Below are 53573 nucleotides of genomic sequence, written 5' to 3'. Positions count from 1 at the left end.
GACGGCGCGGGGGAGCAAGCTGCTCGCCGATCTCGCCGCCGGCGCGGCGACGCTCGCCTGGCTCGCGGAGGCCGGGCGCGGCGGCGCCGTCCGCGCGGACGGACGGACGGGCTGAGGCCGTGCGGCGCGCGCAAGGCGGGAGAGGACGCGATGAGCACGAGCCAGCCCTTCGGCTTCCTGCACCTGACCGATCCGCACCTGGTGCCGCCGGGGCAGCGCCTCTACGGCCTCGATCCCGCCGCGCGGCTGCGCGCGGCGGTGGCCGACATCGTGCGCCGCCATGCCCCGGACGGGCCGGCGCCCGCCGCCTTCGCGCTGGTCACCGGCGACCTGGCGCATGACGGGTGGGAGGAATCCTACCCGCTGCTGCGCGAGATCCTCGCGCCGCTGCCGATGCCGGTGCATCTGCTGCTCGGCAACCACGACCACCGCGCGCTGTTCCGCGCCGCCTTCCCCGAGGCGCCGGCGGACGCCCACGGCTTCGTGCAGAGCGCCTTCGCGACGCCGGCCGGGCGCTTCCTGCTGCTCGACACGCACGAGCCGGGGACCGCCGCGGGCGTGCTCTGCGCGCGGCGCCTCGACTGGCTCGCGGAGCGGCTGGCGGAGGAGCCGCAGGCGCCGGTGTTCCTCGCGCTGCACCACCCGCCGGCGCGCTCCGGCATCGCCGGGATGGACCGCATCCGGCTGCGCGATCCGGAGGCGCTGTGGGCGGTGCTGGCGCCGCACCGCGCCCGCATCCGCCATATCCTCCACGGCCACCTGCACCGGCCCTTCGCGGGGTCCTGGCGCGGCATTCCCTTCTCCTCGTTGCGCGGCACGAGCCATCAGGTGGCGCTCGACCTCGGGGCGCGGACGACGGTGCCGGGCAGCCACGAGCCGCCCGCCTACGCGCTGGTACGGGTGAGCGGCGAGGAGGTGGTGGTGCACACGCACGACTTCCTCGACACGACGGCGCGGTTCGACCTCTAGGGCCGGTCGCGGACGGCTGGAAACGGCCGGAAGCGCGGATCGGCTCCGCGGACGATGGTCGGAGCCGTTGCCGCGCGCACGGTCGGGCGGAAGCGGCCCCGGCGCCGGGCGGCTGGCGCGCCGCGCCAAGGTGCGGCATGCTCGGCGGCACAGGACACCGGGAGGACGCCATGCCGCTCCGCATCCCGCGCCGTGCCGCGCTCGCCCTGCCGCTCGCCGCCGCGGCGCCCGCCCCGGCGGCGGCGCAGTCCTGGCGCCCCGGCCAGCAGGCGCGGATCATCGTCCCGGCCGCGGCGGGCGGCACCACCGACGTCATGGCGCGGCTGATCGCGCAGCATCTCCAGGCGCGCTGGGGCACGCCCTTCGTGGTCGAGAACCGGGCCGGCGGCGGGGGCACGATCGGCACGCTCGAGATGGTCCGCTCCCGCCCCGACGGCACGACCCTGATGCACGGCAACATCGGGCCGCAGAGCATCGCCTACTCGCTGTTCCGCAACCTGCCCTACAGGCCGGACGACATCGCCTGCATCGCCGGCACCATCGCCGGGCCGAACGTGCTGGTGGCGGGCCCCGCGATCCAGGCGCGCACCATCCCGGAGCTGGTGGCGCTGCTGAAGGCCAACCCGGGCAGGATCAGCTACGGCTCGACGGGCGTGGGGCAGAGCCCGCACCTTTCCGGCGTGTGGTTCACGCAGCTCTCGGGAACACAGGCGATCCACGTGCCCTACCGCGGGTCCGCCCCGGCCCAGACCGGCCTGCTCGCCGGCGACGTGGCGCTGCTGTTCGACAACCTGACCGGCGTGATCGAGCTGATCCGCGCCGGCCGGGCGCGCGCGCTGGCGGTGACGAGCCGGGAGCGCAGCCCGCAGCTCCCCGACGTGCCGGCGCTGCGCGAGACCATGCCGGAGTTCGCCTCCTACGAGGTGAACACCTGGTTCGGCCTGTTCGGCCCCGCCGCACTGCCGGCGGAGGCGGTGCGCACGCTGAACGCCGAGGTCAACGCCTGGCTCGACCTGCCCGAGACGAGGCGCCGCTTCGCCGAGCTCGGCGGCATGCCGCTGCGCATGTCGCCGGAGGAGTTCCTGCGCTTCGTGCGCGCGGAGATCGAAAAGTGGAGCGCGGTGATCCGGCGCGAGGGGCTGCAACTCGACGTGAACTGAGGCGACGCGCCGGAGCGGCGGCCTGATGCCGCCGGCCGGGCCGCCGCGGCGGCGGAAGCGGCGCGCGACGCCCTGGCGCGGCGCCGCGCGGCGGGCCATGCTGCGCGGACCGGGGGACAGCCGCACCGCCATGCCGCCGCCTGCCGCACGCCTCCGCGCCGGCCGCAGCCGCAGCCGCGCGTTCCGTCCCGCCGCGGGGTCCCCCTGATGCCGCTCTGGCTCGCGGCGACGCTGGCGGCCGCCCTGTTCCAGACCTGGCGCACCGCGCTCCAGCAGCGGCTGCGCGGCCAGCTCTCGGTCAATGCCGCAGGGGTGGTGCGCTATCTCTACGGCGTGCCGGTGGGAGCGGCGATCCTCCTCCTCTACCTCGCGCTGTCCGGGACCGCGCCGCGGCCGATGGGCGCCGGGTTCCTGCTATGGTGCGCCGGCGCAGGCATCCTCCAGATCCTCGGCACCAACCTGCTGATCATGGCCTTCGAACCGCGCGGCTTCGCGGTCGGCACGGCGTACGCCAAGACCGAGGCGGTGCAGGGCGCGGTCATCGCGCTGCTCCTGCTCGGCGAGCGGCTCTCGCCGCTCGCCTGGTGCGGCATCGGGGTCTGCGTCGCCGGCACGCTCCACCTCTCGCTCGCCGGACGGGCGCGGGGACTGCGCGAGATCCTCGCCGCCACCGTGCAGCCGGCGGCGCTGTTCGGCCTCGGCTCGGGGTTCTGCTTCGCCTTCACCGCGGTCTGCGTCAAGGGCGCGAACCACGCGCTGGGCGGGACGGAGCTGGTGCTGAACGCGCTGCAGTCGCTGGTCGTGACCAACGTCATGCAGACGCTGATGCAGGGCGGCTACCTGCTGTGGCGCGAGCCCGAACAGCTCCGCGCCGTCTTCGCCACCTGGCGCACCAGCGCGCAGGCCGGCGCCCTTTCCGCCTGCGGCTCGGCCTGCTGGTTCACCGGCTTCGCGCTGGCGCCGGTGGCGATGGTGCGCGCGGTGGGCCAGGTGGAGATCCTGTTCACCCTGGCCTTCAGCCGCTGGTACCTGCGCGAATCGCCGACGCGCAGCGACATCGCCGGCGCCTTGGTGGTGGTCGCCGGCGTGGTCCTGGTGCTCCTCGGGCGCTGAGGCGCCGGGGCGGGCGTTCAGCCCTTCTCCGGCGGGAACAGCGCGGCGATCGCGGCCGGGTCCACCTCCTCGATGGTCGGCGGCGTCCAGCGTGGATTGCCGTCCTTGTCCACCAGCACGCTGCGCACGCCCTCGGCGAAGTCGGGGTGGCGCGTGACGGTGCGGGTCAGCGCCAGCTCCAGCTCCAGGCACTGCTCGAGCGTCAGCCTGGCGCCGCGGCGCAGCAGCTCGTGCGCGACGAACAGCGCGGTGGGCGACATGCGGCGCAGGATCGCGATCTGCTTGCGCGCCCAGTCCGTGCCCTCGGCCTCGAGCGCGGCGAGGATCGCCGGCACCGAGCCGGCGCCGAAGCAGCGCTCGATCGCCGCGCGGTGCGGGGCGAAGGAGGGCGGCGGCGGCGCCTCGGCGAAGCGCGCGACCACCGGATCGGCCTCTCCCTCCGCGATCAGCGCCGCGCGCAGCGCGGGCAGCCGCTCGCGCGGGACGTAGTGCGTGGCGAGGCCGGCATGCACCGAGTCCGCGCCCTGGAGCCGCGCCCCGGTCAGCGCCAGCCACAGCCCGATCCGCCCGGGCAGGCGCGGCAGGACGTAGGAGGTGCCGACGTCGGGGAAGAGGCAGATCGCCGTCTCCGGCATGGCGAGCAGCGCATGCTCGGTCACGACGCGGTGGCTGCCGTGCACCGAGACGCCGATGCCGCCGCCCATGCAGACGCCGTCGATCAGCGACACCCAGGGCTTGCCGAAGCGCGCGATGCCGAGGTTCATGCCGTACTCGGTGGCGAAGAAGGCCTCCACCCCCGCGCAATCGCCGGCCAGCACCAGCTCGCGGATGCGCCGCACGTCGCCGCCGGCGCAGAAGGCGCGCCCTCCCGCGCCCTCCAGCACGACCAGCCGCACCGCGGGGTCGTCGCGCCAGGCGGCGACCACCTCGGCGAGGGCCCGGACCATGCCGAGGTCGAGCGCGTTCAGGGCGCGGGGCCGGTTCATCAGGATGGTGCCCGCCGCGCCCTCGCGGCGGGCGATCACGCTCGGTTCCGTCGTGCTGCTGTCGGACATGCGCGCTCCCCTCGGGCGGACCCCGGGGATGCGGTTAGCCGCTCATTTGCGCGAGAGCAACCCGATCACCACGGCGGTCACCGCCGCGCCGATCAGCCCCTTCTTCGCCGACTGGCTGCGCAGCAGCGGCGCGATCATGATCATCCGGGCGCCGGCGTCGGTCACCTGCCGCAGCGCGTCCTGGCGGACGCGCAGCGCCTCGGCCTCGATCGGGTCGCGGGGACGGCGGCGGGCCAGGAAGCCGAACAGCGCAACCAGCACCAGGTCGCCCGCGGCGACGATCACGGCCGCCCAGGCCGGCCCGCGCTCCGGCGTGCTGAGCGCCGCCCAGAGGGCGAGATGCACCATCGCCAGCAGCATCAGCCCGAACAGCGCCGCCGCGGCGCCGAGGCCCGCCTGGATCGCGTAGCCGCGGCCCATGCGCCGCAGGCGCAGCCGCTCCGCTTCCGCGGCGAGCCGAAGCAGGCGCAGGATCCGCATCGTCCGATCCCTTGCCGCGCTGTCCGAACCGGTTCGGCCGGCGCCCGCGCCGCGCGGTCAGCGCCGGTCCGAGGAGGGATAGACGTAGGTCGTGCCGCTGGTCAGCCGCCCGATCAGGAAGCCGGCGAGCGCGGCGATCCCCACCGCCATCAGCGGCCGCTCGCGCACCGTGCTGGAGAGCGCGTCCGCCTGCTGCTCTATGGTTTCGCGCGCCCGCGTGGCGTAGTCCTCCACCGTCTCGGCCGCGCCGGCGAGGGCAGGGGTGACGCGCTCCTGCATCAGCTTCTCCACCTGGGCGCGCAGCCGGGCGAGCTCCTCGCGCGCGTCCTCGGCGACGCGGCTCGCGCCGGCCGCGGCCCGGTCCCTGACCTCGCGCATGTCCTCGCGCATTGCGGAAGCGGTGTTCGGCGATCCTCCGACGTTCTGGGACACGAGCGCGCTCCTTCCCTGCAGGCAACGTTGCCCGGTCAACGCGCCCCTCCCGTCCCGGTTCCCCCGCGCGTGCGCGGCGCCGCGCGGCCGGTCCGGCTTGACGCGGCGCGAGGCGGAAGAGAGCGTGCGCGCCGCGCGATCAGGAGCGGGTGAGGATGGCCCGGCGAGGCCGGCGGCGGCGCTGGTGCGGTTCGAGGGCGTGCGCAAGGAGTATGCGCCGCCCCCCGTGCCGCCGGCGGTGCACGGCCTCGACCTGGCGGTGGAACGGGGCGAGCTGCTGGCCCTGCTCGGCCCCGCCGGCGCGGGCAAGACGACGGCGCTGAGGATGCTCGCCGGGCTGGAGCGGCCGGCCGCCGGGCGCGTCCTGCTCGACGGCCGCGACATCACCGCCCTGCCGCCGCGGCGGCGCGGGATCGGGGCGGTGTTCCGGCGCTGCGCCCTGTTCCCGCACATGACGGCGGCGGAGAACATCGCCTTCCCCCTCGCCGCGCGCGGGATGGGCCGGGCCGAGCGCACGGCGCGGGTGCGGCGCGCGCTTTCCCTGCTGCGGCTCGAGGGCCTCGGCGACCGCAGGCCGGGCCAGCTCTCGGGAGCGGAGCAGTGGCGCGTGGCCCTCGCCCGCGCGCTGGCGTTCGAGCCGCCGATCGTGCTGCTCGACGAGCCGCTCGGCGCGCTCGACGCGGCCGTGCGCGAGGAGATGCGGCTCGGGCTCCGCGCGCTGCAGCGGCGCCTCCGCGTGGCCATGCTGTACGCCACCCGGGACTGCCGGGAGGCGATGACGCTCGCCGACCGCATCGCGGTGCTCGCGGGCGGCTGCGCCAGCTCGCCGCGCCGCGCGTGCTCTACGAGGAGCCGGCGGACGCCTTCGTCGCCGGCTTCGTCGGCGAGAACAACCTGCTCCCCGGCACCGTGGTCGGTCCGGGCGAGGAGCCCGGCGAGTGCCGCGTGCGCCTCGACGTCGGGCTGGAGGTGGAGGCGCGGGCGGCGGACGCCGGCGGGCCCGGCAGCCGCTGCCTCGTCGCCGTGCGGCCGGAGCGCGTCGCCGTCGCCGCCGTCCCGGCGCGCGAGTTCGGCGAGGAGGGCGCGGCGCTGGCGGCGATGGTGATGGACAGCATCTTCCTCGGCGACCATGTGCGGTTGAAGGTCTCGCTCGGCGACCGCGGGGAGATCGTCGCCAAACGCCCGGCGGCGGGCCCGCTGCCGCCCCCTCCCGGCACGCAGGTCTCGGTCGCCTGGCAGGCCGCGAATGCGCGCGCGTTCCGGCTCGAAAGCGGCTAATCTGTTCCAGGTCGGGAAGTGCGGCGGGAACGATGCCGGGACGTCGCGGGCTGGTACTGGGCAGCGGGGCGGCAGCGGCGGTTGCGGCGGCCGGGCCGCCGCTGCTCGGCCGGGCCGCGGCGCAGGCGCGCGACCTGACCATCGTCTCCTGGGGCGGCGCCTACCAGGACGCGCAGCGCGAGGTCTTCTTCCGGCCCTTCGCGCAGCGGACCCGCACCCGCATCCTGGAGGAGACCTGGGACGGCGGCATCGGCGTGCTGCGCGCGCGGGTCGCCTCCGGGGCCAACACCTGGGACGTGGTGCAGGTCGAGGGGCACGAGCTCCTCCTCGGCGCGGCGGAAGGCCTGTTCGAGCCGCTCGACTGGGACGCGATCGGCGGCCGCGACGCCTATGTTCCCGAGGCCGTGCACCCCTGCGGCGTGGGCGCCGTCCTCTCCAGCCTGGTGCTCGCCTGGGACCGGGCGCGGCTGCCCGAGGACGCCGCGCCGCGCGGCTGGGCGGACCTGTTCGACACCCGCCGCTTCCCCGGCAGGCGCGCGCTGCGCCGCGGACCGAGGACGACGCTCGAGATCGCGCTGCTCGGCGACGGCGTCCCGCCGGGGGAGGTCTATCGCCTGCTCGGCACCCGCGCCGGCGTGGAGCGGGCCTTCGCGCGCCTCGATTCGATCCGCGAGGCGCTGGGGTGGTGGGAGCGCGGCTCGCAGTCGCCGCTCTGGCTGGCGAGCGGCGAGGTCACGCTCGGCGCCGCCTACAGCGGGCGGATCTGGGCGGCGAACGCCGGGGGCGGACGCGATCTCGGCCTGCGCTGGTCCGGGCACCTGTTCGCGATGGACTTCTGGGTGGTGATGAAGGACAGCCCGAACCGCGCGCAGGCCCTCGAGTTCCTGCGCTTCGTCGGCCGGCCGGAGGTGCAGGCGGAGCTGCCGCCGCGCATCCCCTACGGCATGACCGCGCGCGGCGTGAACGAGCGCCTGCCGCCGCAGGTCGCCCAGCGGCTGCCGACCGCGCACCTCGACCAGGGGCTGCGGATCAGCGACGCGTTCTGGGCCGCCCACCTCGACGCGCTGACCCGGCGCTTCGAGCGGTGGCTCGGCGGGTGATGCCGGCGATCGGGCGGCGATGGCGCCGCAGGGCATCGCGGCGGTATCATCGGCAGCCGCCGCCGGCCGTCCTCTGCGCGGCGCGGCGGTTCCTGGGAGGGACGACAGCGCCATGACCATCGCCTTCGACCGCCGATCGCTGCTGCGCGGGGCCGCCGGCCTCGCCACGGCGTGGGCCGCGCCGCGCGCCGCCCGGGCGCAGGCCGCGCCCCCCGCCGGCCCGTTCAGCCTGCCGCCCCTGCCTTACCCCCCGTCGGCGAACGAGCCGCACATCGACACCCAGACGATGGAGATCCACCACGGCCGCCACCACGCGGCCTATGTGAGCAACCTCAACGCCGCGCTGCGGGATCATGCGCAGCTCGCGCGGCTGCCGCTGCCGGACCTGCTGGCGCGGCTCGGCGAGGCGCCGGAGGCGGTCCGCACCGCCCTGCGCAACAACGGCGGCGGCCATGCGAACCATTCCATGTTCTGGGAGATCATGGGCGGGCGCGGCGGCGCCCCCTCGGGCGAGCTGGCGGAGGCGATCCAGCGCGACCTCGGCGGCTTCGACAGGATGAAGGCCGACTTCAACGCCGCCGGCCTGCGGGTGTTCGGCAGCGGCTGGGTGTTCGTCACGGTGGACCGCGGCGGCAGGCTCGCCATCGTGACGCGCCCCAACCAGGACACGCCGCTGATGGAGGGCGGGCGCGTGCTGATGGGCAACGACGTCTGGGAGCACGCCTACTACCTGAAGTACCAGAACCGCCGCGCCGACTACCTGGCGGCGTGGTGGAACGTGGTGAACTGGGAGAAGGTCGCGGCGCGCTACGCCGCGGCCAAGGCGGGAACGCTGGGCGTCTGACCGCCGCGCGGCCGGCGCGGGCCGCCGCCTGGCCTCAGCCGCCGCAGCGCGCGACCCGCCCCTCCGCGAAGTCCAGCAGGCAGGCGCCGTAGCGCAGCGGGAACCGCCAGTCGGCGCCGGCGCCGTGGCCGGAGAAATCCTGCGGGCGCTCGAGGAAAGACACCGATCCGCGGGCAGACGCGGGCCCGAAACAGCGCTGCCTACCGTCGGGATCGGGGGCGAACGGGTCGTCGGCGAACGTCGCCGCCACGATGCGGGCGTTCGAGCCGCGCGCCGCGCCGATGAGGCGGCGCAGGTCCGCGAACGCCCGGGGAGGGCTCGGTCGCAGGTCAGCCGGTGCACGGCGGCCGCGATGGCCCGCGTCCGTCAGTCCCGGGACGAACAGGCCCCTGCAGCGCGTTCCCGGCCCCGTGCAACCGCCGGTCCGCCACGATCCGCCGCTAGCCCGGGGCGCGCAGCGCGACCAGCGCCTCGCGCTCCGAGCCGCACTGGCCTCGGTCTCGTCGGTGGCGGGGTCTTGGTCGAACCGCAGCATGCCGCAGCCGGCGTGGTTGAGGGGTCGGACAGGCGGATGCGGCGGCATGTCGCCGCTTTCCCCAGGTTCGGCGCCCGGCCGTGAGCCCAGTCTTAGGTGCGGCGGGCGGCGTGCGGTCCGTGCCAGAAGCGGCCGCCCGGCACCACGACGCGGGCGCAGCCGGCGCCGAGCGGCCGGTCCGGCGCGGCGCCGACACGCTCTCCTGGCCGCCCCTTGCGGCCGAGGAACGCGGGCGGGGAGGCGGCAGTCGCAGCCGCCCCGGCGGTGGCGGTAGGCGAGGGCGCGCAGGAGGGGCCGCAGCAGGAAAACCCGGCAGTCGGCGCGGCCATCCGCCGGGGAAAGGGGGGGCAACCGGATTCCAGGGGGCGGCCGCCGCGAGGGCGAGCGGCTTTGTCGCCCTTCCGGGGGCGGAGCGGCGGGGGTGGCGAGGGACTGGGGGGAAAGGCGCGGCTTACCAGACTGCTGGCGGTTTCCGTGGCCAGCAAAGCCAAGGCTACCCGTCGCCATGGAAGCGTACGCAGCGCACCTCCACCTTGCGCGAGACCGGTTGAGTAAGGGAACCATACGTGGACCGTGGACCGCTTGCGGCAAAAGGGACGCGCGGGCATGGTCCGCGCTCCCGCGGGCTTGGCCGCGCCTGCGCCCGCCGCCCGCCGCGGCGGCCCGGGCGGCCTTGCCCCAGCCGGCGCCGTTCGATCCAGGGAATCCACGATGCGCGTGAAGGACGTGAAGAAGGTCGTGCTCGCCTATTCCGGCGGCCTCGACACCTCGGTCATCCTCAAGTGGCTGCAGACCACCTATCGTTGCGAGGTCGTCACCTTCACCGCCGATCTCGGCCAGGGCGAGGAGCTGGGGCCGGCGCGCGAGAAGGCGCGCCTCCTCGGCATCAGGGAGGAGAACATCTTCGTGGACGACCTCCGCGAGGAGTTCGTGCGCGACTTCGTGTTCCCGATGTTCCGCGCCAACGCCCTCTACGAGGGCTTCTACCTGCTCGGCACCTCGATCGCCCGCCCGCTGATCGCCAAGCGCCAGATCGAGATCGCCGAGCGGACCGGCGCCGACGCCGTGGCGCACGGCGCGACCGGCAAGGGCAACGACCAGGTGCGCTTCGAGCTCAGCTACTACGCGCTGAAGCCCGACGTGAAGGTGATCGCCCCCTGGCGGGAGTGGGACCTGACCTCGCGCACCAGGCTGCTCGAGTTCGCCGAGGCGCACCAGATCCCGATCGCCAAGGACAAGCGCGGCGAGGCGCCGTTCAGCGTCGACGCCAACCTGCTGCACTCCTCCTCCGAGGGGAAGATCCTCGAGGACCCCTGGGTGGAGCCGGACGAGATCGTCTGGCAGCGCACCGTCCGTCCCGAGGACGCGCCCGACCGGCCGGAGGAGATCACCGTGGAATTCGAGCGCGGCGATCCGGTGGCAGTGAACGGCGAGCGCCTCTCCCCCGCGGCGCTGCTCGCGAAGCTCAACGAGCTGGGCAGGCGCAACGGAATCGGGCGGCTCGACCTGGTGGAGAACCGCTTCGTCGGCATGAAGTCGCGCGGCTGCTACGAGACGCCGGGCGGCACCATCCTGCACGTCGCGCACCGCGCGATCGAGAGCATCACGCTCGACCGCGAGGCTGCGCACCTCAAGGACAGCCTGATGCCGAAATACGCCGAGCTGGTCTATTACGGCTTCTGGTTCTCGCCGGAGCGGCGGATGCTGCAGGCGCTGGTGGACGAGAGCCAGCGGAGCGTGAGCGGCGAGGTGCGGCTCAAGCTCTACAAGGGCAACGTGATCGTCACCGGGCGGCGCTCGCCGAACAGCCTCTACTCGATGAAGCACGTCACCTTCGAGGAGGACCAGGGCGCCTACGACCAGGCCGACGCGCAGGGCTTCATCAGGCTCAACGCGCTCAGGCTGCGGCTGGCGGCGATGGCCGGCCGCAAGGGGGGCGCCCTGTAGCCTCCCCCGCGCGGCGCGGATGGCAGCGGCCGGACCCTCGCGCCCACACGGCCTCCGCGCCGTGCTGCGCCACCTCTACGACGCGCCGAGCCCGGACGCGAAGCGCTTCCGCTACGGCCTGCTCGCGCTCGACGTCGCCAGCATCGCCTGGATCGTCGGCGCCTCCTTCGTGCCGCCCGGCGCGTTCGAGCTGACCGTGGACGCGCTGTTCGGCCTCGTGCTCCTCGGCGAGTTCGGGATGCGCCTGGCGGCGAGCGGGCGGCCGTGGCGGACGCTGGTCCGGCCGGTCAACCTGGCGGATCTGCTCGCCATCCTCTCCCTGCTGCTCGCGCCGCTGCTGCAGGGGGCGTTCGCCTTCCTCCGGGTGCTGCGCACGCTGCGGCTGCTGCATTCGGTGCGGCTGATCGGGTCGCTGCGCAGCGACCTTCCCTTCTTCCGCCGCAACGAGGAGGCGACGCTCGCCGCCGCGCACCTCGTGGTCTTCGTGTTCGTCATGAGCGGGGTGGTGTTCGAGACCCAGCACCGCACCAACCCGCAGATCGCCAACTACGTGGACGCGCTGTACTTCACCGTCACCGCGCTCACCACCACGGGCTTCGGCGACATCACGCTGCCCGGGCTGGCCGGGCGGCTGCTCTCGGTGGTGATCATGCTCGCGGGGGTGACGCTGTTCCTGCGCCTCGCCCAGGCGCTGTTCCGGCCGGTGAAGGTGCGCTTCCCCTGCCCGAGCTGCGGCCTGCAGCGGCACGAGCCGGACGCGGTGCACTGCAAGGCCTGCGGCGCGCTGCTCAACATCCCGGACGAGGGCGGCTGAGCGGGATCAGCCTCCGCCGCCGAGCAGGCGGGCGACGAGGGCGTCGAGCCGGGCGGCGATGCCGTCCGCGGCAAGGGCGGCGCGGATGGCGCGGCGCTGGCCGGTGAAGTGCGCGGCTTCGTCCAGTGCGACGCGGGCGGCGACGCGCTCCGCCCGCTCGGCCGCGGCGGCGAGATCGCGGTGCAGCGGGAGGGCGCTGTCGTAGAGGGGAATGGGGAGTTCCCAGACCAGGTTGTCGAAGTGCCGCGCGCCGCCCTCGCCGCGCGGTTGCAGATGCGCGACCTCGGCGCGGGTGGTTTCGCTGTTCAGGATCGCGGCCAGGTAACGCGCCTCGCTCATGTTGCGCGCCGGAGCCCAGTAGGCCGCGTGCTCCACGATCGTGGTCCGGTCGTCCAGAATCGCCGCGGCGGGCAGGATGCCCGACGCGGCGTAAACGACCCGCAGCGGCGCCGGCCGTGCCTGCTGTGAAAGCCCGCGCTGGTGATCCAGCCGTTCGGTGAGCGTCATCCGCAACCGCCCGTCAGGGCGCCGCTTCGCGTGCGCGGCCCATTTCGCCTCGATGTCGCGCAGCCAGGCGGCGAGGTGGCGGTAGCCGGCGTTGGCGGCGGCGCGCGCATCGAGGATCGTGCCGTCCTCCTCCATCGGGATCACCCCCAGCACCTCGCGCGGCAGCAGCCGGAACGGCGCGATGCCCTCGCCGAGCAGCACCGGGCGCTGGAATCCGATCTCCACCGGCCCGCTCGGCGGCGCCACCGCGTTCCAGGGGTGCTTGTCGAGCGCGCCGGTCCGCCCCGTCACCCGCGGCGCGGCGCGGTTCACGCCGAGCCGCCCGCCGGTCTCGCGCGTGACCAGGAAGAATCGCCGCGGCACGATCGTCGCGCCCTGCCTGAATCGCGCCCGGTAGGGCGAGTTCGCGGTCAGCGTCCGCAGCTCCGGCCACCGCTCGCGCCGCCAGCGCAGCGCCCGCTCCGCCTGCGCCGCCGTCGCGTCGCGCGCGGGCAGGTCGCCGACGGCCCGCCATATCCGGTCGGGCGGCGGCCCCTGCGCGTCGCGCCGGCCGATCAGCACGCAGGCCGGCACCGGGAACAGCGGCGAGACGTCCTGGTTGTCGAGGCTCCACGCCTCCTCGATCCGCACATGCACGTCGCGCAGGTCGCCGGCGCGCAGCCCGGCGAAGACCGGCCCGGTCAGCGCCGAGCGCGGCATGACGAAGGCGATGGTCCCGCCCCGCTTCAGGTAGCGCTGCGCGCAGCGCGCCCAGAACAGCGCCGCGAGGTCCTGGTTCGTCGCCAGCGCGCCGCCGACCCACAGGTTCATCCGCTCCAGCGCCTCCTTCACCCGCGGCTTCATCTCCGCCGAGAGGTGCCGGTAGGCGACCCAGGGCGGATTGCCGATCACCACCTCCGCCCGCTGGTCCGGGCGCGCGAGCCAGAGCGGCCGCGCCAGGTTGCGCAGCACGAAGGGCCAGATCGCGTCCCGCCCCTCGCGGTAGAGGGCCAGCACCTGCGCGTAGGTGGCGGCCATCGCCTTCGCGTCTTCCGGCGCGACGCCGGGGATGCGGGCGAGGCGCCGCGCCATGGCCGCCTCCTCCACGCCCTCCGCCAGCCCGTCGGCCAGTTCGCGCACGCCGCGGTCGTAGAGCGCGGGGTCGCGCGCCAGGCCCTCCGGCACGCGCAGCGGGCGGCCCTCCGGCACGCTCACCTCCATGTAGGTCGCGCCGACCGCCTGCTGGCGCGCCCACTGCATGGAATCGCCGAGGAACACCGGCACGTGCAGGTCGCCCTCGCGCCGCGCCACGTCCTCGCCGAGCGCGAGCAGCCAGGTCACGCGGGCGATGATCACCGCGACGGGATGCACGTCCACGCCGCGCACCTGCTCCTCGCACGCCTTGAGCGCCCGCGCCGGCGTCCAGCCGGCCTCCCGCGCCGCCGCGCGCAGCCGGCGGATGGCGTGGAACAGGAAGGTGCCGGAGCCGCAGGCCGGATCGAGCACGCGGCTCTCGAGCGGCCGTTCGATCGCCCGTGCGACGAGGCGCGCCGCGAGCCAGTCGGGCGTGTAGTACTCGCCGAGGCCGTGGCGGTCGCGCCGGTCGATCAGGCTCTCGTAGAGCGCCTTGAGCACGTCCACCTCGGCGCGCGGCAGGTCGAAGCGCGCGGTCTGGCGGGCGAGGCGCAGCACCAGGTCGCGCCCCTCCGCCTCCTCCAGCACCCAGTCGAAGAAGTCGCTCTCGACGGCGCCGTGGATGCCGTCCGCGCGCAGCGCCGCGCCGGAGAGGATGTCGGCGGCGTCGAGCCGCTCGATGTCGAGGGCGAGGACGCGCGTCGCCATCGTCTTGGTGACGATGGTGAGGTAGGTGTGCTGGAGGAACAGCGAATCGTCGCCGGTTTCGGCGCCATAGACCACGCGCAGCAGACCGTCCCAGAGCTGGCGCTTCAGCCGCACCTCCGGATGGTCCTTGAGGCGCGCCCAGAGCGCCTCGAGCCGCCCCATGGCGCGGCCGAAGGCGAGGCTCTCGCGCCCCAGCTCGCGGCGGACCGTGAGCGGGTCGGGCGGCAGCGCCGTGCGGTCGGAGACGGCGGATTCGAGCCAGGCGAGGAGGGCGGCGCCGTCCTCGGGCCGGGTGCGGTGGCGGCCGATCTCGGCGAGCGCGCCGTCGCGCAACTCGAAGGCGACGAACTCGGCGCCGTCGGTGGCGATGCCGACGTAGCTGCGGCGCTGCCGGGCCTCGCACTCCGCGAGGTAGTCCGGCAGGCGCGCCTGCACGTCCGGCATCTCGCGCCGCAGGTCCCTCTTGAACTCGAAGACGGTGGCGCCGAACAGCATGTCGGCGCGGCCCTGCACGGCCTCCAGCCGGACCTCGTGCTCGATCTCGCGATAGGCGACGCCGAGGCCGTTGGCGAGGATCTCCTGCACCAGGGCCGCGACATTGTTGTGCCCCGGCCGGCGGGCGAGCTCGGCGACGATTTCCGGCAGACGCCGCTGGCGCCAGGATTCGGGCATGGAACAAGGATGGCGTCGCGCCGGCGTGATCGGCAAGCCTGCCCGCGCCGCCCGGGACCGGCTAGGATGCCGCCATGCACGGAACGCGACTCGGCCGCCAGGGCGACCTGTTCGCCCCCCAGCCCGACCTCTTCGACCAGGCCGGAGGCGGCGCCGCCCCGCCGCCGCGGGGCGAGGAGGAGGCGCCGCCGGAATTCGTTGCGCGCCTGCGCGCCGAGCTGCACGCCACCCTCGCCCGCGTGCAGGCGGCGGAGCGGCTGCCCTTCCGCGACCTGACCCGGGCGGCGCTGGCGGAGATGCGGTTCCACTCGATCAGCCGCACCTGGCTGCCGCCCGGGGAGGCGGAGGCCTTGCGCGCGGCCTTCGAGAAGGAGATGGCGCGGCTCTACGAGGCCGAGGACGCCGCGGCGGAGGCGGCGGCGCAGCGCCCCGCCCCCGCCCCGCCGCGCTGAGCCCCTTCCCGCCCCGCTACTGCGCCCGTGCCCCGATGCGGCGCACCAGCGCGCCGTAGCGTTCGCGCTCCCGCCGGATGCGCTCGGCGAAGGCCGCGCCGGCCTCGAAGGCCGGCGTCAGGCCCATCGGTTCCATCGCCCGCGCCACCTCGGGCGCGGCGAGCGCCCGCTCGACCGCGGCGGTGAGGCGGGCGAGGATCGGCTGCGGCAGCCCCGCCGGCGCGGCGAGGCCGAACCAGGGGATCGCCTCGGCGCGCTCGAGCCCCAGCTCGCGCAGGGTCGGCACGTCGGGAAGCTGCGGGTTGCGCGCCGGCGCGTTGGTGGCGAGCGCGATCAGTTGCCCCTCGCGGATCGCCGGGATGGCGACGGGGTCGAACAGGAGCTGCACGCGGTTGGCGAGCAGGTCGGTGAGCGAGGGCGCCGAGCCGCGATAGGGCACGTGCTCGATGCGGATGCCGGTGGCGTCGGCGAACAGCTCGCCGGAAAGCTGGGTGATGGTACCGTTGCCCGCCGAACCGAAGCGGAGCTGGCCCGGATGCGCCTTGGCGTAGGCGATCAGGCCGGCGACGTCGCGGAAGGGCACCGAAGGGTGCGCGGCGACGATGCCGTAGGCGACGCTCACCATCGCCACCGGCGTGAAGGCGGTGGCCGGGTCGTAGGGCAGCGTCATGATGTGCGGGCTGATGGTCATGATCGCGGTCGGGAACAGCAGCAGCGTGTAGCCGTCCGGCGCGGCCCGCGCGACCGCCGCGGCGCCGATGCTGCCGCCGGCGCCGGCGCGGTTCTCCACCACCACCGACTGGCCGAGCAGCTCACTCAGCTTCTGCGCCAGCGGCCGCGCCGAGAGGTCGGTGGTGCCGCCCGGCGGATAGGGGGCGATCAGGGTGATGGTCCGCGTCGGCCAGTTCTGCTCCTGCGCGCGCACGGCGGCGGGGCGCAGCCCGCCGGCGAGCGCGCCGGCGGCCAGGGCGGCGAGGGCGCGGCGCGGGACAGGCGTGGTGTGCATGGGGACGGCCTCCCTTCCCTGCTTGTGTGTTTTCTGAATGCTAGCACGCCCGGGAGGGCGGCGGCGACGGCCTGCCGCCCCGCAGGCACGCCCGCCGCCCGCTACCAGGCGAGGTCGAGCAGGTGGCGCACCACCGCCGCACTGGCGATCGGCCGCGGATTGGCCGGGATGTAGCGGTCGTGCATGGACTCCGCGGCGATGCGGTCGAGCAGCGCCGCCGGCACGCCGAGATCGCGCAGCCGCCGCGGCAGGCCGAGCCCGGCGATCAGCTCCGCCACCGCATCGCCCGCCGCCATGCCGGGGCGGCCCAGCGCCTCGCTCACCAGCGCTTGGCGCGGCGCGTTGACCGGGGCGTTGAAGCGCAGCACGTGCGGCAGCATGACGCAGGAGGTGTAGCCGTGCGGCACGCCGGCGGTGCCGCCGAGCACGTGGCCGATGCCGTGGCTCGCCCCCTTCCTCACGCCCGCCTGGGCGCCGGCCATCGAGAGCCAGGCGCCGAGCTGGCAGTCGAGCCGCGCCGCGAGGTCGGCGGGGTTCGCGCGCACCGCCGGCAGGCCGCGCGCGAGCAGCCGCAGCGCGTGCAGTGCGGCGGCGTCGGAGAGGGGCTGGGCATCGGGGGAGCAGAGGTCCTCCACCGCATGGTCCACCGCGCGGATGCCGCTGGAGAGGAACAGCCACTCCGGCGTGTGCACCGTCGCTTCCGGGTCGAGGATGACGACGCGCGGCATCATCGTCGGGTGGGCGAAGCTCTGCTTCACCTGGCGCGAGGGGTCGGTGCAGCCGGCGAGGGCGGAGAACTCGCCGGCGGAGAGCGTGGTCGGGATGGCGACGATGGGCAGCGGCGCCGGCTCCGCGGGCGGGCGGATCGGCGTGCCGTCCGGGCCGAGGCGGGCGGCGAAGGCGTCGAGCTGCGCCGGCTCGGTCACGCCGTTGCCGAGGCAGAGGCCGACCATCTTCGCCCCGTCGGTCACCGAGCCGCCGCCGAGGGTGGCGATCAGATCCGCCCGCGCCGCCCGCGCCGCGTTGGCGGCGGCGACCACGTCGGGGCGCGGCGAGTGCGCGCCCATGTGCGTCCACACGCCGGCAAGCCGTCCCCCGAGGGCCGCCTCGGCGCGGCGCAACAGGTCGGTTTCGCGCGCCAGCGTGCCGCTCGCCATCAGGAACACGGCGCGGGCGCCGAGGCGCGCGGCCTCCTCCGCCAGCGCCGCGGCGAAGGGGCGGCCGTAGATGACGCGCTCCATCGGCGGGTAACGGTAGGTTCCGGCCTGCATCGTCCCGAGCCCTCCCTGCGCGGCGCACGGGGCGAGGCTACGCGGACGCGCGCCGGTTGTCACACGCGCGCCGGAGGGAGCCGGGACGAGCGGCGCCGCGCGCTACTCCGCCGGGTCGCGCCCACCCGCGACGCGCTCGTAGTGGCGGTAGTACTTGTCGGTGACCAGGTCGGTCTTCACCACGACGCAGACATCGGTGGTGTTGAACTGGTGATCGAGCACCGCCCCGTCGCCGACGAACCCGCCGAGGCGCAGATAGCCCTTGATCAGCGGCGGCAGCGCGTTCAGCGCGGCGCGCGCGTCGAGCGCGGCCGGGTCGAGCCGGCGCATCTCGACGTAGCGCTCGGGCAGGGCGCGGGGGCGCAGCGCCTCGGGCGCCAGGTGGTTGGCGTGCAGATAGGTGAGCTGCGCGGCCAGCGCGTCGAGGTCGGTGCCCGGCAGCGACGCGCAGCCGAACATCAGGTCGATGCGGTGCCGGAACACGTACGCCGCGATCCCGCGCCAGAGCAGCTGCAGCGCCGCGCGCGTGCGGTAGGTGGCATCCACGCAGGAGCGGCCGAGCTCGAGGATGTTGCCGGGATAGGCCTCGAGCCGCGAGATGTCGTACTCGGAGGAGGAATAGAAGCGGCCGATCCGCGCCGCGGCCGGGCGGCGGATCAGGCGGTAGGTGCCGACCACGCCCTCCGCGCCCGGACCGCGGTCGTGGTCCACGACGAGCAGGTGATCGGCGACCGCGTCGAACTCGTCGCGATCGCGCCGCGTGGCGGCGGTCGTGGCGTCGGGGCGCGCGCCGCACTCCTCGTAGAAGACGCGGTACCGCAGGGCGAGGGCGGCATCCAGCTCGGCGGCGGTCTCGGCGATGCGCACGCCGAGATTGCCCGCCCGCAGCTCGCCGAAGCCGGACGAGGCGGCGAGGGACGCGTCTTCGCCGGCGTCGCCGGGCGCGCGCGGGCCGGGAGGCGGCGCGAGGGGCCGGGTCATGGGGTGCGGCCCCGGCCCGCCCGGGCCGGACGGCCTTCCCGCGCCGCGGACCGCGCCGCGCCGTCCGCCGGGGGCGGCGCGGCCTCCGGCCGCGCGTCGGCGCCCTCGGCCGGCGGCGAGGCGGCGTCGGCGCGCCGGCGGCCGAACAGCTGCACCCGGTCGCCGACCAGCTCGAAGCCGAGCCGCGCGGCGATCTCCCGCGCCAGCGCCGTGTGCGCGGCAGCCTCGAACTCGATCACCCGGCCGGTGTCTATGTCGATCAGGTGATGGTGGTGGCCGTGCTCGGTCGGTTCGTAGCGCGCGCGGCCGCCGCCGAAGTCGCGCCGCTCGAGAATGCCGACCTCCTCGAGCAGCCGCACGGTGCGATAGACGGTGGCGATCGAGATCCGCGCGTCGCGCGCCCGTGCGCGGCGATAGAGCTCCTCGACGTCCGGGTGGTCGGTGGCCTCGGACAGCACCTGCGCGATCACCCGCCGCTGTCCCGTCATCTTCAGTCCTCGCTCGACGCAGAGACGTTCGATGCGGGACGCTTCGGTCCGGGGCGGGCCGGAGGCCGCGCCGCGCGCGGCGCGCGCCGGAGTCGCGGCAGGCTTCGGGGGCTCAGGGCGGGTGTCCATGCCGGTGCCGGGTGGTCTCTCCTGGCGCGCCGGTGGCGGCTTCGGCGAGCGCGGCCGACGGGACTGCCGGCGCGCCGCCCTCCAGCCGCCTGGCGAGCGAACGCCGACCATAGACGCCCGCCGTGCGGAGGGCCACCGGCGGTGCCCTTCCGCGAGGCCGGGTCGCGGCCGGGCTCGCGCACCCCGCCGCCCGCGCGGCCAGGTTCAGGCCGAGGGCGCGGCCGCGGCGGACGCCTTGCCTCGCCCGCCGCGGCCGGCCGGGCGGCCCGGAGCGGTCCGCGGCTTGGTGCCGAGCCCGATCTTCTTGGCCAGGGCGGAGCGGTGCTTGGCGTAGTTCGGCGCCACCATCGGGTAGTCGGGCGGCAGGCCCCAGCGCTCGCGATACTGTTCCGGTGTCATATTGTAGGCGGTTTTCAGATGCCGCTTGAGCATCTTCAGCTTCTTGCCGTCCTCGAGGCAGATCAGGTAGTCGGGCGTGACCGACTTCTTGATCGGCACCGCGGGCTGCGGCCGTTCCGGCTGCTGCGGTTGCGGCTGCCCGATGCTGGACAGGGTCCGGTAGACCTCCTGGATCAGGTTGGGCAGATCCGCGAGCGCCACCGAATTGTTGGAGACATGGGCCGCGACGATCTCCGCCGTCAGTCCAAGAAGGTCAGCCTTGGGGCCGGTGTCAGACATGGTCGAATCCTCTTCGCCTCCCTCTATGGCGCACCATATGCACGGACGCAGATTTTCCGCAACGGCAGGCCGGTCATGAATTGCGAGATTTCGCCGGGATTGAAACCCGAAGAAGAGGCGGCCGATCGCCGGCTCGACATCACCGGAGAGACTTGTCCGATGACCTTCGTGCGCACCCGGCTGGAGCTGGACCGGATGCAACCGGGGCAGTTGCTCCTGGTCCTGCTGCGCGGCGCCGAGCCGCGCGAGAACGTGCCCCGCGCCGCCGCCGAACAGGGCCATCGCGTGCTCGCGCTCCGCGACGGCGAGGACGGCATCACCCGGCTGCTGATCCGCAAGGCAGGCTGAGGCCGAGCACCAGCGCGTCGCTGCCGTCGGCGTAGTAGCGCGGGCGCCGGCCGCGCCCGGTGAAGCCCGCGGCGGCGTAGAGGGCGCGCGCCGCGGCATTGGCCTCCGAGACCTCGAGGAACAGGGTGCGCGCGCCGCGCGCCGCCGCGACCGTCGCGGCTCCGCGCAGCAGCGCCGTGCCGATGCCCGCGCCGCGCCGTTCGGGCAGGACGGCGAGGGTCAGGATCTCGGCCTCCTCCGCCGCGACCCGCGCGAGCACGAAGCCGGCCGGTCCCCCCCCTTCCGCGCCGCCCGGCACCCGCGCCCACAGCGCGAAGGTTCCGGGCAGGCCGAGCATGGTCGCCAGGGCGTCGCGGCCCCAGGACTGGCCGGGCGGAAAGGCGCGGCGATGCAGCTCCGCGAGCAGCGGCGCCGCCTCGGCGCCGACCGCGACCAGCTCGGCGGCCGCCGCGCGCCGGACCGCAGCGCCTTCCCTCGCGATCCCGCTCATGCCGCGGGCGCCGGCGGCGAAGGCTGCGGCGTCCGCACCGCGGGCGGCTCGCCGTAGAGCGGCTCCTCCGCCGCGCGGGGCGGCAGGAGGCCGGCGAGCCGGAGCAGCGCGACCCGGCCCACCGCCACCGCATCCGGCAGCCGCGCCCCGGTCAGCAGGGCGTCGGCGCCGCGCGCCAGCAGCCGCGCCGCGACGGCGGGCGCGGCATCGCCGGCGACCGCGACCGGGCCCGGGGGATGCGGCAGGTCCTGCTCGGCGAACGGCGCCGGCGGCCCCTCCGGCAGCGCCGCGCCGGGCGCGAAGTGCTCCAGCATGATCCGGCCGCGCCGGGTGTCGAGCGCAGCCCAGACGGCGCGGCCGCGGCGTTCCTCCTCGCTCAGCGCCGCGACCAGCGCCTCGCCTGTGGTCACGCCGATCACCGGCAGCCCGCCGGCGCCGAAGGCGATGCCCTGCGCGAGCGCGAGCGCCGCGCGCAGGCCGGTGAACCCGCCCGGGCCGATGCCGACCGCCACGGCCGCCAGGCGCGGCGCCGTCAGCCCCGCCTCCTCCAGCACCCGCGCGGCGAAGACCGGCAGCAGCGTGGCGTGGCCGCGCTCGGCCGCCTCGGCGGCCGCGGCCAGCACCCTCCCGCTGCGGTCCAGGACCGCGGCCGAACAGCGGGCGAGCGAACCGTCGAGGGCGAGGATGGGCATGGCTGTTCCCGTTCGGCGAGAGATGATAGGGCGCCGGCGCCGCGGGCGTCATCCGGGGGTGCCGCCGCCCGCCGGCGCCGCGACCAGGGGACCCGATGCCGCTTCAACGCCTGACCGAGGCCGAGGATGGCCTCGTGCTCGATCTCCGCTACGCGACCGCGGACAACCTGACGGGACGGCCGATCTACCGCCGTCCCGTCGCGATGCTGGTACCGGAGGCACGGGCGCGGCTGGCCCGGGCGCGCGACCTCGCCGCCGCGCTCGGCCTGCGTCTCGTGCTGTTCGATGCCTTCCGTCCGCTCGAGGCGCAATGGGCCCTCTGGAATGCGGTGGGCGACAAGAGCTTCGTCGCCGATCCGCGCCGCGGCGGCGTGCATCCGCGCGGCGTCGCCGTGGACCTGACGCTGGCCGAGGCGGCGACCGGCCGGCGCCTGCCGATGGGCACCGACTTCGACGCCCTCACGCCCGCCTCGGCGCACGGCTCGCTCGACGTGCCGGCGGAGGCGCAGCGCAACCGCGCGCTGCTGCTCGGCATCATGACGGCGGCCGGCTGGGACAACTACCTGCGGGAGTGGTGGCATTACCAGCTGTTCGAGCCGCGGCGCTACCCGGCGCACTGGGCGAGCGCAGTGCCGGACGGGCCGATGTGAGCGCCGCCCGCCGCGCGGCCGCGGCGCGCTGGAGCCCGGCGGCACGCTACGCCGCCGCGGACGCCCGCCGCCCGTCCCCCGCCTCCGTCAGGTGCACCCCCTGCTGCCGCAGCGCCGCCTGCAGCTCGGCCACGTCCACCCGGCGCGGCGGCACGCCGCGCGCCGCCGCGATCGCCGCGGCGGCGCCGGCCGCCTGGCCGGTCAGCCAGCACTGCGGGATCTCGCGCAGGAAGGAGTGCGAGGTCGCATCGCAGGAGAGGTGCCGCCCCGGCGCGAGCAGCCCGTCGAGCGAGGCCGGCACCAGCGCGCCGTAGGGCACGCTCACATTGGGAAATTTCGGCGACAGCGACGGCGAGACGCCGATCTCGTCCGCCGCCACCCGTCCGTCCCACCATTCGCGCGTCACGCTCGCCACTCCCTTCAGCCGCCGCGCGTGGCGCACGCCGAGCTGCGGCGCCGAGAGCAGAAGATAGGCGCCTTCGAAACCCGGGCAGTGGGCGCGGTAGAAGCGGAGATGCTCCACCATAAGGCGGCGGCTGCGCACCTCCACCTCGGAGAGGTCCTCGACGTCGAGCGCCGAGAAGCCGGCGAGCCGCGGGCCCAGGAACAGCGCCACGTCGTCGCGCCAGGAGACGAAGGCCTTGTCCATCAGCCCGATCTCCTCCCTGCCGCGGCGCATGAACTCCGCGAACTCGGCCGGCGATTCGGCGCGCCAGCGCAGGTAGCGCGGCATGTCCACGCCGCCGAACAGCCAGGCGGTGTTCATGCAGTGGTGGATGTCGCGCTCGTCTATGTCGTCGGCGAAGGCGGCGCCGGCGCGCGCGAACAGGTCGCCGTCGCCGGTGGCGTCCACCGTCACCCGGGCGAGCACGGCGCGGCGGCCCTGCTTGCTTTCGAAGATCGCACCCCCCACCGCGCCGTCCTCGCCGATCACCGGCTGCGCGCCCCAGGCGTGGAAGATGGGATGCGCGCCGGATTCGCGGACGAGGTCGAGGCTCGCCGCCTTCAGCCACTCCGGATCGCAGGTCGGCGAATGCGTCACGATGCCGTGGAAGGCGGCGGTGCGGAGCTGCCACCAGGCGGCGGTGGCGGCGTCGCGCGCGCCCCAGGCCTCGCGCGGCGGGCCGGCGACCGCCTCCTGCGGCAGCCGGGCCAGCAGCTCCTCGGCGAAGCCGCGGATCACCAGCCGCCCGTCCCAGTCCGTCATCCGGTCGATCCAGATGACGAGGCCGCCGGTCGAGAGCCCGCCGAGATGGTTGTAGCGCTCGAGCAGGATGGTGCGCGCGCCGAGCCGGGCGGCCGCGACCGCCGCCGCCGTGCCGGCCGGGCCGCCGCCCACCACCAGCACGTCGCACTCGGCGTGCACGGGGATCTCGCGCGCCGGCTCGGCGATGCTGCGCCCGCCATGCGCGGGGCGGGCGCGGCGGCCGGCCGCGGCGGTCTCCACCCGGAACACCTCGGAGCGGAAGAACAGGCGCCCGCCCTCGGCGGCGCCGGAAGGCGAGCCGCCGGTTGCGGCCGGGGGATCGTCCTGGGTCGGCATGCGGGGCGAACCCTCCTCCTGGATCGGCGCCGGCAGGGACGGGGCGGCGCCGCACGGCCCGTCGTTGCACGGCATCGCGCCTTGCGCGACAAGTGCGAGCGGTGCCCGCTCCGGCCAGGACCGCGCCGCTCCAGACGCGGCGTCTTCGGCCGGGGGACCGTCAGCGAAGGGAAGGATCATCGCATGGCCTGGCTCTGGAAGAACACCCTGCTCGCCGCCGCACTCTCCGCGATCGCCGCGCTGGTCCTGCTGGCGCTGGATCAGGGCACCCTCGCCTCCTTCGCCCTCATGCTGCTCGGCATGTTCCTCATGATGCAGGCCGAGATCGGCCGCGCCGAGACCTGAACCCCGCCGGCGCGCGATCGCGTCGTCCTCCCCGTCGCGCCGGCCCGCCGCGCGGAGCACGCCAGGGACCGCTTTCGCATGCCGGACGACGACGCCCGCGGCACGCCACGGCCATCGGAAGCCACCGTCCGCATCCGGATCTGGGACGGCTGGGTGCGCCTCTGCCACTGGGCGCTCGCCGCGCTCGTCGCCTTTTCCTACGGGACTGCGAGGACCGGGCGGATGGACTGGCACCTGGTCTCGGGCCACGCGATCCTGGCGCTGGTGCTGTTCCGCATCGCCTGGGGCTTCGTCGGCTCGGAGACCGCGCGCTTCGGGACCTTCCTCCGCTCGCCGTCCGCCGCGCTGCGCCATCTCGCGCGCCTGCCGCGGCGGGAGCCGGACACCGGGATCGGCCACAACCCGGCCGGCGGCTGGATGGTGGTGGCGATGCTCGCGCTGCTGCTCGCCCAGGCGGCCACCGGCCTGTTCGCCGACGACGAGATCCTGACGCGCGGGCCGCTGGCGCAATTCGTCTCCGAGCGATGGGTGCACCGCATGACGGGGCTGCACCAGCGCCTCGTCAATGTCCTGCTCGCGGCCGTCGCGCTCCATCTGCTGGCGGTGATCGCCTATGCGGTGCTCAAGCGCCAGGACCTGGTGCGCCCGATGCTGACCGGGGCGAAGACGCTGCCGGCCGAGGCGCCGGCGGCGCAGTGCCCCCCGCGCCTCGGCTCTCCGGCCCTCGGCGCGGCGCTGCTCGGCGCCGCGGCGGCGGTGTCCTGGCTGCTCTGGCGCCTCGGCTGAGGCGCGGGCGGACGCTCAGCTCCGCGGCCGGCGGAAGGAGTCGTGGCAGGCCGTGCAGGCCGCGCCGACGGCCTGGAGCTGGCGCCCGGTGGCCGCGGCGTCGCCCGAGGCCGCCGCCGCCTTGAGCTTTTCGAGCTCGGGCAGCATCGCGGCGGCGCGCTGCTCGAAGAGCGGACGGTTGGACCAGACCTCGGGCCGCGCCCAGGTCTCGGCGCCCGTGTCGGAGCCGGGCGGGAAGCGCTCGTGCAGCGTGCGGTAGTACGCCAGCATCTCGTCCACCTGCGAGGCCAGCGGGCGGACTTCGCCGCGGGCCTGCAGGGTGTCGCGGAACCGCCGCAGGATCGCGTTCATCTGCCGGAACCCCTCCTGGCGTTCCCGGATCACGGCGGCGGCGCCGCCCGATTGCGCCTGGACCGCGGGCGCCGAAGCCAGCGTCGCCGCGGCGGCGACGGCGGCGCCCGCAACCGCGAGCATCCCGATCGTCGTCCTGGTCATGGTCCTTGTCCGATCCTTCTCCCCCGAGGAGGCGCGCCCGGCAACCGGCGTGGGCCGCCTGCGCGCGCCGTGCCCGCGCCGACGGCTTCCGCGCGGCGCGTGCCGAGCCGATTCCCGCTTCCGGCCGTGTCCCGCCGTGCGCGATCGGCTCGCGGGCCGCCCCCGGGCGATTGTGCCCTATCCGGCCGCGCCTGGCAGCGCCTTCGGCGGCGCGTCCGTCGCGCTGGCCCTCGGCCGGGAACGCCCCTGCCACGCCCAGGCCGGAGGCGGAGGCCCCGCGGCCCGACCGGCCCCCCGTCCGCGCGCCTCAGCGCGTGACGGCGAGCAGCGCCGCGCGCACCGCCGACACTGCGCGGCTCCCGTCGCGGACCGCGGCCGGGCTGGCGATGGCAGCCTCCATCATGGCGAGACGCGGGGGCGCCGGCCCGGCGGGCGCGGCATCGCCGGGCGCCGGCGCCGCCGCGGTGTGCGGCAGCGACGGGGCCGGGGCGACGATCTCCCGCGCCGGGCCGCGTGGCGGCGACGGCGGCGCGGCGCCGACGGGAATGTCGCCCGGCCCTTCGGCATTCGCTGCCGTCCCGGCGCGCAGGGGGAACGCGCGCTCGCGCTGCGGCGGCACCGGATGCGTCTCCGGCGGCGCCTCGGCGCGGCCGGGCGGCAGGAGATCCTCGGCCTCCGCGCCATCGCCGCCGCCGGCGCCGCCATACAACCCGAGCACGCGGCGCACGGCCTCCGGTTTCTGGAAGATCGGCGTCGCCCGCAGCTCGGCCAGGAGCTGCCGCCCCTCCATCCGCAACAGGGACAGGAGATCGCCGGACATACCACCCCCCCGGGCAGCGGCGGTGCAACAGTAAAACGCGGTCCGAACGTCTCGCAACGATCCGGTATTGCGGCGACGCCATAGTGTGCCTTTCAAGACACAGTTGCCCGCGTCCCGGATTGGCCGGGACTGCGCATGTGCGGCCTTCCCTCCCGGCCGCCCTGCCGCGGAGCGGGCGCCGGATACGCGGGCCGCGCAATTCGCGGTAGGATGCCCCCATGCATGATTGCCTGCAGGACACGGTGCGCCGGCACCTCGTACGCTTCCTCCGCATCCGCTTGGCGCGTCGCGTCGTCCTGGACGGCAGGGAGCTGGTCGCGCTCGCCGAGACCGCGGCCGCGCCGGCCGGCGAGGGCGACGTCTTCTGCACCGACAGCAACGCCAAGGCGGCCGAATTGCTGTCCCATCCGGCGTTGTGGAACGAGGACCCGGACCTCGCGGCGGGCCTCTTCGATTTCCTCCTCGCCATGGGCGGGCAGGATTGCCCCGGAGCGGCCGCGCCGCTGCTGCCGCGCCGCCTGATCGCGCGACCGCCGGCACCCGGCGCCGGCGTCCCGCCCGCCGCGCGCATCGAGATCCTGTCCGACGATCCGCGCGACTTCGCCATCCGCACGCCGATGCACGACTACGCCGGCGACCTCTCGCGCGGGCTGGTGGTGCAGTCCGTGCGCTCCGCCGGGCCCGGCGCGCCGATGCTCCGCCACACCGGCAATCTCTTCGAGGTGACCCACCAGGGCCGCTATCACTGCGTCGACGTCGAGGACGCGATCACCGCCTTCGGCCTCGAGCGGACCGCGACGGGCGGCGTGCGCCTCCATCACGCCGGGCCGGTCCGCGTCCCGGGGAAGGAGCCGGCCGACGCGCCGGTCCAGCTCGGCACGCTGCGCTACGAATACGCGATCGAGCCCGAGCATCCGGCCCTCCTGCGCCTCACCGTGTCCTTCACGCCGGAGCCTGGCGTGGCCGGCGCGATCTCCCGCCTGCGCCTGACCACCGCGTGCGACGAGCTCAGCCCGACGGAGAGCCAGGCCTTCGGCGCCATCCTCGTCGACCCGCCCGCCTCCGCCGGCATCACGCCGGGCCGCTTCGCCGGCCTGCCGCCGGGCACGACCACGGTGCTCGAAGGAGGCGGCGCAGCGGCGCTCATCGCCCTGGTGCAGGAAGGCCGTCCGCCGGGCTTCGGCCATGGCGTCTATCTCCGCCCGCGCGATCCGGACCGCATGGTCAGCCTGACCGCGACGGTGCGGAGCGTCGGGCTGCACTGGCTGCTCACGCGCTACGGCGCGGACTCGCTGCAGGAGCAGGAGAGCCTTGTCGTGTGCGAGGACCGGCTGCTGGTCGGCGGCGGGCTGCACGACGACGCGGCGGCGCGCGGCGCACTGATGGCGCGCGCCGAAGCCGGCCCGCCGGGCCTCGATCTCAGCCTTTGCCTCGACCAGGGCGCGGTGCTGAACGCGGTGGCGACGCACCTGCTGCTGGCTGCCGGCGGGCATTACGTCCGGCCGCCGCCGCCGGAGCGCCTGGACCGGCTGCGCGCGTGGTGCGAGCGCCGGATCGAGGCCTATTTCGACGCGCTCGCGCCGGAGCGACCGGACGCGCCCCGGCGGGTCTATGCGCGGGAGCTCGCCTTCGTCGCCCTGGCGCTGGACTGTCTCTGGCGCCTCGGCGGCGAGGCGCGCCATCGCCGCCGCCTGGGCCAGGCGGTGGACCTCCTGCTCGGCCTGCTGCGCGACGCGCACGGCGACGATCCCGGGGCGCCGCCCGAGGCAGCCTTCCGCGACGCATGGTCCGGTGTCGCCTATCTCGACTGCCACGCCGCCGCGATGCTGGCGCTCGCGCGGGTCGCGCTGCACCGCGACGACCCGCGCCTGGGGCCGGCGCTGCGCCGGGCGCTCGGTGCCCTCCGACTCGCCACCGGCGAGATCGCCGAGGATGGGCGGGGCGTGGTGTTCGACAGCCTGGCGGTGCGCTGCTGGGATCCGGAGCGCGGCACCTGGACGACCGACATCGCGGCCTGGAGCTACAAGCTCGCCCTCCTGCTGCGGGCGCTGCGCGCGATGCAGGCGGCGCTGGCGGCCGGAGCGATCGAGCTCGCGGCCGAGGAAGCCGCGCGCCTCCGCTTCCTCGCCACGCTCTGCCTCGACCTGCTGCGCGACCGGATCGGGCTGGCGGAGGATGCGCTGGAGGTGCGCCTCGGGCCGCGCTCCGGCGCCGCCAATGTGGAGGCGCAGGCCTGGACCGTCCTCGCGCTGATGCCGACCGACGCGCCGATCGCGCGCACTGCGCCGGGGCTGCCGGCGGAGGGGGAGACGGAGCGGCGCGCGGCGCTGGCCGACGCCGCGGACTGAGGCGCCCCCGCGCGTGCGTGCCGCGATGGCCGCGCCACCGGTCTCGTCCGCCGCTGCCCGGTGCGCCGCCGCGCGCCGCCCGCGCGCGCGGGCGCCTGCCCTGCGGCGGGCCATGGCGGCGCTGCCCCTGCTCGTCGCCGTCCGCTGCGCGGCGCCGCCGCCCGAGCCGCCCCTCTCCTATCCGCCCTCGGTGCGGGAGCGGATGCTGCGCATCGCGGTCGAGGAGTGGATCGAATGGGGCCGCCAGCGGGCCGATCCGGCGGCCCCGCGCGAGGCCGCCGGGACCGCCTCCGGCGGCGCGGCCGAGCCCGGCCTCGAGTCGGAGCCCATGCATTTCCCCCGTCTCGTCGCCTACTGGCGGGCCGTGCCGGACGACGAAGGCGCGGTCGCCCGCAACCGCGCCCTCTACCGCGCCGCCCTTGCGGCATCTCCGGGCGCGAGCGCGCCGCCGCCTGGCGCCGGGCCGGCGCGGCTCTGGTCCGAGCCGCCCTGGTCCGCCGCCTTCATCAGCTACGTGATGCGCGCCGCCGGGGTGGACCGGCGCGAGTTCCCGCCCTCCGCGGCCCACTCCGCCTACATGGACGCGCTGATCGCCGACGCCGAGGCCTTTCCCGCGCTCGCCCCCTTCGCGCCGCACGCGCCCGACGCCTACGCCCCCCAGGCGGGCGACCTGGTCTGCGCCGACCGCTCCGCCGCGCCGCTCCACCACTGGCGCGACCGCATCGCCGAGCGCGGCCGCTTCCGGCCGATGCATTGCGACATCGTGGTGCGCGCCGGCCTCGGCGCGGTGGAGGCGATCGGCGGCAATGTGCGCGACGCCGTGACGCTCTCCCGCTTCCCAACCGACGCGCGGGGCGTTCTACTGCCGCTGCCGCCCGGGGCGCCGGCGTGGTTCGCCGTGTTCGAGAACCGGCTGGGCCGCCTGCCGCCCTGGGGTTCCGATACCCCGATCGCCGCCCGCGCCCAGCCGGGGCGCGCGCGCGTCCTGCCGACAGGGAGTCCCGCCTCGTGACGACCGATCTGTTCTCGCCGCTGACGCTGCGCGGCGTCACCTTCCCCAACCGCATCGGCATCTCGCCGATGTGCCAGTATTGCTGCGGCCCCGACGGGAAGCCGACCGAGTGGCACTTCGCGCACCTGGTCTCGCGCGCCCAGGGCGGCGCCGGCCTCGTCTGCGTCGAGGCGACGGCGGTGACGCCGGAGGGCCGCATCTCCCCGGGCGACGTCGGGCTGTGGGAGGACGGCCAGATCGCAGCGCATGCCCGCCTCGCCGCGGCGATCGCCGCGCTCGGGGCGGTGCCGGGCATCCAGCTCGCGCACGCCGGGCGCAAGGGCGGCCGCTACGCGCCGTGGGAGGAAGGGCGCGACAAGCGCAACCAGTGGACCGCGCTCGGGCCGAGCGCCCTCGCCTTCGACTACTTCGACCCGCCGCGCGCCATGACCGAGGCCGAGATCGAGGGCGTGATCGCGGCCTTCGCCGCCGCGGCGCGGCGCGCGGTCGCCGCGGGCTACCGCTATGTCGAGGTGCACGCGGCGCACGGCTACCTGCTGCACAGCTTCTGCTCGCCGCTCTCCAACGCGCGCACCGACCGCTGGGGCGGCGACTTCGAGGGGCGCACGCGGATCGTGCGGGAGGTGGCGCGCGCCGTGCGCGCCGCCCTGCCGCAGGAAGCGGCGCTCGGCGTGCGCGTCTCGCACACCGACTGGGTCGCGGGCGGCTGGGACACGCCCGAGACGGTCGAGCTTGCGGGGCTGCTGAAGCGCGAGGGGGTGGACCTGATCGACGTCTCCTCGGGCGGCCTGTCGCCCGAGCAGCGGATACCGCTCGGCCCGGGCTACCAGGTGCCGGGCGCGGAGGCGGTGCGGCGCGGCGCCGGCATCCCGGTCGCCGCGGTGGGGATGATCACCGAGCCGGAGCAGGCGCAGGCGATCCTCGCCGAGGGCAAGGCCGACCTGATCCTGCTGGCGCGCGCGGTGCTGCGCGACCCATACTGGCCGCTGCGCGCGGCGGCGGCGCTCGGGCGTATGGAGGCGCTGCGCACGCCGCCGCAATACGACCGCGGCTGGAACGCGCTGGGCCGGACGAGGATCGACCGCGCGATCGCCCGGCCGATGCGGCCGCTCGGCTGAGGGCGGGCCGCGCCGCCGCAGGGCCGGCGGCGCGGAACCGGTCGCGTCATTCGAGCAGCGCGTCGCGCAGGCGCGCCAGCCGGTCGGCGTCGAGGCCGAGGGCCTCCGCGAAGAACGCCTCCTCGGAATCGTAGGGGCCGAACGCCATGTCGAGCGCGCGCTCGATGAGCGGGCGGTGCACGCCGAGCAGCGCCGCCGCGGCGGAAGCGTCGGCGCCCGGCGGCAGCGCCAGCTCGCGCTTCCAGAAGCGGCGGGTCGCCAGGTAGTCCTCGATCGCCGTCTCGCGCGGCACGCCGAGCGCGAGGAGCAGCAGCGCCGCGCCGAAGCCGGTGCGGTCCTTGCCGGCCGAGCAGTGGAACAGCAGCGGCAGGCGCGGCGCTTCCAGCAGCAGCGCGAACAGGGCGCGGTAGCGGTGCAGGTGCTCCGTCGCGTAGGCCTCGTAGGCGCGGCGCAGCAGGCCGAGCACGTCCTCGCCCGTCGCCCGGCCGCGCGCGAGCAGGTCGGCGAGCGAGGCGCCGACCGTGGGCTCGATCGGAAGCGGATGGACCTCGGGCGGGTCGCGCGGCGGCAGGCGCGAGGGCGCGGCGGCGCTCTCCCGCACCCCGCGCAGGTCGCAGACGGTGCGGATGCCGAGCACGCGCAAGGCGTCGAGATCCGCCTCGCTGAGCCGCGCCAGCGAGGCGGAGCGGAAGACGCGCCCGAAGCGCACGCGCCGCCCGTCCGCCGCGCGGTAGCCGCCGAGGTCGCGCAGGTTGCTGCAGCCCTCGAGCGCGATCAGGCGCGGGAGGTCCTCCTCGGCGGCCGCGGCGGCAATCCCGGAGCGCGTCACTTCACTGCGGAGAAGGCGGTGGGGATAAGGATCTCGTTCGTCACCTTGGCGACGATCGGGCCGTCCTTCTCGGTCTCGGCGCGCTTGGCGATCCATTCGGGGTCGGCCTGGAAGGCGTTCCACTTGCGCTCGCGCTCGGCGAGCGACTCCCAGGCGAGCAGGTAGTAGAGCACCTGGTTCGACTCGCCGATCGCCACGGTCCAGAAGCCGGCCTGGCGGATGCCGTGGCGTTCCCAGATCTTCAGCGTAATGGTCTCGAAGCGCTTGAGCAGCGCCGGCAGGCGGCCCGGGACGCAGTGATAGACGCGCAATTCGTGGATCATCGGATTCCTCCCCCCGGTGCGGTGGCGCGGCCAGCCTAGGCGGCGGGCCCGGGCGCGGCAACCGATGCGGCGCGGGTTGACGCCGGCGCGGCGGCAGGAGGACGGTTCGCGCACACGCCATCCGCCGAAGGGAGAAACCGCCATGGCCAGCAGCAGCGACGCGCCCGCGACGCACCAGCACTACATCCCCGTGCGCGAGGAATGGCTGGCGCGGCACCGGGAGCCGATCCTGGAGCCCGCGCTGCCGATCGTGGACCCGCACCACCACCTTTGGGACCGCCCCGGCTGGCGCTACCTGCTGCCCGAGCTGCTCGCCGACCTGAACGCCGGTCACAAGGTCGTCGCCACCGTGTTCGTGCAGTGCCGCGCCTTCCACCGCGCCGACGGCCCGGAGGCGATGCGCCCGGTCGGCGAGACCGAGTTCGTCAACGGCGTCGCGGCGATGAGTGCGAGCGGCCGGTACGGCCCGGCGAAGGTCTGCGCCGGCATCGTCGGCCACGCCGACCTGACGCTCGGCGCGCGGGTGCGCGAGGTGCTGGAGGCGCACATCCGGGCCGGCGGCGGGCGGTTCCGCGGCATCCGCCACATCTCGGTCTGGGACGAGGACCCGGTGCTGATGAACCCGGCCTACAACCCGCCGAAGGGGATGCTCGGCAGCGCGCAGTTCCGCGAGGGCTTCGCGCAGCTCGCGCCGCTCGGCCTCAGCTTCGACGCCTGGCTGCTGCACCCGCAGATCGGCGAGCTCGCGGCGCTCGCGCGCGCCTTCCCGGAGACGCGCATCGTCCTCGACCACGTCGGCGGGCCGGTCGGCATCCGGCGCTTCGCCGGCAGGCGGGAGGAGGTGTTCCCGCTCTGGGCGGCGGCGATCCGCGACCTCGCCAAATGCCCCCACGTGCACGTCAAGCTCGGCGGGCTCGGGATGCGGATCAACGGCTTCGGCTTCGAGACGCAGGCGACGCCGCCCTCCTCCGAGCAGCTCGCCGCCGCCTGGCGCCCCTACATCGAGACCTGCATCGAGGCCTTCGGCGCCGCGCGCTGCATGTTCGAGAGCAACTTCCCGGTGGACAAGGGCAGCTACAGCTACGCGGTGTGCTGGAACGCGTTCAAGCGCCTCGCCGCCGGGGCGAGCGCGGCGGAGAAGGCGGATCTCTTCGCCGGCACCGCGGCGCGGTTCTATCGTCTCGATTTCGGCGGCTGAACCGCGCCGCGCGCCGCCTCGCGCGGCTCAGGCCGCGGGTTCGCAGCGGAAGCCCTCGCCCCAGCGGGTGATGCACCCGGCCGAGGGCGAGGGGAAGTGCGCCATGCAGCAGAGGGTGCCGGTGTCGCAGTAGCGCTCGAGGAAGGCGCGGCGGGTGCGCGCGGCCTGCGCGGGGTCGTGGTCGGCGCGCATGGACTGCTCCGGGTAGCGCGCCTGCAGCGGCGAGTGGATCAGGTCGCCGGTGAAGACCGCATCGGCGCGCGCCGGGGAACGGCCGACGCGCACCGCCACATGGTCCGGGGTGTGCCCCGGCGTCGGCTCCAGACGCACGAAGTCGTCGAGCGCGAAGTCGTGGTCCACCAGTTCGGCGCGGCCGGCCTCGACCACCGGCAGCACCGATTCGGCGATCGGCCCCAGCGGCTCCCTGGCGTGCTGCGCCGTCCAGAACTCGTATTCCCGGCGCGAGAAGAGGTAGCGCGCCCTGGGAAAGGTCGGCACCCAGCGGCCGTTCTCGAGCCGCGTGTTCCAGCCCACGTGGTCCACGTGCAGGTGCGTGCACAGCACGTAGTCTATGTCCTCGACCGACAGACCCTGGGCGGCCAGCGCGCGCATGTAGGCATCGTCGGTCTTCCGGTGCCAGAAGGGCCGGGCAGGGTTGTTCTTGCCGTTGCCGACGCAGGTGTCGATCAGGATGGTGTGGCGCGGCGTGCGGAGCACGTAGGACTGGATGCAGAGGATGAGCTGGCCGCTCGCCGGGTCGAGGGCGCGCGCGGCCTCCAGCCAGGCGCGGTTCTCCTCGAGCCTCTCCCTGGTGAGGCCGGGGAAGAAGGTCAGCGGGTCGAACAGCGGCTGCTCCTGCTCGACGACGCGGTGGATGGTGACGTCGCCGACGGCGAAGCGGGTGGCGGTCATGGCGATGGGCTCCTCTGCGCGACGGTGCGGATCGGTTCAGTCGGTCTCGGCGAGGAATTCGGCGAGGATGCGGTTGAACTCGGCGGCGCGCTCGAAATAGGCGGAGTGGCCGGCGCCGGCGATCTCGACATGCCGCGCGCGCGGCATGGCGCGGGCCAGTTCGGGGACGACGAAGGAGGGGAACACGATGTCCTCCGAGCCGGCGATCCGGAGCGTCGGCGCAGTGACGGCGGCGAGATCGGCGGGGGCGCGGGTGCGCGCGGCATGCAGGCGGGCGCGCACGGCCTCGCGGTCGAGGCCCGTGCTCAGCTCGCCGATGGAGCGGTAGAGGAAGTGCAGCGCCGGCTGCTCCGCGGCGGCGCGCGCGCCGATGGCGGGCACGATGCCCTGGCGGTCGCCCTCGCGCCGTGCCGCCTCGGCCCGCGCGCGCCATTCCGCAAGCCGCGCGCCGCCGCTCGGGTCGGCAAGGCGCGGGTCGAAGGGCCCGGCGGTCGCGCAGAGCACCAGCGCCTTCAGCCCGGGCGGGCGGCGCGGCGCGTGCTCGAGGGCGGTCCAGCCGCCCATGGACTGCGCGACGATACGGTATTCGCGCAGGCCGAGCGCGGCGACCAGCGCCGCGAGATCGTCGGCGAAGCGCTCGGGCTGCGGCCCGCCCGGCGGCATCGAGGACGGCGCGAAGCCGCGATGGCTGAAGGTGACGCAGCGGTAGCGGCCGGCGAACGCCGCCACCTGCTGCCACCACGAGAGGTGGTTGCCGCCGAGGCCGTGGGCGAAGACCAGCGCCGGCGCGTCGGCGCGGCCGGTGACCTCGTAGTAGAGGCGGCAGTCGGGACGGCTCAGCCAGCCGCGGACGCGCGGGGCCGGACCGGTGGCGGTGGCGAAGGGCAGCGGATCGGGCGTGGCCATGGGCGGACGCTTCCCCGGAGGCGGCGGGCGAGCGCCGCCGCGCGATGCTGCGGCGGCCGGCGTCCTCTGTCGAGGCGCGAGGATCGGCCGCCGCCCCCGTCCGCGGCGGGCGTCAATGCCCGGGGTCACACCGGCCTGGGCGCGACGCCCGGCGCCCCGATGTCCTCCGCCGGTGCCGCCATGCGGCGCGCAGGGCCCTCCGTCGCGGCAGGGCGAGCCGATCCACCGCCCGGGGCGGGTCCGGCGCGGGCCCGGCCGCCGCCGCGGGAGGGCCGCCCGCCGCTCAGTTCAGCCGCAGTCCGAGGCGGCGGATCATCTCGCCCTCCTCGTGGTAGAGCCGCTCGACGAAGGCGGCGTAGTCGGCGCTGTTCTTGTAGGAGGGGGTCATGCCGAGCCGCTCGAGCACCTGCAGGTGCGCGGGGTCGAACAGCGCTTCCTTGAAGGCGTCGTGCAGGATGCGCACCACGTTCGGGTCCATCCCCTTGGGGCCAGCGAAGCCGTAGGGCGACTCGGAGACGATATCGATGCCGACCTCGCGCAGCGTCGGCACGTCCGGGAAGCGCTTCGAGCGCTCGGCCGACCAGACGACCAGCAGGCGGAGCTGGCCGGACTCGACCAGCGGCGCCCAGCCGGTGGAATCGGCGGTGGCGTCGATGGTGCCGGCGAGCGTCGCCTGCTGGTTCTCCGCGCCGCCGCGGAACGGCACGTGCACCCACTCGATGCCGAGGCGCTGGGCGATCTGCTCCATGGTGATGTGCAGCGAGGAGCCGACGCCCGGCGTGCCGTAGGTCACCTTGCCCGGATTGGCCTTGGCGTAGGCGACGAAGTCCTGCCAGGTGCGCCAGGGCCGGTCGGCGCGCACCACTACGCCGAACAGGTAGCCGGTGACGTGGATGACGTAGGTGAAGTCCTTGAGCGGGTCGAAATTCGGCCGGCTCATCATGTGCGGGAAGCGGAACACCGAGATCGGCATCTGCGTCAGGGTGTAGCCGTCGGGCCGCGCGTCCTTCACCGCCTGGGCCCCGAGCGTGCCGGAGACGCCGGGACGGTTGTCGATCACCACCGGCTGGCCGAGGTGGCGCGAGGCGATCTCGCAGATGGCGCGCATCTGCACGTCGGTCGAGCCGCCTGGCGGCCAGGGACAGATCATGCGGATCGGACGGTCGGGGAAGCGGCCTTGGGCGAGCGCAGGACGGGCGAGCGGCGCGGCCGCCGCGCCGGCGGCGAGCGCGAGGGCGGCGCGGCGGGTGAAGGTCGGCGGGGTCACGGCGATCGGTCCTCCCGGGCTTGGTGGCGGGCCGGCCAGCGGGGCCGGCCGTGATGATTTCGCCCGCCTGCGCAATAGCCGGACGCGCCGTCATGCGTCCAGCAGGCCCGACCCCGCCCGCACCGCCGCGGCGCGCCACCGGCCGGCCGGGAAGCGGCTACACCCCTTCTGCGGAGCCGCGCGCCGCGGCCCATCGGTGGCGGCGCCGGCGGCCTCCGGGGGCGGCCGGGCGCTACAGCGCGCGCCAGCCGATGTCGCGGCGGCAGAATCCCTCCGGCCAGTCGATCGCGTCCACGGCGGCATAGGCGGCGTCGCGCGCCGCGCGCAGGGTGGCGCCCGTTCCCGCCACGCCGAGGACGCGCCCGCCCACGGCGATCAGCGCTCCGTCCTCGCGCCGCGCCGTGCCGGCGTGGAAGATGTGCACGCCCGGCACCCGCGCGGCGCGCTCGAGGCCGCGGATCTCGGTGCCCTTGACATAGGGTCCGGGGTAGCCCTTCGCCGCCATCACCACGACGAGCGCGTGCAGCGGCTCCCAGCGCAGGTCGAAATCGGCGAGCTCGCCGTCGCAGGCGGCGAGCAGCGCGCTCAGGAGGTCGGAGCGCAGCCGCACCAGCAGCGCCTGGCATTCGGGATCGCCGAAGCGGACGTTGAACTCGATCAGCCGCGGGCCCTCGGCGGTCAGCATCAGCCCGGCGAACAGCACGCCGCGGAAGGGGGTGCCGCGCCGCGCCATCTCGGCGAGGGTGGGGCGGACGATGCGGGCCATCACCTCGTCCTCGATCGCGGCGGTGAAGGCGGGCGGCGGGGAATAGGCGCCCATGCCGCCGGTGTTGGGGCCGGTGTCGCCCTCGCCGACGCGCTTGTGGTCCTGCGCCGCGGCGAACGGCACGGCATGGGCGCCGTCGCAGAGGGCGAAGAACGAGACCTCCTCGCCGACCAGGCATTCCTCGACCAGCACCGCGGCGCCGGCGGCGCCGTGCACGCGGCGCTCCATGAGGTCGGCGATGGCGGCCTCCGCCTCCGCGACGGTGGCGGCGACGACGACGCCCTTGCCGGCGGCGAGGCCGTCCGCCTTGACCACGATCGGCGCGCCCTGGGCGCGGACGTAGGCGCGCGCGGCGGCCGGGTCGTCGAAGCGGCGCCAGCGCGGGCCGGGGACGCCGGCGGCCGCGCAGACCTCGCGGGCGAAGGCCTTGCTGCCCTCGAGCCGCGCTGCCGCCGCGCTCGGCCCGAAGCAGCGCAGCCCGGCCGCGGCGCAGGCGTCGGCGAGGCCAAGGGTCAGCGGCGCCTCCGGCCCGGCGACGACCAGATCGGCCGCGTTGTCGCGCGCGAAGCGGACCAGCGCGGGCACGTCCTCGGCGCCGATCGGCACGCACTCCGCGACCTCCGCGATCCCGGCGTTGCCCGGGGCGCACCACAGCTTCGTCAGCAGCGGCGAGGACGCGAGCGACCAGCACAGCGCGTGTTCCCGACCGCCGCCGCCCACCACCAGGACCTTCATCGCGCCCCCTTCATCCAGGAACAAAGGAAGAACTTCCGCGGAATGTTCCGCAGCGGCCGGCCCTTAGCATAGTGTCCGCGAATGGACAGCCTGCCCCGCGAGTCGCAACCGCCGACGACCACGCCCGAATACACGGTGTCCGAGATCGCGGGCGCGATCCGGCGCACGCTCGAGGGCGCCTTCGGCCGCGTGCGCGTGCGCGGCGAGGTCACCGAGCTGAAGCGCTATCCTTCGGGCCATCTCTACCTTTCGTTGAAGGACGCGTCGGCCAAGCTCGAGGCGGTGGTGTGGAAGACCCGCGTGCCCTCCCTCGGGCTGACGCCGGAGAACGGCGTCGAGGTGATAGCGACCGGGCGGGTCAGCACCTATCCCGACCGGTCCCGCTACCAGCTCGTGATCGAACGCCTGGAGTACGCCGGCACCGGCGCCCTGCTCGCACGCATCGAGAAGCTGCGCCAGAGGCTGCTCGCCGAGGGCCTGTTCGACGAGGCGCGCAAGGTGCCCCTGCCCCGCCTGCCGGAGGTGATCGGCGTCGTCACCTCGCCGCAGGGGGCGGTGATCCAGGACATCCGCACCACCATCGCCCGGCGCTTCCCGCGCCGCATCCTGCTCTGGCCGGTCGCGGTGCAGGGCAACGGGGCGGCGGAGCGGATCGCCGCCGCGATCCGCGGCATGGACGCGCTGCCCGCGGGCGGCCCGATCCCGCGCCCGGACGTGCTGATCGTCGCGCGCGGCGGCGGCAGCCTCGAGGACCTGATGGCGTTCAACGAGGAGGTCGTGGTGCGCGCCGCGGCCGCGTGCTCGATCCCGCTGATCTCCGCCGTCGGGCACGAGACCGACACGACGCTGCTCGACTTCGCCGCCGACCGCCGCGCGCCGACGCCGACCGCGGCGGCGGAGATGGCGGTGCCGGCGCGCGCCGAGCTCCTCGCCGACCTCGCCCACACCGCAGCGCGGCTGCAGCAGGCGGCGGCCCACGCGCTGAACGGCGCCAGGCTGCGCCTGCTCGCCGTCGAGCGCCGCCTGCCCGACATCCCCGGCCGCGTGCAGCAGGCGCGCCAGCGCCTCGACGACCGGGCGGAGCGGCTCGCGCGCGCGGTCGCGGCGCTGCTGCGCGCGCGGCGCGAGGCCCTGGCGCCCTTGCGCGTGCCGCACCCGCGCGAGGCGATCGCCGCGCGCCGCGCCGCGCTCGGCCTGCTCGGGGCGCGCCTCGAGGCCGCCTGGCGGCGGCGGCACGAGGCGTGGCGCTGCGAACGGGTGCTGATCCGCCTCTCCGACGCCCCGCTCCGGGCGCTGATCCGCGAGAAGCGCGCCGCGCTGGAGGGCCTGGCGGCGCGGCTCGAGGGCGCCTCCTACCAGTCCGTGCTCGCCCGCGGCTTCGTGCTGGTGCGCGGCGAGGCGGGCGAGGCGGTGACGCGCGCGGCGCAGGTGACGGCGGGGCAGCGCCTCGCGCTCGGCTTCGCCGACGGCACGGTGGACGCGACGGCGACCGGCGGGGCGCCGCGGCCGCTGCGCGACCGCCGCCCCTCGCCGGCGCCGCGGGAGCCGCGCCAGGGCGCCCTGCTGTGACCGGGACGCCGCTCGCCCGCCGCGCGGCGCTGGGCGGGGCGCTCGCGCTGCTCGCGGCGCCGCGCCCGGCCGGTGCGGTCGCATGGCAGGGCGCGCCGGCGCAGGGCGCGCTGCTCGTCGGCCGCGCGGCACCCGGGACCCGCCTCGCGCTCGACGGGCGCGCGGTGCGGGTCGGCGCCGGCGGCGCCTTCGCCTTCGGCTTCGGCCGCGACCACGGGCCGGAGGCGACGCTCGCCATCACCCATCCGGACGGGCGGCAGGAGATCCGCCGGCTCGAGGTCGCGCGGCGGGAATGGGAGGTGCAGCACATCAGCGGCCTGCCGCCGGCCCAGGTGACGCCCGACGCGGCGGCGCTCGCGCGCATCCGCGCCGAGCGCGAGCGGCTCGCCGCGGCGCGTGCCACGGACAGCGCGCGCACCGACTTCGCCCGCGGCTTCGGCTGGCCGGCGCGGGGGCGGATCAGCGGCGTGTTCGGCAGCCAGCGCATCCTCAACGGCCAGCCGCGCCAGCCGCATCTCGGCTTCGACATCGCCGCCCCGGCCGGCACGCCGGTGCTCGCCGCCGCCTCCGGACGGGTGACGCTGGCGGGCGAGTTCTTCTTCTTCGGCAGGCTGCTGGTGGTGGACCACGGCCAGGGCGTGAACACGCTCTACGCGCATCTCAGCGAGGTCGCCGTCCCGGAGGGCGCCGAGGTCGAGCAGGGCGAGCGCATCGGCGCGATCGGCGCGACCGGGCGCGTCACCGGTCCGCACCTCCATTTCGGCCTGTCCTGGTACCAGACCTTCCTCGACCCGCAGCCGGTGCTGCCGCCCGCCTGAGCCCGGCAGGCAACGCGCCCCCGCAGCGGCGCGTTGGCGTGGGGCCCATCGCCAGCAGCCACGGGACCGCGCCATGTCCGACGACCTGCAGCAGCCGCAATCCGCCTTCGCCCGCTACCCGAGCCTCGCCGGCAAGGTCGTGCTCGTCACGGGGGGCGCCACCGGCATCGGCGCCAGCGTCGTCGAGCATTTCGCCGGCCAGGGGTCGCGCGTCGCCTTCCTCGACTTCGACCGCGCCCCTGGCGAGGCCGTCGCCGCGCGCACCGGCGCGCGCTTCCTCTTCTGCGACCTGCGCGACATCGCCGCCCTGCGCGCCGCGGTCGCGACCGTACGGCAGGCGCTCGGCCCGGTGAACGTGCTGGTCAACAACGCCGCGCGCGACGACCGGCACGACTGGCAAACGGTCGAGCCCGCCTACTGGGACGAGCGCCTGCACACCAACCTGCGCCACCAGTTCTTCTGCATCCAGGCCGTCGCGCCGGACATGAGGGCGGCGCGCGCCGGCTCGATCGTCAACATGGGCTCGATAAGCTGGATGAAGGCGGAGGGCGGCATGCCCGCCTACACCACGGCGAAGGCCGCGGTCCTGGGGCTGACGCGCGGCATGGCGCGCGACCTCGGCCCGTTCGGCATCCGGGTGAACGAGGTGGTGCCGGGCTGGGTCTTCACCGAGCGCCAGCTCGCCCTCTGGGCGACGCCGGAGGCGGTGGCCGAGACCATGGCGCGGCAATGCCTCAAGGAGCGGCTCCAGGCGCCGGACGTCGCGCGGATGGTGCTGTGGCTCGCCGCCGACGACAGCCGGCTGGTGACCGCGCAGCGGTTCGTCGTGGACGCCGGCTCGGTGTAGGGCGGCGCCCCCGCCGCGCGGCCCCGGCTTGATCGCCCGTCCGGCCTGCCCCACCTCAGGCGGCCAGGGAGGGATGCCCGATGGACATCTCGCGCTTCCTCATCGGCCTCGGGCTCGCGATCGTGCTGATCGGCCTGCTGTGGCCGCTGCTGGCGAAGCTCGGCCTCGGCCGGCTGCCCGGCGACATCCTGATCCGGCGGGACGGGTTCACGTTCTACTTCCCGCTGACGACCGGCCTGCTCCTCAGCGCGCTGCTGAGCCTCATCCTCTGGCTGCTGCGGCGCTGAGGGGCGGCGGCCCGCCCCGATCCGCCGCCCCGGCATGGGCCGCGACGATCCGCCCGTCCTCCAGCGCCACCACGCGATCGGCGATGTCGAGGATGCGGGGGTCGTGCGTGACCATCAGGATCGGCACGCCGCGCGAGCGGGCGAGGTCGCGCAGCAGCCGCACCACCTCGCCGCCGCTCGCGCGGTCGAGCGCGGCGGTCGGCTCGTCGGCCAGGACGAGGCCCGGCGACCCCGCCAGCGCGCGGGCCACGGCGACGCGCTGGCGCTGCCCGCCGGAGAGCTGCGCCGGCACGCGGTCCGCGTGCGCGCCGAGGCCCACCGCCTCCAGCATCGCGCCCGCGCGTGCGAGACGCTCCCGCTCCCTCAGCGCCGGGTCGAGCTCCAGCGCCATCGCCACGTTCTGCCGCGCGGTGAGGAAGCCGAGCAGGTTGTGGTGCTGGAAGATGAAGCCGATGCGCCGGCGCAGCGCCACGCGGGCGGCCTCGTCCGCGCCCATCAGCTCCCGCCCGAGCACCGCCGCGCTGCCCTCCTGCATCGCGCGCAGGGCGCCGATCAGGGTCAGCAGCGTGGTCTTGCCGCTGCCCGAGGGGCCGGTCAGCAGCACGATCTCGCCGGGGCCGACCGTGAGGTCCACCGCGCGCAGCACCGGCCGGCGCAGCTCGCCCTCGCCGTAGGCGTAGCTCACGCCGCGCAGGAGGACCGGGGCCTGGTCGCGCATCAGAACATGTCCGCGGGGTTGGCGTCGCGCAGCTTGCGCACCGCGAGCAGGCCGGCAGCCGCGCACATGGCGAAGATCAGGCCGAAGACCAGCACGGCGCGCCCGGGCGTCATGCCGAGCGGCAGGTAGGTCGCTTCGCCGACCAGGCCGTAGAGCGCCGCGGAGAGCGCCGCGCCCGGCACGAAGCCGAGGCCCGCCAGGATCAGCGCCGCGCCCATCACCACCCGCACGAGGTAGCCGTCCGAGTAGCCCATCGCCTTCAGCGTCGCGTACTCGCGCAGGTGGGCGGCGATGTCGCTGAACAGGATCTGGTAGACGATCACCATGCCGACGATCAGCCCCATCGCGCTGCCGAAGCCGAAGATGAAGCCGATCGGCGTCGCCTCCTCCCAGTAGCGGCGCTCGTGCGCGACCAGCTCCTCGTGGGTCAGCACCGCGACGTCGCGCGGCAGGATCTCGCGCAGCCTGGCCTGCACCGCGCGCGGATCGGCGCCGGGGACGAGGCGCAGCGCAACCAGGTCGGTGTTGCTCGCCCGGCGCTGCGGGACGAGGCGGCGGAAATTCACCTCGTTCGCGATCATGTTGCCGTCGGCGCCGAAGCTCGCGCCGATCTCGACGAGGCCGACCACCTCGACCTCGCGGTTGCCCGCCTCGACCTTGAGCGGCGCCCCGCCCGCGCGGGCGAGCAGGCCGGGGATGTCGCCGAATTCCGGGCGGGAGCGGAGGTCGAAGGCGACGGTGTCGGGCCGCTTCAGCGCCTCCGCGACCGCTTCGAGGCCGGGGAAGCGCATGGCGCCGGCCTCCATGTCGAAGCCGACGAGCTGGATCATGCGCCGCGCCCCGGTCTCCGGGTTCCGCCAGGAGACCTGCGCCATGTACACCGGCACCGCCTGCGCCACCTCGGGCAGGGCGAGGGTCTGGAAGGCGCGGGCGCGCGGCAGCGGCTCCGGGCGGAAGCTCGCCGTGGTCAGCGGGTGCATCAGGAACAGCTCGGCGCGCATGGCGGAGAGGAGCGAGGTCGCGCTCTCGAACAGCGCGGCGCGGAAGCCGAGCTGCATGAACACCAGCACGCAGGCGAACATCACGCCGGCGAGGGCGGAGAACAGCCGCGCGCGCTCGGCGCGCAGCTGCCGCCAGGCGAGGCGGAGAGGAAGGGCCAGGGAACGCGTCCAGCCCGGCCCGCCCCCGCGGCCGTCCGGCGCCAGTCCGCCAGCCGCGGCGGGCGGCACCTCGCCCGTCCGCTCCGGCGCCCAGGGCAGCAGCTTCGGCGCGGCGGCGATCTCGTTCACGGCCGGATCGCCACCTGCACCTGCATGTTGGAGCGCCGCGCCAGCGCCGCCGTGCCCTCGGCGTCGAGCGCGAGCCGCACCTCGACCGTGCGCGCGTCCACCGCCGCGACCGGATCGGTGCCGGCCTGGACGGTGCGGCGCACCACCCAGCCGATCTCGCGCACCGTCGCGCCGAAGCGGCGCGCCTCGCCCGGCACGACGACCTCGGCGGGCGCGCCGATCCGCACCCGCGGCAGGTCGGTCTCGTAGACGTCGGCGACCACGTCGAGGCGGCCGAGGTCGGCCAGCTCCAGCAGCCCGTCGGCGCCGACCTGGTCGCCGGGGCGCGCGTGGATGCGCAGCACCGTGCCGGCGAAGGGCGCGTACACGCGGGCGAGCGCCGCGTCCGCCCGCGCGCGGGCGAGCGCCGCCTCGGCGCTCGCGACCCTCGCTTCGGCCAGCGCCACGTCCTCGGGGCGCGGGCGCAGCAGGGTCTCGAGCTGCGCCTCGGCCTCGGCGCGCTCGGCGGCGGCGCGGCGGGCGGCGAAGCGGTTGCGCTCGGCGACCGCCTCGGCGCCGGCGCCGGAGGGGACGAGGCGCTCGGTCCGCGCCGCGTCGCGGCGGGCGATCTCCTCGGCCGCGGCGAGGCTCTCGATGCGCGCGCGCTGCGCGGCGATCTCGCTCGGGCGGGCGCCGGCGCGGATCCTGGCGAGCTGCGCGCGGGCCTCGGCGAGCGCCGCCTCGGCCTGCGCCACCGCGGCGTCCTTCTGCGCCGCGTCGGCGAACTCGGCGAGGAGCTGGCCGGCGGCGACCTGGTCCCCCTCCGCGACGAACAGCGCGCCGAGGCGGGTGACGGCCATGCCGCCCGGCTGGGTCAGCCGGCGGATGCGCGAGGCGGGCTCGACGCGGCCGAGCGCGCCGACGCCGACCGGCGCGGGGGGCGCCGCGACGGCGGCCGCCGGTGCGGCGCCGCGCCCCGCCCCTTCCTGCCGCGCTCCGAGCAGGGCCCCGCCGGCGAGAGCGAACGCCGCGGCGGCGAGGAGCGCGCGCCGGAGCCGTGGCGTCATCGCGCCCGCGCCTCCGGGGTCGCCAGCCCGTCGAGAGCGGCGCGCAGCGCCGCGCGCTCGGCCGCGTCGAAGCGCACCAGGCCGAAGATGCGGTAGAAGAACAGGCCGTCGCAGGCGGCCATGACGGCGTGGCCGTGGCCCGGCGGCAGCCCGTCCGCCGCCGCCGCCCGCTTGATCTCGGCCATGACGGCGCGCACCGGGTCGAGCATCGCCGGATCGTGGTGGAAGACGGCTAGGAACACCGCGGCGGCGCGCTCGTGGCGCTCGTTGCAGGCGTGCTCGTCCTCGCCGAGCGACCAGGCGAGCATGGCGCGGGCGACGCGCCCCGCGCCCGGGGCCTGGGCGGCGACGCAGGTCTCGAACTCGGCGCGGAACCAGTCGGAGAGCCGGGCCAGCATGGCGGCGAGCAGCGCCTCCTTGGAGGCGAAGTGGTAGAGCAGCCCGCCCTTGGAGACGCCGGCCTCGCGCGCCGCGGCCTCGAGCGTCAGCGCGGGCACGCCGCGCGCCTGCACGATCGCCTCGGCGGCGTCGAGGATGCGGGTGCGGGCGTCGGCCGCCGCGCCGGAGGGGGAGGCGGCGGCCAGGGTAGCGGGGCGGGTTGTGGCGAGGGGGGGCCGGCTCATGCCAACATACTGCACCGTCCGGACGGTCGGATCAAGACCGTCCGGACGGTGCACAAGGACGTTTCGCCCGGGACCGGATCCGATCCGGCCGCCCTCCTCGGTCCCCCTCGCCCGGCGGCAGGCCGCCCCGTGCGGGCCCGCGGCCGGCGCGCGGGGCGGATGCGCCCCTCCCGGGCCCCGCGACGGCCAGGACAAGCGCCGCGACCGTTCGCGACGGGTCGGGCGGCCCGGCAAGTCCCGTGTCGGCGACCGGCCGTTCGCGGCCTGCGGCGGCGAAGGCCCGGCCTGCTGCCGGTCAGGGCGACGGCCGGCGGGGCCCGGCGCCGCGCCGCGTCTCCGCCGCGTCCCCGCCCGCCGCTTCCTCCGGCGTCAGCAGCCGCAGCGACAAGGCGTGCAGTCCGGTCCCGAACTCCGCCGCGAGCACGGCATGGACGCGCCGGCTGCGCTCGACGCGCGACAGCCCGGCGAAGCCCGGCGCGACGACCCGGACCGTGTAGTGCGTCTCGCCCTCCGGCCGCGCGCCGGCATGGCCGGCATGGCGATGGCTGTCGTCGAGGACGGCGATCGCGGCGCCCGGGAAGGCGGCGGCGAGAGCGGCGCGGATGCGCTCGGCGCGCGCCGGGCCGAGCGGTGCGGGGGGTGCGGTCATGACATGCGCAATTCCGGCCCGCGCCCTGCGAATGCAAGGGGTCTGAGCCGCTTGCGGATCGGGCGGGGGACGCCCATAAACCGCCAATGACCCGCCGTGGCGCCGCGCGCCCCCGCTTCACCCTGACCGACACCGAGCCGCTCGCCGCGCGCGCCTGCGACGCGCCGGGCTGCGGCGCGGCGGGCGAGTACCGGGCGCCGCGCGACCGCACCCGGCTGCGCGACTACTACTGGTTCTGCCTGCAGCACGTGCGGGAGTACAACGCCGCCTGGGACTACTTCCGCGGCATGAGCCCGGAGGAGATCGAGCGCCACCTGCGCGACGACGCCGGCTGGCAGCGCCCGACCTGGCCGCTCGGCCGGCTCGGCCGCAGCGCGCTCGACCCCGCGGAATACCTGCGCGATCCTCTCGGCGTGCTCGAGGGCGGGCCGAAGCCGCCGCCGCGGTCCCGACGCACCGACGAGGCGCCGCCCGAACTGCGGGCCGCGCTCGGCGTTCTCGGCCTCGGCTGGCCGGTCGGGCAGGAGGAGCTCCGGGCGCGGTACAAGGAGCTGGCCAAGCGCTACCATCCCGATTCGAATGGCGGCGACCGTTCGGCCGAGGACCGGCTGAAGGACATCAATCGCGCCTACAGCCTGCTGCGCGCCAAGCTGGCCCCGCGGCGCCCCGCCCCGCCGGCGGCGCGCGCGGCGGCCCACGGCGCCACGCCTCCGGCCCCGCAGGGCGCCACCGCCGGCTAGCAGGCCCCGCGGTGCCGCCCTAGATTTCGCGCAACAGCAGGACCCGACGGACGCACGATGAACAAGGTCACCGCCCTCGCCGATATCCGCCCGACCTCGGCGATCGACATGCCGGACCTGCGGGTGAAGGCGCGCGAGGTGTTCGGCCTCGACACGGACATGGAGGTGCCGGCCTTCTCGACCCGCACCGAGCACGTCCCGGACATTGACCCCGCCTACCGCTTCGACAGGGAGACGACCCTCGCCATCCTCGCCGGCTTCGCCTTCAACCGGCGCGTGATGATCCAGGGCTACCACGGCACCGGCAAGTCCACCCACATCGAGCAGGTGGCGGCGCGGCTCAACTGGCCCTGCATCCGGGTCAACCTCGACAGCCACATCAGCCGCATCGACCTGATCGGCAAGGACGCGATCGTGCTGAAGGAGGGCAAGCAGGTCACCGAGTTCCGCGAGGGCATCCTGCCCTGGGCGCTGCAGCACCCCTGCGCCCTGGTGTTCGACGAGTACGACGCCGGCCGCCCGGACGTGATGTTCGTCATCCAGCGCGTGCTGGAGGTCGAGGGCAAGCTGACGCTGCTCGACCAGAACCGCGTGATCCGGCCGCACCCGGCCTTCCGCCTGTTCGCCACCGCGAACACGGTGGGCCTCGGCGACACCACCGGCCTCTACCACGGCACGCAGCAGATCAACCAGGGCCAGATGGACCGCTGGAACATCGTCGCCACGCTCAACTACCTCCCCCACCAGCAGGAGGTGGAGATCGTGATGGCGAAGCTCGGCGTGGATCCCGCCGACGCGCGGCAGCGCAAGCGGATCGAGGCGATGGTGGCGCTCGCCGACCTGACGCGGGCGGGATTCATCGCCGGCGACATCAGCACGGTGATGTCCCCGCGCACCGTCATCACCTGGGCCGAGAACGCGCGCATCTTCGGCGACGTCGGCTTCGCCTTCCGCCTCACCTTCCTCAACAAGTGCGACGAGGCGGAGCGGCAGACCGTGGCCGAGTACTACCAGCGCTGCTTCAACGAGGAGCTGCCGACCGGGTCGCTGCTGCGCAGGGCCAGCTAGCCTCGCCATGAGCAGCACCGCCAAGGACCAGCTCTCGCGCCAGGAGGAGTTCAAGCGCGCCACCGCCGGCGTGCTGCGCGCGCTCGCGCACGCCGGCCCCGAGGTGCAGGTGGCGTTCCAGCCCGGCCCCGCCGGCGTGGCCGGCAAGCGCGTACGCCTGCCGCTGCCGACCCGCGCCCTGCCGCCGGGCGAGATCGCCAGGCTGCGCGGCGCCGCCGACGCCGCGGCGCTGCGCCTGCGCCACCACGACGAGGCGCTGCACGCCGCCCGCACCCCGCAGCGGCGCGAGGCGCGAGAGGTGTTCGACGCGCTCGAGCAGGTGCGCGTCGAGACGGTCGGCGCGCGCCACATGGCCGGCGTCGCAGCCAACCTCCGCGCCCGCCTCGCCGAGGAGTGCGAGGCCGAGGGCTACGACCGCATGACGCGCAAGGACCAGCTGCCGCTGCCCGCGGCGCTGGCGCTGCTCGCGCGCGAGCGGCTCTCCGGCGAGCCGGCGCCGGCGGCGGCGCATCGCGTGCTCGACCTCTGGCGCGACACGCTCGGCGCGGAGGCCGAGGCCGCACTCGACGAGATGGCGCGCCACCAGGACGACCAGGAGCGCTACGCGCGCGCCGCCCGCAAGCTGCTCGCCGCGCTCGACCTCGCCGAGGCCGAGGTCGAGGCCGAGGCGGAGGACCAGGAAGAAGGCGAGGAGGGCGGGGAGTCCTCGCCCCAGCAGGACCAGTCCGCCGAGGGCGAGAGCCGGGCGCAGGACAGCGAACAGATGCTCGGCGCCCAGCCCGAGGCGATGCAGGGCGAGGCGGCCGAGGACGAGGCGCAGGAAGGGGAGGAGGAGGGCGCCGCCGCCGACGGCGACGAGCGGCCCGGCGGCCCGCAGCAGCGCCGCGAGGCGCCGCAGGCGGACGATTCCACCCTCTATCGCGCCTACACGCGCCAGTTCGACGAGGAGATCGCCGCCGACGAGCTGTGCGATCCCGAGGAGCTGGCGCGGCTGCGCCAGCAGCTCGACCAGCAGCTCTCGCACCTGCAGGGAGTCGTCTCGAAGCTCGCCAACCGGCTGCAGCGCCGGCTGCTGGCGCAGCAGCAGCGCGCCTGGGAGTTCGACCTGGAGGAGGGGCTGCTCGACGTCTCGCGGCTCGCCCGCGTGGTGGCGAATCCGCTCCACTCGCTCTCCTACAAGCGCGAGCGCGAGGCCGAGTTCCGCGACACCGTGGTGACGCTGCTGATCGACAACTCCGGCTCGATGCGCGGCCGGCCGATCACGGTGGCGGCGATGTGCTCCGACATCCTCGCGCGCACGCTCGAGCGCTGCGGGGTGAAGGTCGAGATCCTCGGCTTCACCACCCGCGCCTGGAAGGGCGGGCAGAGCCGCGAGAAGTGGGTGCAGGACGGCAAGCCGCGCAACCCCGGGCGGCTGAACGACCTGCGCCACGTCATCTACAAGGCCGCCGACGCGCCCTGGCGGCGCGCGCGCAAGAATCTCGGCCTGATGCTGCGCGAGGGGCTGCTCAAGGAGAACATCGACGGCGAGGCGCTGGAATGGGCCTACAAGCGCCTGCTCCTCCGGCCCGAGCACCGGCGCATCCTGATGGTGATCTCCGACGGCGCGCCGGTGGACGATTCGACCCTCAGCGTCAACCCCGGCAACTATCTCGAACGCCACCTGCGCAAGGTGATCCACGACATCGAGAGCCGCGGCCTGGTCGAGCTGATCGCGATCGGCATCGGCCACGACGTCACGCGCTACTACCGCCGGGCCGTCACCATCGTGGACGCCGAGGAGCTGGGCGGGACGATGATGAAGAAGCTCGCCGAGCTGTTCGACGAGGACGCCGCCGAGGCCTGGCACCGCGCCGCGGCCGAGCGCGCGCCGCTGCTCGCCTGACGCCGCCGGCGCAGGCGCGCCGGCCGGTCGGCGGTCCGGGGCGGCGCGCCTTCTGCCTCGCCCTCGCCGCCGGCCTCGCCCGCCCCTCGCTTGGCGCGGCCGAGGCGGGCCCGGGGCGCGCCCCTGCCGCGCCCATCGCCCTGCCCCCGGCGGCATACAGCGCCGGCGCCCTGCGTCCGCTCGGCGCGCTCGCGCTCGACACCGCGGCGATCGGCTTCGGCGGGCTCTCGGGCCTGCATCTCGACGCGGCGCTGCAGCTGACCGCGGTCAGCGACCTCGGCCGCCACCTCACCGCGCGGCTGGTGCTGGGCGAGGATGGCGCGCCGCTCGGCCTCGACGGGCTGCGCACCGGCCGGCTGCGCGACGGCAGCGGCGCGCCCCTGCCGCGCGGCTACGCCGCCGACGCCGAAGCGCTGGCGCGCCTCGCGGACGGCACCTGGCTGGTCGCCTTCGAGCGCTGGCACCGCATCCGCGCCTATCCCCGCGGGCTCGATGGCCCCGGCGGCTACGTCGCGGCCCCGCCGGGGCTCGAGCGCGCGCCGCGCAATGCCGGGCTGGAGGCGCTGGCGGTCCTCGCCGACGGGCGCTGGCTCGCCGTGGCCGAGGGCCTGGCGCCGCCCGGGGCACCGGCGCTGCGGCGCGCCTGGATCGGCGCGCCGGGCCACTGGACCCCCCTCGCCTACCGCCCCGGCGCGTCGGAGCTGGACCCCGCCGACGCCGCGCCGCTGCCCGATGGCGGGGCGCTGGTGCTGGAGCGGAGCTTCTCCCTCCTCGACGGCTTCCGCGGCCGGCTCGTGCGCATCCCGGCCGCCGCGCTGGCCGCCCCGCATCCCGAGACGGTGCTCGAGGGCGAGGCGCTGCTGCGCCTGGAGCCGCCGCTGCCGACCGACAACTGGGAAGGCGTCGCGGCGGCGCGGATCGGCGGACGGACCCTCGTCGCGCTCGTCAGCGACGACAACGAGAGCCCGCTGCAGCGGACGCTGCTGCTGCTGTTCGCGCTGGACGGCGTATAGCCGTCGTCGCCCCTCCGGGCCGGGGTCTTGCCAGGCGGCCCGGTCCGCGCTGCTCTGCGCCGAGCGATCGCTCGCAACGGGGGAACCGCGCATGGCCGCCGCGCTCAAGCTGATCACCTTCGCCGACCGCAAGGGCGCGCGCGTCGGCGCCCTGGCCGGGGAGGACAAGGTCCTCGACCTCGCCGCCGCCTGGGCCGGCGGCGCGCACGCCGCCGCGGCGGAGGACATGCTGGCGCTGATCGAGGCCGGATCGCCGGCGCTCGCCGCGGCGCGCGCGCTGCTCGCCGAGGCGCCCGCCGCCTTCCTGCTCGATCGCGCCGCGGTCACGCTGCGGGCGCCGATCCCGCGCCCGCGCCGCAACGTGTTCTGCGTCGGCCGCAACTACATGGAGCACGTGGCGGAGGGCGACCGCACCCGCGGCATCACCCAGAGCGAGGTGCCGAAATACCCGCAGTTCTTCACCAAGGCCCCCGAATGCGTGATCGGCCCGGAGGAGACGGTGCCGGCGCACGCCGGGGTGACGCAGTGGCTCGACTACGAGGTCGAGCTGGCGGTCGTGATCGGCAAGGAGGGCCGCGACATCCCGCGCGAGCGCGCGCTCGACCACGTCTTCGGCTACACCATCGGCAACGACGTGACCGGGCGCGACCTGCAGCGGCGGCACGGGCAGTGGTTCAAGGGCAAGTCGCTCGACCGTTCCTGCCCGCTCGGCCCCTGCATCGTGCCGGCCGAGGATCTCGACGCCTCCGACCTCGCCATCCGGCTCTGGGTGAACGGCGAGAAGCGGCAGGACAGCCGAACCAGCAAGATGATCTTCGACGTGAAGGAGATCATCCACCAGCTCTCGGCGGGCTTCACGCTGCGGCCGGGGGACGTGATCCTCACCGGCACCCCGGAGGGGGTGGGCTACGCCATGCAGCCGCCGCGCACGCTCAGGCCGGGCGACGTGATGGAGCTCGAGATCGAGGGCATCGGCCGCCTGCGCAACGCGGTCGCCGCCGATTGAGGGGCGCGCCCCGCCTGGCCTTTCGGGGGGCGGGACGCCGGACACCGCGGCCCGGAGCGGCCGGTGCCGCGGCCCGGGATGCGCTCCGGCGTCCCGCTCCAGCGGCGCGTCTCAGGACCGCGGCGCCGACAGCGCGCGCAGCAGCGGGCGCACGCTGTCCGCCTCGTCGAGCCGCCAGACCTGCGCGATCAGGCGCGCGACGTCGCGTCCCCCGAAGCCGCCGAGGCGCGCGTTCTCCTCGAACTTCGCCTCGAGCTCGCGGTCCGACAGCGGCCGCTCGCGGCTGCCCCGGGCGTGCGTCACGACCGCCTGCAGCGCCGCGCCCCCGGTCGTCTCGACGGTGACGGCGGCGGCGCCGACGGGCAGGGAATCGTCAGCCTCAGCCCGCACCTTGGCGCGGAACGCCGCGATCGCCGGGTCGGCGACCGCCGCCGGCGAGAACTCGCGCACGCCGGCCGCGCCCAGGACGAGCGCGACGGCGACGCTGTGATGGATGCTGACGCGGGCGTCGCGCTCGTTCTCCACCGCCCGGTCGCCCCGGGCGAGCAGCAGCGGATGGCCCCGCACCCGCACTCCGGCGACGGCATCGGGCGCGAGCCCGTGCGCCGCGCGCAGCGCGAGGCAGGCGTCTATCACCGGATGCAGGACGATGCCGCAGGGGTAGGGCTTGTAGGTGTTCTTGCCGAACTCCCAGCGCTCGCCCAGGCCGTCGCCGAGGGCGGCGAGGCGCGGCTCATCGCCGGCCGCGCGCGCCCAGCCGAGCGGCCCCTCGATCGCGGCCGGCGCCGCCGCGTAGCCCTGCTGCGCGAGAAGGGCCGCGAACAGCCCGTTGCGCGCCGCGTTGCCGACGCCGACATTCTTCGCCGCGCTCGGCAGGCTCTCGACCACGCCCGCGGCTTGGCTCGCCGCGATGCCGAGCGCGCTCCAGCTCTGCGCCCCGCTCAGGCCGAGCAGCCGCGCGCACGCCGCCGCCGCGCCGAACACGCCGCAGGTCGCGGTGATGTGCCAGCCGCGCGCGTAGTGGCCGGGCGAGACGGCGTTGCCGAGCCGGCACGCGACCTCCGCGCCGAGCAGGAAGGCGTGCAGCGCCGCCGCGCCGGAGAGGCCGCGCGCCTCGGCGAGCGCCAGCACGGGCGGGGCGACGGGGGCGGTCGGGTGGATGACCGTGTCGAGGTGCGTGTCGTCGTAGTCCAGGAGGTTCGCCGCCATCGCGTTCACGAAGGAGGCCGCCATCGGATCGAGCCGCTCCGGCCGGCCGATCGCCGTCGCCGCGCCGGGTCCGGAGAGGGGCCGCAGGACCCGCACCGCCGCGTCCACCGCCGGGTCGCGCGCGACGGCGAGGGCGCAGCCGAAGACGTTGAGCAGCGCCCGCTTCGCCTCGTGCCGCAACGCGGCGGGCACCTCCTGCGGCGGGAACCGCGCGACGAAGTCGCCGAGCATCTGCCCGGCGAAGGCGGCCGGATCCTGCCTGGCCCTCTCCATGATCCCCTCCCGTGGCGCAGGAAAGCGGGACGAGGGTCGTCCGACGCGGCAACGCCCTCCTGCTGCCGGTGGCGCCACTTCGCGGGCCCGGTCGCGCGCGACTGCCTCCGGTCTGCACCGTCCGGCCCGCAGGCCGTGTCGCCCGGCTCGCAGCACCCAGCCCTGCGCACCGTCTCCGGAGCCGCCGCAACAATAACAGCCGCACGGCCTTCCCGAGACGATACAGCACACGCTACCAACGACGCGCCCGATCCCCGATGCCCAGCCGCGCGTCCCTAACAGAGGTTAAGGCTAGGATTCGCTCTGCCCGGTCCTCGCAACGCATGCGCTCTCAATATGGTTACCGTGAAGACGTTTTGATCGGGCGCGTGCTCACCTTGCACCATTCCGGATGCCATCATACCATTTTTTGCGCGCCCGCTGAACCGAAGGTCATCCAGGCCGGCGATACCACCGGGTCCCGCTGACCGGATTGCGCTCGGAGGAACGTGTTGCCGGGTTCTGCCGCCCCCCAGCCGCGCCGCTCGCCCGCCACGGAGGCCACCGCGCCCCTCGATGCGGCGACGGTCGAATGGCTTCCGCGGCGCCTGCTGGCAGACATGCTGATCGCCGCAGCCCGGCAGGACGCGGAGCTGCTCCGCGATCTGGAGGAGGCGCTGCGCAACCACCCGCCGCGGCGGGGGCGTCCGGTGGCCGACCCCGCCGCTGCGGCGGAGGCGGTCGGCGAGGATGAGTTCATGATCGGCGCCAGCCCGGTCATGCTCGAGGTGTTCGAGAAGCTGCGCCGCTTCGCCACCGTTGACGCGCCGGTCCTCCTCTGCGGCGAGAGCGGCACCGGCAAGGAGCTCGCGGCGCGCGCCATCCACGAGCGCTCGGCGCGGGCCAAGGGCCCGTTCGTCGCCATCAACTGCGCGGGGCTGCCGCCGAGCCTCGTCAGCGCCGAGCTCTTCGGCCACGAGAAGGGCGCCTTCACCGGCGCCGTGGAGCGCCGCATCGGCCACATCGAGATGGCACGCGGCGGCACGCTCTTCCTCGACGAGATCGGCGACCTGCCGCTCGAGATCCAGGGGCACCTGCTGCGCTTCCTGCAGGACCGCCGGATCGTCCGGGTCGGCGGGCGCGAGTCCATCCCCGTGGACGTGCGCGTCATCGCCGCCACCAACGTGCCGCTGCTCACGGCGATCCGCGAGCGCCGCTTCCGCGAGGACCTCTACTACC

The 53573-nt window shown here is 75.5% G+C and carries 55 protein-coding genes and 1 pseudogene (2 of these 56 cut by a window edge); 29 read left to right on the top strand and 27 right to left on the bottom strand.

Features of this window, described 5'->3' with window-relative positions:
* The 4 genes from K1J50_RS02735 to K1J50_RS02720 form a co-directional block, all read left to right on the top strand.
* Nucleotides 1-115, top strand: the 3' portion of a protein-coding gene (locus K1J50_RS02735; RefSeq protein ID WP_220115892.1) for a glycosyltransferase family 2 protein. It extends 836 nt beyond the left edge of the window; only the last 115 of its 951 coding nucleotides appear in the window; the start codon falls outside the window, past its left edge; the stop codon is at nucleotides 113-115.
* A gap of 35 nt (nucleotides 116-150) precedes the next feature.
* Nucleotides 151-969, top strand: a complete 819-nt coding sequence (locus K1J50_RS02730; RefSeq protein WP_220115891.1) for a phosphodiesterase — start codon at nucleotides 151-153, stop codon at nucleotides 967-969.
* Between the two features lie 170 nt (nucleotides 970-1139).
* Nucleotides 1140-2129 (top strand): Bug family tripartite tricarboxylate transporter substrate binding protein, encoded by a 990-nt coding sequence (locus K1J50_RS02725; protein ID WP_220115890.1) that lies wholly within the window; start codon nucleotides 1140-1142, stop codon nucleotides 2127-2129.
* Between the two features lie 207 nt (nucleotides 2130-2336).
* Entirely contained in the window at nucleotides 2337-3242 is a 906-nt protein-coding gene (locus tag K1J50_RS02720) for an EamA family transporter (RefSeq protein WP_220115889.1), read from the top strand.
* A gap of 17 nt (nucleotides 3243-3259) precedes the next feature.
* Here K1J50_RS02720 and K1J50_RS02715 read toward each other — a convergent pair whose 3' ends face one another.
* Genes K1J50_RS02715 through K1J50_RS02705 form a run of 3 tightly spaced genes read right to left on the bottom strand, consistent with a single transcriptional unit; the run spans nucleotide 3260 to nucleotide 5155 of the window.
* Nucleotides 3260-4297: an enoyl-CoA hydratase/isomerase family protein gene (locus K1J50_RS02715; protein WP_220115888.1), complete on the bottom strand. Its 1038-nt coding sequence runs from the start codon at nucleotides 4295-4297 to the stop codon at nucleotides 3260-3262.
* Between the two features lie 42 nt (nucleotides 4298-4339).
* Entirely contained in the window at nucleotides 4340-4777 is a 438-nt protein-coding gene (locus K1J50_RS02710; RefSeq protein WP_220115887.1) for a phage holin family protein, read from the bottom strand.
* 57 nt (nucleotides 4778-4834) lie between these two features.
* Complete coding sequence (locus tag K1J50_RS02705; RefSeq protein WP_220115886.1) at nucleotides 4835-5155, bottom strand: DUF883 family protein; 321 nt, start codon at nucleotides 5153-5155, stop codon at nucleotides 4835-4837.
* Here K1J50_RS02705 and K1J50_RS18940 point away from each other — a divergent pair.
* The 4 genes and pseudogenes from K1J50_RS18940 to K1J50_RS02690 form a co-directional block, all read left to right on the top strand.
* Nucleotides 5154-5816: pseudogene (locus K1J50_RS18940) on the top strand (ABC transporter ATP-binding protein); the annotation flags it as partial. The gene K1J50_RS02705 and the pseudogene K1J50_RS18940 sit on opposite strands and share 2 nt — an antisense overlap.
* A 230-nt stretch (nucleotides 5817-6046) precedes the next feature.
* Nucleotides 6047-6487, top strand: coding sequence for a TOBE domain-containing protein (locus K1J50_RS18935; RefSeq protein WP_369413506.1), 441 nt, complete (start codon nucleotides 6047-6049; stop codon nucleotides 6485-6487).
* Between the two features lie 32 nt (nucleotides 6488-6519).
* Complete coding sequence (locus K1J50_RS02695) at nucleotides 6520-7587, top strand: ABC transporter substrate-binding protein (RefSeq protein ID WP_220115885.1); 1068 nt, start codon at nucleotides 6520-6522, stop codon at nucleotides 7585-7587.
* 112 nt (nucleotides 7588-7699) lie between these two features.
* Nucleotides 7700-8431, top strand: coding sequence for a superoxide dismutase (locus K1J50_RS02690; RefSeq protein ID WP_220115884.1), 732 nt, complete (start codon nucleotides 7700-7702; stop codon nucleotides 8429-8431).
* A 34-nt stretch (nucleotides 8432-8465) separates the two neighbouring features.
* Here the strand turns inward: K1J50_RS02690 and K1J50_RS18930 are convergent, their stop codons facing one another.
* Nucleotides 8466-8594, bottom strand: coding sequence for a hypothetical protein (locus K1J50_RS18930; RefSeq protein ID WP_255574845.1), 129 nt, complete (start codon nucleotides 8592-8594; stop codon nucleotides 8466-8468).
* 1083 nt (nucleotides 8595-9677) lie between these two features.
* Here K1J50_RS18930 and K1J50_RS02685 point away from each other — a divergent pair.
* Both K1J50_RS02685 and K1J50_RS02680 read left to right on the top strand, forming a co-directional pair.
* A complete protein-coding gene (locus K1J50_RS02685) occupies nucleotides 9678-10913 on the top strand; it encodes an argininosuccinate synthase (protein WP_220115883.1) in 1236 nt (411 codons plus the stop codon).
* Nucleotides 10914-10974: 61 nt separating this feature from the next.
* The gene (locus tag K1J50_RS02680) at nucleotides 10975-11727 is read left to right on the top strand and encodes a potassium channel family protein (protein WP_220115882.1); all 753 of its coding nucleotides are present in this window, start codon (nucleotides 10975-10977) and stop codon (nucleotides 11725-11727) included.
* Between the two features lie 6 nt (nucleotides 11728-11733).
* Here K1J50_RS02680 and K1J50_RS02675 read toward each other — a convergent pair whose 3' ends face one another.
* Complete coding sequence (locus K1J50_RS02675) at nucleotides 11734-14727, bottom strand: N-6 DNA methylase (RefSeq protein WP_220115881.1); 2994 nt, start codon at nucleotides 14725-14727, stop codon at nucleotides 11734-11736.
* 74 nt (nucleotides 14728-14801) lie between these two features.
* Here K1J50_RS02675 and K1J50_RS02670 point away from each other — a divergent pair, with 74 nt between their 5' ends.
* Nucleotides 14802-15179 carry a hypothetical protein gene (locus K1J50_RS02670; protein WP_220115880.1) on the top strand — a complete coding sequence of 126 codons (378 nt, stop codon included), beginning with the start codon at nucleotides 14802-14804 and terminating at the stop codon, nucleotides 15177-15179.
* Between the two features lie 16 nt (nucleotides 15180-15195).
* On the opposite strand, the gene K1J50_RS02665 is transcribed toward K1J50_RS02670, so the two are convergent.
* The 5 genes from K1J50_RS02665 to K1J50_RS02645 all read right to left on the bottom strand — a co-directional run bounded on the left by K1J50_RS02665 (nucleotide 15196) and on the right by K1J50_RS02645 (nucleotide 19732).
* On the bottom strand, nucleotides 15196-16185 hold the full coding sequence (locus K1J50_RS02665) for a Bug family tripartite tricarboxylate transporter substrate binding protein (RefSeq protein WP_220115879.1): 990 nt from the start codon (nucleotides 16183-16185) through the stop codon (nucleotides 15196-15198).
* Nucleotides 16186-16286: 101 nt separating this feature from the next.
* Nucleotides 16287-17456, bottom strand: coding sequence for an iron-containing alcohol dehydrogenase (locus K1J50_RS02660; protein WP_220115878.1), 1170 nt, complete (start codon nucleotides 17454-17456; stop codon nucleotides 16287-16289).
* A 102-nt stretch (nucleotides 17457-17558) separates the two neighbouring features.
* Nucleotides 17559-18437, bottom strand: a complete 879-nt coding sequence (locus K1J50_RS02655; protein WP_220115877.1) for a GNAT family N-acetyltransferase — start codon at nucleotides 18435-18437, stop codon at nucleotides 17559-17561.
* Nucleotides 18434-18925, bottom strand: coding sequence for a Fur family transcriptional regulator (locus K1J50_RS02650; protein WP_408869357.1), 492 nt, complete (start codon nucleotides 18923-18925; stop codon nucleotides 18434-18436). The genes K1J50_RS02655 and K1J50_RS02650 overlap by 4 nt, the downstream gene beginning before the upstream one ends.
* Nucleotides 18926-19258: 333 nt before the next feature.
* The gene (locus tag K1J50_RS02645) at nucleotides 19259-19732 is read right to left on the bottom strand and encodes a MucR family transcriptional regulator (RefSeq protein ID WP_220115875.1); all 474 of its coding nucleotides are present in this window, start codon (nucleotides 19730-19732) and stop codon (nucleotides 19259-19261) included.
* 75 nt (nucleotides 19733-19807) lie between these two features.
* On the opposite strand from K1J50_RS02645, the gene K1J50_RS02640 reads away from it, so the two are divergent.
* Complete coding sequence (locus tag K1J50_RS02640; RefSeq protein ID WP_220115874.1) at nucleotides 19808-20080, top strand: sulfurtransferase TusA family protein; 273 nt, start codon at nucleotides 19808-19810, stop codon at nucleotides 20078-20080.
* Here K1J50_RS02640 and K1J50_RS02635 read toward each other — a convergent pair.
* Nucleotides 20049-20570: a GNAT family N-acetyltransferase gene (locus K1J50_RS02635; RefSeq protein WP_220115873.1), complete on the bottom strand. Its 522-nt coding sequence runs from the start codon at nucleotides 20568-20570 to the stop codon at nucleotides 20049-20051. The genes K1J50_RS02640 and K1J50_RS02635 overlap by 32 nt on opposite strands.
* The gene (tsaB, locus tag K1J50_RS02630) at nucleotides 20567-21262 is read right to left on the bottom strand and encodes a tRNA (adenosine(37)-N6)-threonylcarbamoyltransferase complex dimerization subunit type 1 TsaB (protein WP_220115872.1); all 696 of its coding nucleotides are present in this window, start codon (nucleotides 21260-21262) and stop codon (nucleotides 20567-20569) included. Before tsaB ends, K1J50_RS02635 begins: the two co-directional genes overlap by 4 nt.
* A 95-nt stretch (nucleotides 21263-21357) precedes the next feature.
* Here tsaB and ddpX point away from each other — a divergent pair, with 95 nt between their 5' ends.
* Entirely contained in the window at nucleotides 21358-21912 is a 555-nt protein-coding gene (gene ddpX, locus K1J50_RS02625; protein ID WP_220115871.1) for a D-alanyl-D-alanine dipeptidase, read from the top strand.
* 46 nt (nucleotides 21913-21958) lie between these two features.
* On the opposite strand, the gene K1J50_RS02620 is transcribed toward ddpX, so the two are convergent.
* Nucleotides 21959-23455, bottom strand: coding sequence for an FAD-dependent oxidoreductase (locus K1J50_RS02620; RefSeq protein ID WP_220115870.1), 1497 nt, complete (start codon nucleotides 23453-23455; stop codon nucleotides 21959-21961).
* Nucleotides 23456-23638: 183 nt separating this feature from the next.
* Here K1J50_RS02620 and K1J50_RS02615 point away from each other — a divergent pair, with 183 nt between their 5' ends.
* Nucleotides 23639-23800, top strand: coding sequence for a hypothetical protein (locus K1J50_RS02615; protein WP_220115869.1), 162 nt, complete (start codon nucleotides 23639-23641; stop codon nucleotides 23798-23800).
* 78 nt (nucleotides 23801-23878) lie between these two features.
* A complete protein-coding gene (locus K1J50_RS02610) occupies nucleotides 23879-24586 on the top strand; it encodes a cytochrome b/b6 domain-containing protein (RefSeq protein WP_220115868.1) in 708 nt (235 codons plus the stop codon).
* 15 nt (nucleotides 24587-24601) lie between these two features.
* Here the strand turns inward: K1J50_RS02610 and K1J50_RS02605 are convergent, their stop codons facing one another.
* Both K1J50_RS02605 and K1J50_RS02600 read right to left on the bottom strand, forming a co-directional pair.
* Nucleotides 24602-25081: a c-type cytochrome gene (locus tag K1J50_RS02605; protein WP_220115867.1), complete on the bottom strand. Its 480-nt coding sequence runs from the start codon at nucleotides 25079-25081 to the stop codon at nucleotides 24602-24604.
* Nucleotides 25082-25388: 307 nt separating this feature from the next.
* On the bottom strand, nucleotides 25389-25901 hold the full coding sequence (locus K1J50_RS02600; protein WP_220115866.1) for a hypothetical protein: 513 nt from the start codon (nucleotides 25899-25901) through the stop codon (nucleotides 25389-25391).
* 218 nt (nucleotides 25902-26119) lie between these two features.
* On the opposite strand from K1J50_RS02600, the gene K1J50_RS02595 reads away from it, so the two are divergent.
* The 3 genes from K1J50_RS02595 to K1J50_RS02585 all read left to right on the top strand — a co-directional run bounded on the left by K1J50_RS02595 (nucleotide 26120) and on the right by K1J50_RS02585 (nucleotide 30379).
* Entirely contained in the window at nucleotides 26120-28249 is a 2130-nt protein-coding gene (locus tag K1J50_RS02595) for a hypothetical protein (RefSeq protein ID WP_220115865.1), read from the top strand.
* Between the two features lie 112 nt (nucleotides 28250-28361).
* Entirely contained in the window at nucleotides 28362-29261 is a 900-nt protein-coding gene (locus K1J50_RS02590; protein WP_255574843.1) for a DUF2272 domain-containing protein, read from the top strand.
* Complete coding sequence (locus tag K1J50_RS02585) at nucleotides 29258-30379, top strand: NADH:flavin oxidoreductase/NADH oxidase (RefSeq protein ID WP_220115864.1); 1122 nt, start codon at nucleotides 29258-29260, stop codon at nucleotides 30377-30379. The genes K1J50_RS02590 and K1J50_RS02585 overlap by 4 nt, the downstream gene beginning before the upstream one ends.
* Nucleotides 30380-30425: 46 nt before the next feature.
* Here K1J50_RS02585 and K1J50_RS02580 read toward each other — a convergent pair whose 3' ends face one another.
* On the bottom strand, nucleotides 30426-31208 hold the full coding sequence (locus K1J50_RS02580; protein ID WP_220115863.1) for a tyrosine-protein phosphatase: 783 nt from the start codon (nucleotides 31206-31208) through the stop codon (nucleotides 30426-30428).
* A complete protein-coding gene (locus K1J50_RS02575) occupies nucleotides 31205-31531 on the bottom strand; it encodes an NIPSNAP family protein (protein WP_220115862.1) in 327 nt (108 codons plus the stop codon). The genes K1J50_RS02580 and K1J50_RS02575 overlap by 4 nt, the downstream gene beginning before the upstream one ends.
* A gap of 142 nt (nucleotides 31532-31673) precedes the next feature.
* On the opposite strand from K1J50_RS02575, the gene K1J50_RS02570 reads away from it, so the two are divergent.
* The gene (locus K1J50_RS02570) at nucleotides 31674-32729 is read left to right on the top strand and encodes an amidohydrolase family protein (RefSeq protein ID WP_255574841.1); all 1056 of its coding nucleotides are present in this window, start codon (nucleotides 31674-31676) and stop codon (nucleotides 32727-32729) included.
* Between the two features lie 27 nt (nucleotides 32730-32756).
* On the opposite strand, the gene K1J50_RS02565 is transcribed toward K1J50_RS02570, so the two are convergent.
* From K1J50_RS02565 to purD, 4 genes are all read right to left on the bottom strand, one after another.
* Nucleotides 32757-33641: an MBL fold metallo-hydrolase gene (locus K1J50_RS02565; protein WP_220115861.1), complete on the bottom strand. Its 885-nt coding sequence runs from the start codon at nucleotides 33639-33641 to the stop codon at nucleotides 32757-32759.
* A gap of 36 nt (nucleotides 33642-33677) precedes the next feature.
* Nucleotides 33678-34547 (bottom strand): alpha/beta fold hydrolase, encoded by an 870-nt coding sequence (locus K1J50_RS02560; protein ID WP_220115860.1) that lies wholly within the window; start codon nucleotides 34545-34547, stop codon nucleotides 33678-33680.
* Between the two features lie 283 nt (nucleotides 34548-34830).
* Nucleotides 34831-35814, bottom strand: a complete 984-nt coding sequence (locus tag K1J50_RS02555; RefSeq protein WP_220115859.1) for a tripartite tricarboxylate transporter substrate binding protein — start codon at nucleotides 35812-35814, stop codon at nucleotides 34831-34833.
* A 232-nt stretch (nucleotides 35815-36046) separates the two neighbouring features.
* Entirely contained in the window at nucleotides 36047-37315 is a 1269-nt protein-coding gene (gene purD / locus K1J50_RS02550; RefSeq protein ID WP_220115858.1) for a phosphoribosylamine--glycine ligase, read from the bottom strand.
* A gap of 81 nt (nucleotides 37316-37396) precedes the next feature.
* Here purD and xseA point away from each other — a divergent pair, with 81 nt between their 5' ends.
* The 4 genes from xseA to K1J50_RS02530 all read left to right on the top strand — a co-directional run bounded on the left by xseA (nucleotide 37397) and on the right by K1J50_RS02530 (nucleotide 40836).
* Complete coding sequence (gene xseA, locus K1J50_RS02545; RefSeq protein WP_220115857.1) at nucleotides 37397-38884, top strand: exodeoxyribonuclease VII large subunit; 1488 nt, start codon at nucleotides 37397-37399, stop codon at nucleotides 38882-38884.
* Entirely contained in the window at nucleotides 38881-39702 is an 822-nt protein-coding gene (locus tag K1J50_RS02540) for a M23 family metallopeptidase (RefSeq protein ID WP_369413505.1), read from the top strand. The genes xseA and K1J50_RS02540 overlap by 4 nt, the downstream gene beginning before the upstream one ends.
* Nucleotides 39703-39775: 73 nt before the next feature.
* Entirely contained in the window at nucleotides 39776-40549 is a 774-nt protein-coding gene (locus K1J50_RS02535; RefSeq protein ID WP_220115856.1) for an SDR family NAD(P)-dependent oxidoreductase, read from the top strand.
* 80 nt (nucleotides 40550-40629) lie between these two features.
* Nucleotides 40630-40836: a DUF2905 domain-containing protein gene (locus K1J50_RS02530; protein WP_255574840.1), complete on the top strand. Its 207-nt coding sequence runs from the start codon at nucleotides 40630-40632 to the stop codon at nucleotides 40834-40836.
* Here K1J50_RS02530 and K1J50_RS02525 read toward each other — a convergent pair.
* The 5 genes from K1J50_RS02525 to K1J50_RS02505 all read right to left on the bottom strand — a co-directional run bounded on the left by K1J50_RS02525 (nucleotide 40811) and on the right by K1J50_RS02505 (nucleotide 45161).
* Entirely contained in the window at nucleotides 40811-41554 is a 744-nt protein-coding gene (locus tag K1J50_RS02525) for an ATP-binding cassette domain-containing protein (RefSeq protein ID WP_220115855.1), read from the bottom strand. The two genes, K1J50_RS02530 and K1J50_RS02525, sit on opposite strands and share 26 nt — an antisense overlap.
* Complete coding sequence (gene devC / locus K1J50_RS02520; RefSeq protein ID WP_369413504.1) at nucleotides 41554-42843, bottom strand: ABC transporter permease DevC; 1290 nt, start codon at nucleotides 42841-42843, stop codon at nucleotides 41554-41556. The genes K1J50_RS02525 and devC overlap by 1 nt, the downstream gene beginning before the upstream one ends.
* Nucleotides 42840-43889 carry an efflux RND transporter periplasmic adaptor subunit gene (locus tag K1J50_RS02515; protein ID WP_220115854.1) on the bottom strand — a complete coding sequence of 350 codons (1050 nt, stop codon included), beginning with the start codon at nucleotides 43887-43889 and terminating at the stop codon, nucleotides 42840-42842. The genes devC and K1J50_RS02515 overlap by 4 nt, the downstream gene beginning before the upstream one ends.
* A complete protein-coding gene (locus tag K1J50_RS02510) occupies nucleotides 43886-44512 on the bottom strand; it encodes a TetR/AcrR family transcriptional regulator (RefSeq protein WP_220115853.1) in 627 nt (208 codons plus the stop codon). Before K1J50_RS02510 ends, K1J50_RS02515 begins: the two co-directional genes overlap by 4 nt.
* 295 nt (nucleotides 44513-44807) lie before the next feature.
* A complete protein-coding gene (locus K1J50_RS02505; RefSeq protein ID WP_220115852.1) occupies nucleotides 44808-45161 on the bottom strand; it encodes a BolA family protein in 354 nt (117 codons plus the stop codon).
* A gap of 86 nt (nucleotides 45162-45247) precedes the next feature.
* Here K1J50_RS02505 and K1J50_RS02500 point away from each other — a divergent pair, with 86 nt between their 5' ends.
* From K1J50_RS02500 to K1J50_RS02480, 5 genes are all read left to right on the top strand, one after another.
* On the top strand, nucleotides 45248-45901 hold the full coding sequence (locus tag K1J50_RS02500; protein ID WP_220115851.1) for a J domain-containing protein: 654 nt from the start codon (nucleotides 45248-45250) through the stop codon (nucleotides 45899-45901).
* A 57-nt stretch (nucleotides 45902-45958) separates the two neighbouring features.
* Nucleotides 45959-46969, top strand: coding sequence for a cobaltochelatase subunit CobS (cobS, locus tag K1J50_RS02495; RefSeq protein ID WP_220115850.1), 1011 nt, complete (start codon nucleotides 45959-45961; stop codon nucleotides 46967-46969).
* Between the two features lie 7 nt (nucleotides 46970-46976).
* Nucleotides 46977-48854 (top strand): cobaltochelatase subunit CobT, encoded by a 1878-nt coding sequence (gene cobT / locus K1J50_RS02490; RefSeq protein ID WP_220115849.1) that lies wholly within the window; start codon nucleotides 46977-46979, stop codon nucleotides 48852-48854.
* On the top strand, nucleotides 48812-49867 hold the full coding sequence (locus tag K1J50_RS02485; protein WP_255574853.1) for an esterase-like activity of phytase family protein: 1056 nt from the start codon (nucleotides 48812-48814) through the stop codon (nucleotides 49865-49867). Before cobT ends, K1J50_RS02485 begins: the two co-directional genes overlap by 43 nt.
* Nucleotides 49868-49958: 91 nt before the next feature.
* Entirely contained in the window at nucleotides 49959-50873 is a 915-nt protein-coding gene (locus K1J50_RS02480; protein ID WP_255574839.1) for a fumarylacetoacetate hydrolase family protein, read from the top strand.
* Between the two features lie 111 nt (nucleotides 50874-50984).
* Here K1J50_RS02480 and K1J50_RS02475 read toward each other — a convergent pair whose 3' ends face one another.
* Nucleotides 50985-52355 (bottom strand): MmgE/PrpD family protein, encoded by a 1371-nt coding sequence (locus tag K1J50_RS02475; protein WP_220115848.1) that lies wholly within the window; start codon nucleotides 52353-52355, stop codon nucleotides 50985-50987.
* 491 nt (nucleotides 52356-52846) lie between these two features.
* Here K1J50_RS02475 and K1J50_RS02470 point away from each other — a divergent pair, with 491 nt between their 5' ends.
* A protein-coding gene (locus K1J50_RS02470; protein WP_255574838.1) for a sigma-54 interaction domain-containing protein crosses the window boundary here: on the top strand, nucleotides 52847-53573 show its 5' portion. The gene runs 485 nt beyond the window's last position; the window shows 727 of its 1212 coding nt (coding positions 1-727); it begins with the start codon at nucleotides 52847-52849; its stop codon lies off the right edge, out of view.

The sequence above is a fragment of the Caldovatus aquaticus genome, from assembly GCF_019458025.1.
In the GTDB taxonomy this organism is placed as follows: Bacteria; Pseudomonadota; Alphaproteobacteria; order Acetobacterales; family Acetobacteraceae; genus Caldovatus; species Caldovatus aquaticus.
Note: the sequence above shows the minus strand (reverse complement) of the source record. Positions and strands in the feature narration are given on the sequence as shown.

Bases quoted from the DNA above. Each gene is read 5' to 3' on its own strand.
- K1J50_RS02730 (WP_220115891.1), top strand. From the start codon at position 151: ATGAGCACGAGCCAGCCCTTCGGCTTCCTGCACCTGACCGATCCGCAC.
- K1J50_RS02725 (WP_220115890.1), top strand. From the start codon at position 1,140: ATGCCGCTCCGCATCCCGCGCCGTGCCGCGCTCGCCCTGCCGCTCGCC.
- K1J50_RS02720 (WP_220115889.1), top strand. From the start codon at position 2,337: ATGCCGCTCTGGCTCGCGGCGACGCTGGCGGCCGCCCTGTTCCAGACC.
- K1J50_RS02715 (WP_220115888.1), bottom strand. From the start codon at position 4,297: ATGTCCGACAGCAGCACGACGGAACCGAGCGTGATCGCCCGCCGCGAG.
- K1J50_RS02710 (WP_220115887.1), bottom strand. From the start codon at position 4,777: ATGCGGATCCTGCGCCTGCTTCGGCTCGCCGCGGAAGCGGAGCGGCTG.
- K1J50_RS02705 (WP_220115886.1), bottom strand. From the start codon at position 5,155: ATGCGCGAGGTCAGGGACCGGGCCGCGGCCGGCGCGAGCCGCGTCGCC.
- K1J50_RS02695 (WP_220115885.1), top strand. From the start codon at position 6,520: ATGCCGGGACGTCGCGGGCTGGTACTGGGCAGCGGGGCGGCAGCGGCG.
- K1J50_RS02690 (WP_220115884.1), top strand. From the start codon at position 7,700: ATGACCATCGCCTTCGACCGCCGATCGCTGCTGCGCGGGGCCGCCGGC.
- K1J50_RS02685 (WP_220115883.1), top strand. From the start codon at position 9,678: ATGCGCGTGAAGGACGTGAAGAAGGTCGTGCTCGCCTATTCCGGCGGC.
- K1J50_RS02675 (WP_220115881.1), bottom strand. From the start codon at position 14,727: ATGCCCGAATCCTGGCGCCAGCGGCGTCTGCCGGAAATCGTCGCCGAG.
- K1J50_RS02670 (WP_220115880.1), top strand. From the start codon at position 14,802: ATGCACGGAACGCGACTCGGCCGCCAGGGCGACCTGTTCGCCCCCCAG.
- K1J50_RS02665 (WP_220115879.1), bottom strand. From the start codon at position 16,185: ATGCACACCACGCCTGTCCCGCGCCGCGCCCTCGCCGCCCTGGCCGCC.
- K1J50_RS02660 (WP_220115878.1), bottom strand. From the start codon at position 17,456: ATGCAGGCCGGAACCTACCGTTACCCGCCGATGGAGCGCGTCATCTAC.
- K1J50_RS02655 (WP_220115877.1), bottom strand. From the start codon at position 18,437: ATGACCCGGCCCCTCGCGCCGCCTCCCGGCCCGCGCGCGCCCGGCGAC.
- K1J50_RS02650 (WP_408869357.1), bottom strand. From the start codon at position 18,925: ATGACGGGACAGCGGCGGGTGATCGCGCAGGTGCTGTCCGAGGCCACC.
- K1J50_RS02645 (WP_220115875.1), bottom strand. From the start codon at position 19,732: ATGTCTGACACCGGCCCCAAGGCTGACCTTCTTGGACTGACGGCGGAG.
- K1J50_RS02640 (WP_220115874.1), top strand. From the start codon at position 19,808: ATGAATTGCGAGATTTCGCCGGGATTGAAACCCGAAGAAGAGGCGGCC.
- K1J50_RS02635 (WP_220115873.1), bottom strand. From the start codon at position 20,570: ATGAGCGGGATCGCGAGGGAAGGCGCTGCGGTCCGGCGCGCGGCGGCC.
- tsaB (WP_220115872.1), bottom strand. From the start codon at position 21,262: ATGCCCATCCTCGCCCTCGACGGTTCGCTCGCCCGCTGTTCGGCCGCG.
- ddpX (WP_220115871.1), top strand. From the start codon at position 21,358: ATGCCGCTTCAACGCCTGACCGAGGCCGAGGATGGCCTCGTGCTCGAT.
- K1J50_RS02620 (WP_220115870.1), bottom strand. From the start codon at position 23,455: ATGCCGACCCAGGACGATCCCCCGGCCGCAACCGGCGGCTCGCCTTCC.
- K1J50_RS02615 (WP_220115869.1), top strand. From the start codon at position 23,639: ATGGCCTGGCTCTGGAAGAACACCCTGCTCGCCGCCGCACTCTCCGCG.
- K1J50_RS02610 (WP_220115868.1), top strand. From the start codon at position 23,879: ATGCCGGACGACGACGCCCGCGGCACGCCACGGCCATCGGAAGCCACC.
- K1J50_RS02605 (WP_220115867.1), bottom strand. From the start codon at position 25,081: ATGACCAGGACGACGATCGGGATGCTCGCGGTTGCGGGCGCCGCCGTC.
- K1J50_RS02600 (WP_220115866.1), bottom strand. From the start codon at position 25,901: ATGTCCGGCGATCTCCTGTCCCTGTTGCGGATGGAGGGGCGGCAGCTC.
- K1J50_RS02595 (WP_220115865.1), top strand. From the start codon at position 26,120: ATGCATGATTGCCTGCAGGACACGGTGCGCCGGCACCTCGTACGCTTC.
- K1J50_RS02590 (WP_255574843.1), top strand. From the start codon at position 28,362: ATGGCGGCGCTGCCCCTGCTCGTCGCCGTCCGCTGCGCGGCGCCGCCG.
- K1J50_RS02575 (WP_220115862.1), bottom strand. From the start codon at position 31,531: ATGATCCACGAATTGCGCGTCTATCACTGCGTCCCGGGCCGCCTGCCG.
- K1J50_RS02570 (WP_255574841.1), top strand. From the start codon at position 31,674: ATGGCCAGCAGCAGCGACGCGCCCGCGACGCACCAGCACTACATCCCC.
- K1J50_RS02565 (WP_220115861.1), bottom strand. From the start codon at position 33,641: ATGACCGCCACCCGCTTCGCCGTCGGCGACGTCACCATCCACCGCGTC.
- K1J50_RS02560 (WP_220115860.1), bottom strand. From the start codon at position 34,547: ATGGCCACGCCCGATCCGCTGCCCTTCGCCACCGCCACCGGTCCGGCC.
- purD (WP_220115858.1), bottom strand. From the start codon at position 37,315: ATGAAGGTCCTGGTGGTGGGCGGCGGCGGTCGGGAACACGCGCTGTGC.
- xseA (WP_220115857.1), top strand. From the start codon at position 37,397: ATGGACAGCCTGCCCCGCGAGTCGCAACCGCCGACGACCACGCCCGAA.
- K1J50_RS02535 (WP_220115856.1), top strand. From the start codon at position 39,776: ATGTCCGACGACCTGCAGCAGCCGCAATCCGCCTTCGCCCGCTACCCG.
- K1J50_RS02530 (WP_255574840.1), top strand. From the start codon at position 40,630: ATGGACATCTCGCGCTTCCTCATCGGCCTCGGGCTCGCGATCGTGCTG.
- K1J50_RS02525 (WP_220115855.1), bottom strand. From the start codon at position 41,554: ATGCGCGACCAGGCCCCGGTCCTCCTGCGCGGCGTGAGCTACGCCTAC.
- K1J50_RS02515 (WP_220115854.1), bottom strand. From the start codon at position 43,889: ATGACGCCACGGCTCCGGCGCGCGCTCCTCGCCGCCGCGGCGTTCGCT.
- K1J50_RS02510 (WP_220115853.1), bottom strand. From the start codon at position 44,512: ATGAGCCGGCCCCCCCTCGCCACAACCCGCCCCGCTACCCTGGCCGCC.
- K1J50_RS02505 (WP_220115852.1), bottom strand. From the start codon at position 45,161: ATGACCGCACCCCCCGCACCGCTCGGCCCGGCGCGCGCCGAGCGCATC.
- K1J50_RS02500 (WP_220115851.1), top strand. From the start codon at position 45,248: ATGACCCGCCGTGGCGCCGCGCGCCCCCGCTTCACCCTGACCGACACC.
- cobS (WP_220115850.1), top strand. From the start codon at position 45,959: ATGAACAAGGTCACCGCCCTCGCCGATATCCGCCCGACCTCGGCGATC.
- cobT (WP_220115849.1), top strand. From the start codon at position 46,977: ATGAGCAGCACCGCCAAGGACCAGCTCTCGCGCCAGGAGGAGTTCAAG.
- K1J50_RS02480 (WP_255574839.1), top strand. From the start codon at position 49,959: ATGGCCGCCGCGCTCAAGCTGATCACCTTCGCCGACCGCAAGGGCGCG.
- K1J50_RS02475 (WP_220115848.1), bottom strand. From the start codon at position 52,355: ATGGAGAGGGCCAGGCAGGATCCGGCCGCCTTCGCCGGGCAGATGCTC.